The organism is Halorhabdus amylolytica, from assembly GCF_004944975.1.
Classification (GTDB): Archaea; Halobacteriota; Halobacteria; order Halobacteriales; family Haloarculaceae; genus Halorhabdus; species Halorhabdus amylolytica.
Genome location: NZ_SPQG01000017.1, coordinates 1 through 56,114, shown reverse-complemented (window position 1 = coordinate 56,114; position 56,114 = coordinate 1). Strand labels below are relative to the sequence as shown.

Here is a 56,114-nt window from a genome sequence, read left to right as displayed (position 1 = left end):
TCACGGGCGACGTAACAGGGCCCGTCGTCGCCGATGAGGTTCTCGAACGCTCCGTCATACCCGTACGGCGCGTCACTTTCGGCGATCGCATGCGCGACGTGTGGCCGACCCACGCCCGGATCGAACGACACGTCGAGGTCGACGCCGATGTGATCCTCGACCCGGGAGACGACCGCCCGGGCGCGCTCGATCCGGTCGCGCTGGAGTCGCTCTAGCTCCGCCCGGAGATCGTCGGTCGGCTCGATCCCGTAGCCCAGCAGATCGAGACGCTGGTCGTCCGTCGTCACCCGGAGTTCTATCCCACCGATCACGGTGACACCCGCCCGTTCGTCCATCGACGACTCGCCGGGAGGCAACCGATCGTGATCCGTGATGGCGACCGCTTCGAGATCCGCCCGGCGGGCCGCGCCCGCGACCCTCTCGGGCGCGAGCGATCCGTCCGATCGCGTCGTATGGACGTGTAAGTCGGCGACGACCATGGACCAGGTTGGCATAGGGGACCCTTCCGCCTTGTGGTGGCCCCGGCGTGGATGTGGGAATCGACCCGACCGACCCCATGACGCGTGTGTGACTCCTTACCACGATATACGATTATTAATTGTTAAGGTTTATTAGGGACCATGGCATTCAGGTGAGTATGCGAACGATCCAGGACGCGACCGACCGACTCGGCACGCATCGCTATCCGACGACGACCGACGACCTGCTGGCCGCCCACGGCGACGTCGAGATCGAGTACTCGAATAGTTCGGAGACCCTCGCGGAGATCTTCGGGCGACTCGATCGTGAAACCTACGAGACACACGAGGAGGCCACCGCCGCGCTGTACTCCGCAGTCAGCAGCGACGCGATCGGCCGGAAGTTCTACAGCGATCGCGATCCCTTCAGTCCCGGGGCGGACTTCCGGACTCAGCGGTCGCTGTAGGCGCAGTTTCTGACGTCCGCCACGTTATTTTCGCAGGAACTCGGGCAGGCGCTCGGCCTCGAATCGATCTTCGACGGGTCGATCAAGCAGATCCATCGACTCCAGGGCTGCCGGGAGTCCGTCGCGATCGCCCGTCGGGAGTTCGTCCTCGTCGACGGTGGTCTTGGGACCGTCCTCGACCAGGGACTCCCAGACGTCCTCGTCACCGTCGAACTCTTCCCGACGTCCCGAGGCCTTCCGCTTGCCCTCCGCGTAGGCGAGTTCGACGATGCTCCGGTCGTAGGAGTTGGCGGCCGTCTCGATGACGCGTTCGTACTCCTCAGGGTCGGGTTCGCCAAGCACTGCCGCGACGCCCAGCGCGAACGCGCGTTCGGCTGCCTCGTCCTTGCCCAGCGTCTCCCAGTCGGTACCGTAGGTGCGGTCGTACATGTCAGGCCTGGACTTTCCGATCCGTGTAGACGCACAGTCCCTCGTCGGTGAACTCGATCTCCCGGATGTCACAGTCGATGGCGGTCCCGCGCATCTTGATTACCTGAATGCCGCGTTGCATCCCGCCGGACTCCAGGAAGTTGTGGAAAAAGATGACGCCGTGAGCCAGGTAGTGCTCGTCGGAGTACGCGCTCGGGTCGGTCATCTCAGAGATGAGAATGATCGTGGCCTGGGTCTGTTTCAGCGCCGAGAGAAAGCCTGTTATCTCCTCGCTAACGTCGTTGAAGAAGTGCTGGAGTAGCATCGTCGAGTCGATGACCACCCGATCGACGCCGTTAGACTCGATGTAGGCCACGAGGCGGTTCGTCAACCCTCCCTCGTTGCCGAACTGCGAGATCGCGCGCTTGCCGGGCTCGGTCACGAGGTTGAGAAACTGCACAGCGTTCGACTGGATGGCGCGGTCGAAGCCGAACTCGAAGCCGGACATGTCCTCCCGAAGCTCGGATTTCGTCTCGTGCATCGTCACGTACAGGCAGTTCTCCCCCTTCTTGGCGCCCTGGGTGATGAACATCGAGGAGAACGTCGTCTTCCCACTGCCCGGCGGGCCGCTGACGACGTAGAGGCGATCCGACAGCAGTCCACCGTCGACGAGTTCGTCGAACCCCGGCACGCCACTGGCCACACGCATACCGGAGCAATGACACCGTCAGCACTAAGGTGTTTCTTCGGTGTTCTCAGTGGTGATACTCGGGACGGTTCAGCGCAATTCCCGGACGCACTCCCGACAGTAGGTGTAATTCGGCTCGCGCTCGTTGGACGCCCCGCAGTACGGGCAGCGCACCGACCCGTCGGGGACTGTCCCGTCGCTGCCCTGTCCGTCCCGATCCGGGCGGTCGACCGCCGGATGAGTCGCCACGTCACCCTCAGTGTACCCCGGCGTCGGCTCCTCGAAAGACGTACCGTCACCCTGGAGATACCAGTAGATCACCGCCTGAAATAGCAGGAACCCCAGCAGGTACGCCGCGATCCAGCCCCAGACTGGAGCCATGTGTTAACTTATGTCCCGGTAGTACTTGGGTGTTCGGTTCCAGAACAATCCGTCCGCGCCAGCGGGCGATCACTCCCCGCCTGTGTCGAGGTCCTTGAATACGGTAGAGAAATCGTCGTCGTCGAAAGTGGAGAGGGTCTCGTCGAGTCCCTCCCTGAGTTCGTTCCGCCGATCCAGCAGTCGCTGGAACGCGTCGTTGCGCTTTAGTTCGGCTTCGCTCTTGTTGGCCCGGAGAGTTGCCAGTTTCGTGGTCAGTCGGTAGAACTGCTGGAACTGTTCCTCGTAGGATCGAAAGGAGAGCAGTTTCTCGATCGTCTCGAACAGCTCGTCGCGAGAGACCGGCTTGGTGACGTAATCGTCGAACGGCATCTCGATGACGTCGAAGTCCGGATCGACAGCCGTCACCATCGCGATCCGGCAGTCGAGGTCGCGCTCTCGGATCTTCTCGAGAACCTCGTCGCCGGAGATACCTGGCATCCGCCTGTCCAGCAGGAGCACGTCGACGGTGTCGTCGGCGGTTTCGAGGGCCTCCTGACCGCTGTAGGCCGTCAGAACCGTGTATCGGTCCTCGAGTTGGGCCGCGTAGGCGTCGGCGACGTCAGCCTCGTCGTCGACCACCAGCACGATCGGGGCGACACTTGCGGACATCTAACGGTCGATACTGGCGTGGCAGGTGTCATAAGGTTTCTGCCGCGGCACCACCGGCGTCACGGGATCACCGTATCAGACATCCGACCGGAACGAAGACGATCAGATGGCGAAGTGGGCGTCATCGATGACGACGAAACCTCGCCGCAACCCCGTGTCTTAAGCACGGTTCGGTGCCACGTCCGACCATGACTGAGGACTCAACGGGAGAGTGGTCCCTCCACAGATTGATGACGGAGGTAGTCGGTTCCGGCCACAAGTCGGCCGACGACATGACGCGTGGACAGGCCCGCGAAGCCATGGAACGGATCCTGGCCGACGAGCCGGCCGAAACGACTCTCGGGGCGTTCTGGCTGGCAAACCGCTGGAAGCGCAACACGTCCGCCGAACTCGCCGCGTTCGTCGACGTACTCCGGGAGAGGAGCGTCCGGACGGCGGCGCCCGAGGTCGACCCGGTCGACTGTGGCGCCAATTACGACGGCAAGGGCTCGACCGCGCTGGTGGGGGCCGCTGCCGGACTCGTCGCCGCCGCGGCCGGAACGCCGGTCGTCGTCCACAGCGGCGACCGCGTCCCAACCCAGAAACAGCCCGCCTACAAGCACGTCCTCGACGAACTCGGCGTGCGGACGGACCTCGATCCGGCCGAGAGTGCCAGCATGGTCGAGGAGATCGGCTTCGGCTTCTACTACCAGCCGAACTTCGATCCCGGCACGACAGCGTTGTTCGACCGTCGCGACGAAATGGGCGTTCGCACGTTCGTCAATACGATCGAGACGCTCGCGAACCCCGCGAACGCGACCGTCCATCTGGGCAGTTTCTACCACCTCGCATTCGCGAAGAAACTCGCCGGCACGCTCGAAGCTTCCCGGGAACTTCCGTTCGAGCGTGCCCTGTTCGTTCAGGGCCTGGAGGGCTACGACGACGTCCGGCCGGGATCGACGACGGTCGCCGAGTGGGACGGCGAGGAGATCACGGACGCCACGATCGAGACCGCCGAGTACGGTCTCGACGCTGGAGAGATCGCCCTCGAAGTGGCGGACGTCGTCGCCGACTCCGCAGCCATCACAGAGGAAGTTCTCGCTGACGAACGGACGGACGCGTTCGCGGACGCCGTGGCACTCAACGCCGCGTTGCGCATGTACGCACGCGAGGACGTCCCCGACATCGAGACGGGCATCGAGACTGCCAGAGAGACCCTTCGCGACGGGACGGCGTCGGCGAAGCTGGACGCACTACGGGCGTTCTGAGTCGCCAGCCGGAGTCCGCGGACCTATAGTTCTTCGGGTCGTTGGTCCCGTATGGTCGAAGTTTCCTACTACTGTCCGTACTGTGGCGCAGTCACGAGCGTCGACCGCGCCCCGGAGTTACGGGACGGGTCAGTACGGGCCCATCCGGATCCCGATCGGCAGTACGCCGACACGACGGGTGACCTCGAGGCCGCAGACGGGATCGAATTCGTCTGTCTGGGGGACGTGGACGCGCCCGATCGAGGGTCCGGCCGGCCCGAGACGGGCGACGTCACGTTCAGAACAGACCGACAGGACGGCCCGATCCCCGGCAAGGACGGGTGTGGCCGGACGTTCTACCTCAATTACTACCGATCACCGGCGTGGATCGAGCGACGGACGTGATCGGCGGAAACTCTTCTCTCACGTGGACTATGGACCCAAGAACCCTTCCCGAAGGACTCGTGCCCGCCTGGTTCGAGGCGGGCCTGTTCGCCCTCGAGGACTTCCTCGAACCGCGGCCGTTGCCGGAGGCCGACGCAGTCCTCTGGACGGTCGTGCTCGTCGGATCCGCACTCGACGTCGTGACGACCATCGTCGGGGTCGGTAGAGGAATCCCGGAGGGGAACGCGGTCGCGCGGGCGTTCATGGCTACCTACGGCACGCCGGGGATCGGCGCCCTCAAACTCATCGCCCTGCTCTTTCTGGTGGTCGTCTGGTACTACCTGGAAGGCGAATCCGCCCGACTCGTTCTCATGGGGTTCGCACTGGTGACGCTGCTGGTGAGTGCGCTCAACACGCTCACGCTCGCCGGCCTGTGAGCGCCAGTTCTCCTCAGGTCGACCGGGAGATCGGGAAAGCCTCCTGCTCGCGGAGAAGACAGATCAATGTGGCCGAAACCCCGGGTGGCGAACCCAGTCCGGTTCACATCGCTCCGGCGGCGTGTCCGGAACCGAAAGGATAAACACGCCAGTGGGTGACATGGAGCACAGAGGGCGACGAACGGGGATTCGTCGTCCGCAGACGGTGGGATGGATGGGAGACCAGCAGACAGCTACGGGACGGACAGTCCCGACACGGTGGAGTATCGACGCGACGAGCCGCATCGAGCAGAGCGTCCCGCTCTCGACGCTGACGATCGGCCTCTGGACGACGGTGTTCGCGGCGTCGGCGCTCGACATCCTGACGACGGCGATCGGGCTCCGGCTCGGACTCTCGGAGGGGAACGCACTCGCTCGCGGACTCGTCGAAACACTCGGTACGCCGGGACTCGCGGGGCTGAAGCTCGCCGCCCTGGCCGTCCTCGCGGTGACCTGGTATCTCGTCGACGAGCGGCGGGGTCACGCCGCACTCGCGGGGTTCGGTGGGGTCACCGTGATCGTGGTCGTCGTCAACATCGTCACGATCACCACGGCGTGACCCCCACAGGTTGGGGGATCGCGGCCACCGATTTAAGACCCACCCTCTCCAAGGATCGGGCATGCGCGCAGCCATTTACCGCGGCCCTGGCAAGATTTCGATTGAGGAGGTCCCGAAACCCCAGATCAAGTCACCGACGGACGCGATCGTCCGCGTGACCCACACCGCCATCTGTGGTTCGGACCTCTGGCCCTACCGTGGGGAATCCGATCATGACGTTCCCTCCCGGATCGGCCACGAACCCATGGGTATCGTCGAGGAAGTCGGCGAAGACGTGCGTTCTGTCGACCCGGGCGATCGCGTGTTTGCCCCGTTTGTCATCAGCTGCGGCGAGTGCGAGTTCTGCCGAAAGGGATTGTACACCTCCTGCGTGAACGGCGACTCCTGGGACGGCGAAAACGGCGGCGCTCAGGGCGAGTACGTCCGGGCACGCCACGCGGACGGGACGCTCGTCCGCGTGCCCGACCGCCACGCCGACGACGAGGACACCCTCCGGTCGATCCTCCCGCTGACAGACGTGATGGGAACCGGCCACCACGTGGCGGTCAGTGCGGGCGTCGAAGCAGGCTCGACCGCCGTGGTCGTCGGTGACGGGGCAGTCGGCCTCTGTGGCGTGCTCGCCGCACGGCGCCTGGGCGCCGAGCGGATCGTCGCGATGGGCCACCACGAGGACCGCCTCGAACTCGCCGAACAGTTCGGGGCGACTGAGACGATCGCCGCTCGCGGCGAAGAAGCGCTCGAGCGTGCACTGGAGGTCACGCACGGCGGCGCGAACCACGTCATGGAGTGTGTCGGTGCGGCCAGTGCGATGGACACTGCGATCGGCGTCGCCCGTCCCGGCGGGACCGTGGGGTACGTGGGCGTCCCCTACGGGATCGAGGACGGCGGGCTGGACATGTTCGGGCTGTTCGAGGACAACATCGCCCTCCGAGGCGGCGTCGCACCGGTTCGAGCGTACGCCGACGAGTTGCTCGCGGACGTTGTCGGCGGGAACCTGGATCCGTCACCGATCTTTACGAAAGTCGTCGATCTGGAGGGGGTACCGGAAGGCTATCGCGCGATGGACGAGCGCGAGGCGATCAAAGTGCTCGTAAAGCCCTGACGTCCCGGCAGAGCGACTCACTCCGGCTGTTTTGGTGCCCGTCCGAGGATCCGGTCAGCGAGACTGCCAAGGGCCTTCAACGCGACGTTGACGTACAGACCGACGATAAAGGATACACCGGCGGCGAAGCGCGCTCCCTCGACGCCCTCGACGTCACCGAAATACCCGAGAAAGAAGTAGACGCCGGCAGCGAGGATGCACGCGGCCGGGATCCGCATCGCCATCTCTACCAGGTGTTCCCATCGGTTCCACTCCGTGTACTGGTCGAGTTTGTGCATCAGTCGGGTGAAGACGTACCCGAACGTTCCGAGCGCGGCGTAGAGGTAGACGTACACTGGGACCGTCACCGGATTCGTCTCGGATCCGTCGGGGACCGCCACCACCCACTCGAGGAGCCCGGTCGAGAGTGCGATCCCGACCGCCGTCAGTAGCCCGAACACCCCGATCACGATCCAGTTCAACAGCGACCAGTCGACTTCGCTTTCGGCGTCCTCGATTTCTCCTTTCGTCTCGCCCGCGTGCTCCGGTTCCCCGCTCGATCCGTCCGATACCATGGAGTCACGTATTGGATCGGCAACAATAAATCAACTGTCGCCCGAGACGCGACGAGCGACGAAACCGGATCGACTGACGCACCGATCCACGGCGTTCTCGCCCGCTCGGAGCCGACACTCCACGGGATCACCACGGTTATCCATGGCCCACTCGTTTCCCCGTGCATGGGAGACCTGACAGCCACGCTGCAGACGACCCACGGCGACATCGAGATCGAACTGTACGACGAGCGAGTGCCGACGACCGTCGAGAACTTCGTCAACCTGGCGGCACACGATCCTGCGGCCGACGCCGAGCCGAGCCCGGAGACGCCGACCTGGGAGGACCCCGAGACGGGCGAGATCCGCGGCGACGCCTTCTACGAGGACAGCCCGATCCACCGTGTCATCGAGGGCTTCATGGTCCAGATGGGCGACCCGACGGGGACCGGCCGCGGCGGGCCGGGCTATACCTTCGACGACGAGTTCCACGACGATCTGGGCCACGATGGTCCGGGCGTCCTCTCGATGGCCAACTCCGGTCCGAACACCAACGGCTCACAGTTCTTCATCACACTGGACGCCCAGCCCCACCTCGACGGCGATCACGCCGTCTTCGGCGAGGTCGTCGATGGGATGGACGTACTCGAAGAGATCGGCAGTGTCGAGACCGATCCGCGTGACGAACCAGTCGATGACGTGCGGCTGGAGTCTGTCGAGATCAACGAGTAGACGTCTCGACGACCGGGCAAGCCACACGACTGGCCGTGTCCGGGATCCGGGCGGCTTTTGCATCCATCGGCACCTGCTTAGCGTCGGCCTTCCCTAATGCCGCTATGAGCGATATCGAGGACGACGCCGACGCCACGATCGATCCGGTGACGGTGGGGGAACGGGACGCACCGCCGGTCGCGGAGAAACCATACAAGGTGATTTTCGAGGCGAACAAGTGTATCGGTGCGGGCAAGTGCGCCCAGGTGGCCGACAACTGGGAACTGGATCTGGAGACAGGGATAGCCCGCCCGCAACGATACTTCATCGAAGACGGGGAACTGGAAGCGAACGTCGAGGCGGCCGAAGTCTGCCCGGCCAAGAAGGACCGCGGCGTGATCCACGTGATCGATCGTCGAACCGACGAGGAGATCGCCCCCGATCCACACGGCGACGGGACCGTCTCAGTCGAGTGGTGACGCCATAACGCGGTCCGGAAGCCGACGACTACGCGTCGTTCTCGAATTCATCGGCCAGCACGCCGTACCAGTGGACATCCCGGAACTGGCCGTCGGAGAACGTCGCCTCGCGGTGGACGCCCTCGTGGGTGAACCCGATTTTCTCCAGGACGCGCCGGGAGGCGTCATTGCCGTCGAAAACCTTGGCTTCGACCCGATGGAGACCGAGGTCACGGAAGGCGTAGGCGACGATCGTCCCGACGGCGTCAGTAGCGTAGCCGTTGCCCTGGTAAGCGGCCGCCACCCAGTACCCCAGTTCGCCCCGTCGGTCCTCCGTCGCGAGGTCGTGGAAACTCGCCATGCCGACCGGATCGGCATCGGCCGTGATCAGGAGATTGATGGTCTCTTCGTCGGAGATCGTCTCCTCGTAGAACTCTTCGAGTTGTTCGCGATTGGACGGAAAGGGCCATCCCAGTGTGCGCCAGACCCGTTCGTCCGATCGTTCACGCTGGACGAACTCCAGGTCGTTCTCCTCGATCGTCCGGAGGGACACGGTCTCACCTTCGAGAAACACTGGACCGGGCATGGCGCGTCGCTTGACCTACCCCCATATTAATCCTGTCGGGTCCGCTCGACCGGCTGCCGGAACGGGTCCGTTTCGAAACCTTCAATTGTACCTGCCATCTACCGACTTGTGTACGCCAGATCGGGTTGGTGGTCTAGGTTGGTTATGACACCTCCTTGACATGGAGGAGGTCGGCGGTTCAAATCCGCCCCAACCCATCCTGCGACGAACGGACGTGAGGAGCGGATGGTTTCGGCGGTTTGAGCCCAGAGGACGAGCGAAGCGAGTCCTCGCGGTTCAAATCCGCCCCAACCCACTTTTGCCGCGAACAAATCCGTGAGCGGCAGATGGTTCATACGGATTTGAAACACGGAACGAGCGAGCGATAGCGAGCGACGTTCAGGCGGTTCAAATCCACCGGAAGAGCTTCGCTCTTCCGAGCCCTCGTTCGCTTCGCTCACGAGGACGCCCCAACCCATCTTCTGACGGCGCAACACGACGGGCGAGGCGAGTCGTCAACGCCGTCAAAGTAGGCGGCGGTTTGAGCCCAGAGGACGAGCGAAGCGAGTACTCGCGGTTCAAATCCGCCGAGAGAGGGGGCTCCCTCGCCATACACGAGGGCGCCAGGACCCGCTCGTTTTTGGCCGGTACCCACGCATGAGCGTCGTGTATACGGCGTGATACGGACTGCTGTAACTGTTTACCGGTACGACCGCCCGAGTGCGGGCAGTCGATACCGAAATGACTTACAGCAGTCTGTATGAAGTGTGGACGTCCGATCGCAGACAGATCGAGGAGGCGATTCGGGTTTTTATGCAGCGATGGCGTGTTGGGCGTTAGTCCTTGGCAATTCTCAGTACTCTTGTGACCGATTATTCATTAATACGAGTGAACAATTGAATACCACGAAGTGATGTATCCAAGACCAGTACATTTAAACCCACCACTTTGTTACATGGTCGCATCATGTCCGACGACAACGGTATGAATCGACGGCGATTCCTCAAGGCCACCGGAGCAGCGACGGTCGGCGTCGGGTTGGCCGGCTGTAGCGGTGGAGGAGATACCGAATCCGAGGAGCCCGAAGAGACCGAGAGCGGGACCGACACGGGCGGCGGCGAAGGGACGACCGACGAGGGTGGCGACTACCAGCCCCCGAGCAGTTACCCGTACGGTATCAACGAGACGATGGTCGGCGAGGCTCAGCGGGTGATGGAGGAAGCTGGATACGGCCCGAACAATCGATACAACCTCGACTGGTTGCAGTACCAGAGCGGGGCTTGGGAGGAGATGGCGAACACGATCCGGGCCCGCCTGGACTCGGCGTACATCAACATGAACATCAGCGACGCAGATTTCGGGTCGCTGCTGGAGACGACCGAGAACGGCAACCACGAGGCGTTTACTCTCGGCTGGATCGCCGACTACCCAGCCGCCCAGAACTTTCTCCAGCTGGTCGACCCCGAAAACACGATCTACGACGCCGAGGGGTATACGCCAAACGGTGCGAGGCTGTTCTGGTCCGAGGACACGAAGGGTGAGGAGGCCATCCGCCAGTACGTCACCAAACAGTTCGACCGGATCCAGAACAACCCCGAGCTGACCGACGAGGCCCAAAGCGTCCGCGACGACGCCACCGTCAAGATCGAGCGGGCGCTGTGGGATTCGGCCGCACTCCTGCCAGTCTATCACGAGGTCGACCAGCGGTTCTGGTACGACCACGTCGACTACGATCCGCCGGGCGGGATGGGACCATCGCGTGCGAAGGTGAACATGTCCGTCAACGGGCTAGAGGGTGACGGCACCCTCAACGGCATCTCGGGCACGTATAGTTCCCTGGATCCGATCGCCTCGGGGAACACCGAGAGTGGCAACAAGATCATGGACATGTTCGACGCGCCGATGAACTACGTCAACGGGACGACGGAGGTCAAACCCCTTCTCGTCGAGGACTACACCGTCAGCGACGATCTCACGGAGTACGAGTTCACGCTGAAAGAGGGGATTCAGTTCCACGGCGACTACGGAGAGGTCACCGCCGACGATGTCGTCTATTCGTTCCGGCGGCTGATCGAGTCGGACAACTCCACGAACACGTACTTCCCGCTATCGGTACTGCAGATCGAACACGAGACAGACGAGGAGGGCAACGTCGTCTCCGGTTCGACTGCCGTCGAGGCGACGGGCGATTACACGTTCACTGTCACGCTCTCCAGCCCGTTCGGCTACGCGCTCGAAGTGCTCGCATACTCCGCGTTCTCCGTCGTCCCGGAGGGCATCGTGGGCGACGTCGAGGGCTACGAGGGCGAGATGGCCTGGGACGAGTTTTCGACGAATCCCGTCGGCTGTGGGCCATTCGTCTTCGAGGAGTGGCAAGAGGGCAACGGTGGGGAGTTCCGCGCCACGGCCTTCGAGGACTACCACGGCGAGACCCCGTCGTTCGCGGAGACCCACGAAGCGATCATCACCGAGGACAGCACCCGGTACAGCTACTTCCTGAACGAGAACGCCGACGTGGCGGAGATCCCGACGCCACAGTACAACCCCGAACTCGCTACCGAGGAGACGACCAACGAACGGGGCCAGGTCCTGGGCACGTACGGCCCGATGGAGGGAGAGCAGACGGTGAGCATGTCGACGACGCCGTCGATCAACACGTACTACCTCGGGTTCCACATGGAGAAGGTACCCAAGCCGGTCCGTCAGGCCATGGCCTACGTGATCACCCGTGAGGACTTCGTCGAGAGCGTCTTCAAGGGCCGGGGTGAAGCGGCCTTCCACCTGACTCCCAAGCAGGTCTTCCCGGGCGGCGCCGAGGGCTACGAGTCGAACTACCAGGAGTAGACACCCGTCCCAGGTGTCGTTTCCCGATCGACAACCGATATTGTTAAACCCACATAGCCGATACCAAGATCGGACAGTTCAGTATGCCCTCGAGGATGGAATTATCCGCAAGGTTACGGACACTGGTGCCGGATAGTCGAGGTCGTCCCGTTGTCTCTGCCGGATTCTGGAGGGAGACTCTGTTCGGGACCAAGCGGACGAGCGAGCCATGTTCGCCCGGACAGCACTTCGATCACGTGCCGAAGCCGAACGAGGGAGTTGAAATATGAACCGATTGCTCTATCTCGGAAAGCGGCTCCTGCTCGCGGTCCCGGTATTCCTGTTCGGCATTACGATGAGCTTCCTCATCATGTACCGGGGGCCGATCGACCCGGTCTTGAACATCCTCGGCCAGGACGCGACGCCGGCGGACGTCCGTCAGCTCAAGATCGCTCTCGGTATCATTTACCCCGACGGGACGCCGGTGCCACTGTGGTCACAGTACTTCAAGGTCGTCACCGACCTGGTGACGTTGGACTTCGGCCAGTCGTGGATCATCCAGCGTGGCACCGCGGTGACTGATCTCATTCTCAACCGGATGCCTGCGACGCTGTGGCTCGGCTTCTGGTCGGTCGTCATCGCCCTCGCGTTCGGCATCCCTGGGGGCCTGTACGCCGGCCTCCGGGCGAACACCTGGCGTGATTACATCACCTCGGGCGGCGGTATCATCTGGCGGGCGATGCCCAACTTCTGGCTCGCCGTGATGTTCGTCGGCGTGCTCTCGGCCGGCGGGGCCCTCTCGTTTTATCAGGATCTTCTCATTCAGACGGACGTCATCGGGACACCGGACGCCCTCGGGAACATGTTCGGTAGCGCTCACGTCTTCGCCGGCGTGCCGCTCCTCGAGGCGCTCTGGATACCGATCCCGAACTTGGAGAACCTGGCGATCGCGGTCAAGTGGATCTTCCCGGCGGCGCTGGTACTCGGCTCGGCGTCGATGGGTAACGAGATCCGCATCGGTCGGACAGCCGTCCTCGAGAGCATCAACTCGAAGTACGTCCAGACAGCCAAGGCAAAGGGAGTCTCGGGACGGCGGATCGTCACGAAACACGTCGGTCGGAACGCCCTCATTCCCCTGTTGCCGGTGATCATGGGCGAGTTCTACCTGCTGATCGGCGGTTCGGTTCTCGTCGAGAAGGTGTTCTCGATCAGGGGGCTCGGGAACATGTTCTTTCGGGGGATGCTGGGTCCGGATATCCCGCTCGTGATGGCGCTGGTATTCCTCTTCATTGTCGTCAATATCACGCTCAACATCTCCCAGGACATCCTGTATACGTTCATCGACCCGCGGATCACGTTGGAGGACACTGAGAGGTGACATCGATGTCGGATACCGACACGACCACGACGCGCGATGAATTGACCGGCTACGAGAACATCCCGGTGCGGACGCGGATCGCCGAGGCCCCCCGACCGTTCCTCGAGTGGGCCACCGTACTGATCGTCCTGATCGCTGTGGAGTTCGGCACGTACGCGTCGCTGACGATCGCGACGGTCGAACGGGCTTTCGTCGGCGTGACGGCGCTTTTCGATATCCTGTTAGGATTTATCTCCGAGGGGGCGGCCGAGGCGGTCGTCGATCTCCAGCAGGGCGTTTCGAAGTTCCTCGTCGGCGTCGCCGACGCGGCCGCCGCCCTCCCGACGCTGTTGAGCAGGGAGGTGATCCCGAACCAGGGACACAAACTCGGCCCGAACGGTCCCTGGCAGGGGACATTCATGGGGCTTGAACCCGCCGTAGCGTGGGGACTCCGCTTCACCCTCCTCGTCGTGTACGCCCTATTTCTCAGTTACTGGGTGTTCCGCGGCTGGCAGGTCTACCGCGAGCACTACCGGCAGGCCGACTGGACGCCGACCGACGACATGGTCGGGCGACTCCGGGGCCATCGTTGGGGACAATTCGGTATTCTCGTTCTCGTGCTGTACCTGACGATGGCTGTGTTCGGACCGGCACTCGGACCCACGACCGTCGAACAGAACATTCAGAGTTCCTACAGTTACGAGATCGAATACTACAACGGCGAAACGGGTGAAGTCGAGTCGATCCCCGTCGGCGACGCCAATTTCAACTCGAAGTCCAAGGGGGGTGGCGAGAACGTCGGGCCGATGTCATACGACAATTACGGGCGGTTCCATCCGTTCGGGACGCTCAACAACGGCCGTGATCTGTTCACGTTCCTCATGGGAGGGGCACGGATCACCTTGATCGTCTCCGGCATGGCCATCGGACTCGCCACGCTGATCGCGGCCGTTCTGTCGATGATCTCGGCGTATTACGCGGGGACCATCGATCTCACGGTTCTCACCGTCGCGGACGGGGTCGTCTCAGTGCCGAGATTGCTCCTTTTGATCATGGTGAGCGCCGTCTTCGCGAACCACTGGCTCGGGGGCATCATCGACGGCGGGTTCATCCTGGCGATGGTATTCGCGTTCACCACGTGGCCGTTCCTGTGGCGGGCGGTCCGCGGACCCGCGTTACAGGTCGCCCAGGAGGAGTGGGTCGACGCCGCCCGGAGTTTCGGCCAGCGACCCCGAACGATCATGCATAAACACATGCTCCCGTATATCGTCGGGTATCTACTGGTCTATGCGTCGATGTCGACGGGTGGGATCATCATCGGACTCTCGGCGCTGTCGTTCCTGGGCAACGGGCTGGGGATCAATCCGCCGACCCCGGCCTGGGGACGGGCCGTCTCGCTGGGACAGGACTACGTCTCGACGGCGTCCTGGCACATCTCGCTGATCTCCGGACTGATGATCGTCCTGCTGGTGACCGGTCTGAACGCGTTCGGTGACGGGATCCGTGACGCGATCGATCCCGAGACCGAAGGGACCGAAGGCGAGGAAGCCGCCGCAGGAGGCGGTGCCTGATGTCGGGCGAGCAGTTCGAACCCGACTTCTCGCGCCGCGAGGAGGAGCCGTTGCTGTCGGTCAGGAACCTGCAGACGGCCTTCTTCACTGACCGGGAAACAATCCGGGCAGTCGACGACGTGAGTTTCGACATCTACCGTGGCGAAACGGTCGGTATCGTCGGCGAATCCGGTTCGGGCAAGAGTGTCACTGCCCGGTCGATCATGGGACTGATCGAATCCCCGGGACGCGTCCTCGAGGGATCGTCGATCCGGTTCAAGGGCCAGGAACTGACCGACTACTCCGACGCCCAGTACCGGGAGATCCGAGGCAGCGGTATCGGGATGGTGTTCCAGGATCCCCAACAGTCGCTCAACCCGGTCTACACGGTCGGCAACCAGATCCGAGAGGCGTTACGGATCAATCGCGACATCACCGGCCAGGAAGCCGTCGAGGAGGCGACTGACCTCCTGGAATCGGTCGGTATCCCGGACGCGAAGCGTCGCCTCGACGAATATCCTCACGAGTTCTCGGGCGGGATGCGCCAGCGGGCCGTCATCGCGATGATGCTCGCCTGCGAGCCCGACCTGCTCATCGCGGACGAACCGACGACGGCCCTGGACGTGACCATTCAGGCCCAGATCCTCGACCTGTTGAAGGACATCCAGGAGGAACGTGACCTGGCGATCCTGTTTATCACCCACGATATGGGCGTCATCGCCGACATCTCCGATCGAGTGAACGTGATGTACGCGGGCCAGATCGTCGAGAAGGCCTCCGTCGAGAACATCTTCGAGCGCCCGGAACACCCCTATACGCGCGCCCTCATCGAATCGATTCCGGGCGAACACTCCCGGAAGGAAGGGCTCAACACCATCGACGGAGAGGTGCCGACCCCGCACGAACCGGCCGATCATTGCCGGTTCGCCCCGCGCTGTCCCGAAGCGTTCGGGGCCTGTTCGGAGGTGGCGCCGGTCCACGTCGATGTCGGCGAGACGATCGAACACACGGCTGCCTGTCTGCTCTACCCTGAAGCGATGACCGAAGCCGATCGCGTCGAGCACCATCGGGCGCGTGGGACGACCGGCGAATCCGAGACGGAGCGTGATACCAAATGAGCAAGGTATCCGGGCGGACGGAACGCGTGGCACAGGCCGGCGAGACGATGATCAAGGTCGAGAACCTCAAGAAGCATTACGGCGGCGGCGGAGTGTTCGCCCAGCCGTCAGTCAAGGCGGTCGACGGCGTGAATTTCTCGATCAAACGCGGTGAGACGCTCGGACTCGTCGGCGAATCGGGCTGCGGGAAGAGTACGCTGGGTCGGACACTGATACGGCTCGAGGAGGCGACCGAGGGAACGATATCCTTCGACGGGACGGACGTCACGACGCTTACCGGCGACGAACTGAAAGACTGGCGTCGGAACGCCCAGATGGTCTTCCAGGACCCGGAATCCAGCCTCAACGACCGGATGACGATCGGGGAGATCATCCGCGAACCGCTGGACGCCCACGACTGGAAGGACAAACAGGACCGTCAAGAACGGGCACTGGATCTGTTGACCGCTGTGGGTCTCCGGGAGGAGCACTACTACCGGTACCCCCACCAGTTCTCCGGGGGCCAGCGCCAGCGGGTCGGGATCGCCCGGGCGCTTGCCCTCGAACCGGAGTTCATTGTCCTCGACGAACCGGTCTCCGCGCTGGACGTCAGCGTCCAGGCGAAGATCATCACGCTACTGGAGGACTTACAGGAGGAGTTCGACCTCACGTATCTCTTTATCGCCCACGATCTCTCTGTTGTCAGACATATATGCGATCGCGTCGCAGTCATGTACCTCGGGAAGATCATGGAGATCGGTGAGACCGAAGAGCTGTACGAGAACGCACACAATCCCTACACGCGGTCGCTGCTGTCGGCGATCCCCCATCCCGATCCGTCGTCGTCGTCCCACCGGATCACCCTGCCGGGAACCCCCCCGAGCCCGCGGGATCCGCCGACAGGCTGTCAGTTCTCGACGCGCTGTCCGGCCAAAATCCGGCCCGAGGAGTACGCCCACGTCGAGCACGAGGTCTGGGACGCGATCGAACGCTATCGGGAGGTCGTCCGCGAGCGGTCACGGATGAGTCTCGGGACCTTCGACCGCCTCAAACGGAGTGTCGGTCGCTTCTCGGCGTACGACGACATCGACGAGACCGTGGCGGACCTCTTCGACGATCTCGACGTCCCCGCAGACATCCGCGAACACGTCGAGACTGCCGCGGAACTGGTCAAGGACGGCCGGCCGGAGGACGCGCGCAGTCACCTCATCGATGAGTTCAACGGCGTCTGTGACATGCAACGTCCGGAACTCCACCAGGTCGCCAACGGGGGCCACCTGAGTTACTGCCACCGGCACACCGACGAGTACGAGGATGTCGATCCCGTCATCACCCGACGAACTCGTGACACGTAACGCGCTCCGGTTCGTCGAGTTCGTCTACTGGGTCCTGACCGCCTCGGGCGGGATCGTTCTCGCGCTCGCGGTTCCCGCCTTTGCCGTCGGCGACGGACTCCTATCGCTGAAGTACGCACTGTTCGTTGTCGGGTTTCTCCTCTTTGGCGTCGGGAGCTTCGCGATCCAACCGTCGCCGCGGGGTCGTGGGCCGCTCTCACGGCTGTTCTCGTTGAGTGTCGACGGAACGTCCCAGTTCGGCTTCGAACGCCGCATCCAGCAGGTCCCCCCGCTCGACGGCGAGTCGCTCCCGGTCGCGGATCGCGTGAGCCGCGACGTGAAGGTGTTCGTCGCCAGCCTGGTCCTGTTGGGGGTGTCGTTCGTTCTCGAAGTCGGATTCGACGTCGCTGTCGGGTGAGTGCGCCTTCTCCGATGGGCACTGCTTAATTGCGTGGGTCCACATCACCGATCATGGTCAGACTTGGCCCGGATGACGTGACTCTCGACGATGGCGAGCGGTTGCTCGCGACCAGCGAAACGGCTCACAGTGGGTGGGAACAGACCCTGACGGACGTAGAGGCGATGGCGAGAGACCGCGCCGACTCCGGGTTCGAGACGGTGATACTCACGTCCGACAACACCACGCCGAAACCACCGGAAACCGGCGAAACGGACGAGTGGGGGCTCGTATATATCGTGGCGAGCAACCAGGCCCAGGAGTTTCTGACGGTGTCCGACCGTGCCGAGTTCGACGACACGATCGTCTACCAGGCGAGTAGTGCCGGCCACGTGTTCGTCGTCACCGAGTGTCTCGACACGGAGCGAAACCTCGCCCTGTTCGTGGCGGGAACATACAGCATGCAAAACGCCTCGGCGCTGGTCGAGGCTGCCGTCGAACGCGAGAAGATGTACACCCACCTCAAGAAACTCGACGGGACGCTGCTGGGAACTATCGAACACGACGACGCCGAGCAGTTCTTCCCCGACCCGGAACGGTTCTACGCCGACGACCGCTGAACGCTCCCGCCGGACGGGGGACAACGGCGAGAAAATTTGAAGATATATTCGCACACACATAATGATTTAGGGACTGGCTTACGAACCGGGTGTGTATGGAGTACACGACACTCGGTTCGACCGGGATGGAGGTCAGTCAGCTCTGTCTCGGGGCCATGAGCTTCGGCAGCGAGGAGCCCTGGATGCTCGACAAAGAGGAGTCCCGCGAGATCGTCGAGCGGGCGATCGAGCTGGGCGTGAACTTCTTCGATACGGCCAACGCCTACTCCGACGGCGAGAGCGAGGAGATCTTAGGCGACGTGCTGTCGGAGTACGACCGCGACGAGCAGGTCGTCGCGACGAAAGTCCGTTTCCCCGCCGGCGAGGACACACCCAACGCATCCGGGCTCTCCCGGAAGACCATCCAGCAGGAACTCGACGATTCACTGGAACGGCTGGGCATGGAGACGATCGACCTCTACCAGACCCACCGGGTGGATCCGAACACGCCGCCGGAGACGACGCTTCGTGCGCTCGAAGACGCGGTCCGGCAGGGGAAGGTCCGCCACGTCGGGACCTCCTCGATGTGGGCCCACCAGCTGGCCGAGCGCCTCCGTGTGAGCGAACGCGAGGACCTCGTCAGTTACGAGACGATGCAGAATCACTACCACCTGGCTTACCGCGAGGAAGAACGGGAGATGCTCCCGCTGACCGAAAAGGAGAACATGGGTGTGATCCCGTGGGGAGCGCTGGGCCAGGGTTTCCTGACCCGCCCCATCGACGAACTCGAAGCGACCGAACGAGGCGACCCCGAGAACTTCCACAACCCCACCGACGAGTACACCCGCGGCGGCGGCCGGGAGATCAACGAACGCGTCCAGGAACTGGCAGCGGATTACGGCGTGACGATGGCCCAGATCGCACTCGCCTGGCAGTATCAAAACGAGTACGTCACCGCGCCGATCGTCGGCACGACGAGCGTCGAACACCTGGAGGAAGCCGTCGAGGCGATGGAGATCGATCTCTCGGAATCGGACGTCGAGTACCTCGAAGAACCCTACGAACCCCAGCCGATCGTCGGTCACGAGTGATGACGGTCGGCACTCACTGACGACCGCCGCCGGCCCGGAGCGTTGAAGGGGCGGTCCGATCTAGTTCTCGCGTGGACCGCTCTCGACTCGAAACGCGGCTGGTCGAGCGCTTCGACGCTGACCCCGCCGTCGCCCACGTCGTCGCCAGAGCAGCCGGCGACCTCGTCGACTCGGGGAGCTATCCGACGGATGTCGACGCGTCGCTGACCGTCGAGGTCGTCATCGCGAACCTCGCGGACGCGCCCGACGGAACCGACCTCGCCGGGCGCTGGAACTGGTGGATGGGGGCACTGGAGCTCTCTCACGGCGGCTACGATCGGTTTTGTGTCCGACCGGACGCCGTCTGATCCGTGCGTGGCTGACACGACGATCGATTCCGGACGCCGTCTGATCCGTGCATGACTGACCAAGGGGGATCGGCCCGACAGGCTATCGGGGTTCCCGGAAGGGCGTCCGCGACGGCGGTGATTTCCGCGGAGATCGTAACCATCAATTGATAGCCCGAAGACGACCGACAGTACAACTATGGGTGTACGGGCGGTGCAGGTCGCTGACCTGCGAAAGCGATACGGTGACGTACAGGCCCTCCGCGGCGTCTCCTTCGACGTCGAACCCGGCGAGATCTACGGACTCGTCGGCCCGAACGGCGCGGGCAAGACGACGACCCTCCGGACGCTCTCGACTCTGTTGACCGTCGGCGACGGCGACGTCGACGTCTTCGGCGCCGACGTCAGGAGCCAGCCGAACGAGGTTCGCAAGCGAATCCGATACCTGCCGGAGGACGCCGGTGCCTACGACAACCTCACCGGCCGGCAGTATCTGGAGTTCATCGCGGACTTCTATGGCGACGACCCCGACGCACTCGTCGAACGCGGGATCGAGATCGCCGACCTGGGCGAGCGGATCGACAGCAAGACCAGCGAGTACTCCAAGGGGATGACCCGCAAGCTCCTGCTTGCGAGTACGATCATGACCGAGCCCGATCTCGCAATCTTGGATGAACCGACCTCGGGGCTGGACGTCGAGAACGCCCGGACGATCCGGGACATCGTCAAGGAGTTCCCCGGCACGAACCGGAGTGTCCTGCTGTCTTCCCACAACATGCTCGAAGTCGAGTTCCTCTGTGACCGGATCGGGTTGCTCAACGAGGGAGAAATCGTCGCCGAGGGGGCGCCGGCGGACCTGATTGCCGAGTACGGCGTCGAGAACTTAGAGGAGGTCTTCTTGGAGGCGGTCGTATGAATCACTTCTGGCGTCTTCTCTGGAAGGAGACCCGGGAGTTGCTCCGGCCCCGCTACCTCCTACCGATCCTGATGATCCCGATCATCTTCCTCGCGCTGGGTCAGGGGATGGGCGGCATCGACGACGCAGCCAGCGGCCAGCCGACGATCGGTATCATCAACGAGGACGGCGGCGAGTACGGCGAACTCGTCAACGACACCCTCTCGCGGAACGCTTCGGTCGTCTACTACGCCGAGTCCGGGGACCCCGCGAGCGCCATCGAGACGGTTTCCGAGCGAGGAGGCGACGCACTACTCGTCATCCCCGAGGGCTTCACCGAACGCATCCGCGATCGGACGGCCGGTAGCGTCGGCGTCCACTCGGTCGTGCGCTCGCTGTCCCTCTCGGGGATCACCTCCTCGGCGCAGATCGACGGACAGATCCAGCGGGCTGGCACCGTCCTGACACTGAACGTCACCGGGACGACGCCGGCGATGCTCGACCCCATCCGGCCGGCGTACACGACCTACATCGAGGAACGAACCGTCGAGACCTCCCCCGGCGCACTCTCGGGATCGTTCGCCACGCAGTTCATCTTCATCCCCGTGGTGATCATGTTCGTGATCATCTTCTCCGGCCAGATGGTGATCAACTCGATGGGCGCCGAAAAGGAGAACAAGACTCTCGAAACCCTGTTGACGATGCCGGTCAAGCGCTCGACAATCGTCGCCGCGAAGCTGATCGGCAGCGCCTCGATCGGGTTGCTCGGCGCGGCGCTATACACCATCTCGATCTACTACTACCAATCTTCGTTCACTGACGGCGGGGCGAGTGCGGCCCTGTCGCTTGGCATTTGGGACTACGCGATCGTGGGCGTCTCGCTGTTCCTCTCACTGGTCGGCGTCCTGGCCTTCGCGCTGGTGTTGGGCGTTTTCGCCGACGACCGCCAGGGTGCGCAGATGCTGCTGTTCCCGATCTCCATTCTGGCGATCGTGCCCATGTTCGCGACGATGTTTACGGACGTCGCACGGCTGTCGCTGCCGATCCGGGCTGTCCTGCTTGCAATCCCTTTCACCCACCCCGCGATCGCACCCAAGCGACTACTGTTGAACGACACGATGATGGTGTTCGGCGGGATTGTCTACCAGGCGATCTTCGCCGCGGCCATGATCTGGCTGGCAATCCGCGTGTTCAATTCCGACCGGCTCGTCACGGGCAGTTCCGGCCAGCTGGGTCGGCTATTGAGCCGCCTACAGAGCTGATCGACCGACTACGTCGGTCCACGATCGTTCCGACCGGTTTTGACTATTCTACGCAATACCGTTATGTATCCGCGCTCCCTACGTCCGACGATGACCGACGAGGAATACGTCGAGCGGATCCGACAGCAACGCGAGGAGAAGAAGACGTACTTCGCCGAGCATCCGCGTTCACCGTTTCCCCAACACGCGGACTTCGCAGGACTGGAGTACTTCGAGATCGATCCCGATTACCGGTACGAACGCTCGCTGTCCGAGCACGACGAGAAGGAGCAGATAACGGTCGAGACGACCGCGGACGGATCTCAGGAGTACGTCCGCCGGGGCGAGTTCGATTTCGAGATTGACGGCGAGAGCGTGACCCTGCAGGCGTACGAGCCGGCGTCGGGCGAGGATCGCCTGTGGGTCCCTTTCCGCGACGAAACCAACGGCGAGAAGACATACGGAGCCGGTCGATACATCGACCTCGAACCCGATCATCACAGGACTGCGGACGGCACGTGGATTCTGGATTTCAACCTGGCGTACAATCCGACGTGTGCGTACAACGAGGCCTACGAGTGCCCATTGATCCCGATGGAGAACTGGCTGGACGTGCGGGTCGAGGCCGGTGAGAAGGAGTATCCCGGGGAACCGATCGGACACGAACACTGATCGGGCACACCCGGACGTTCGCATTCGGGCCGTTCGGGCGCCGAGAAGCCCTTTGATACGGATTATTGTCGTGATGTACCGGTATCCGTCGACCCCCGGGTCGGCGTCAGCCGGAAATAATCGACAGTAATCCGTACGAGTGTGAGTGTGCCACTACAGGGCATGGACATTTTGAGTGGGGGATCCCCACTGTGGGCATGGACATCGACCGTGCCGACATCGCAATGTTCGTCTACAATACGGCGGCCGTGATGTCCGGGGGGTACCTGGCGATCACGATCGGCATCGAGGACATGCTACCCATGCTCCCGGTCGCGGTCGGCCTCGGGTTCGTATGGACGGTTTACTATCACGTGAGTATGGTGTCGTTGCTCGAAGACATCCGGGACGGCGAGCTCGTCCCGAACGACGAGCCAGAACCAGGTGCCGACCCGGACGGGGTACGGGATCCCGGCGACGAGAAGACAAAACGCAGTGACGAGACGGGATTCGACGACGGACATCGAGGTGTCGAACCACCCTGGAGCCGGGACTAACGGCTCATCCTGGCAAGCGTCTTCGTAAAGAGAACTGGACGGACCGGGCCGACTGACGCTACCCCGACGAGGGGACCCTCGTCAGAACGCTTAAGTTCGGACTCGACGGAAAAGGATACATGACTTCGCCCCTGGCCGGGGAGAACGACGACACCGTCAGTGTCACTGTCGAAATCGAAGACGGGCGAACGGTCGTCGTCGTCGACGGCACCCAGGACGCGGCCGTCGTCGTCGAGTCCGCATCCGGCGAACGCGTCTATCTGCCGCCCGAAGCGGCGAGAAGCGACATCGACCTGCGATCGACCGAACACGACGACAGCCCATACGAAGGGATACCCAACGACAGCCCATACGAAGGGATCCAGGACGACAGCCCTTACGAGGGGATTCCCAACGACAGCCCTTACGAAGGGGTTCCCAACGACAGCCCTTACAAGGGGATCCAAGACGACAGCCCTTACGAGGGGATCCAAGACGACAGCCCATACGAGGGGATCCGGGACGACAGCCCCTACGAGTCTGGCCCCACGCCGGAGACTTCCTCCGGCGTCGTTCCGATCGAAAACGGATTCCGCGTCGTCCATCCCGAACCTGCGAGTGACGTCCGTTTCCTGCGTTGACCTCTGGCGTCGTGATTTCTGGGGGATCGTTCGGCAGTACGCCGGAAAGAACCGTCTCAGGCGTCGAGGATCGCCCGATAGAATTCGACGTGTTCGTCGGCAACAGTTTTCCAGGATCGTGCCTCGTATTCGGGGAGCGGGCCGGCATCGAGCGAGCGCCTGATGCCCTTCGCGATCGACCGCGAGTCAGGTTCGACCTCGACGATACAGCCTGCGGGCAGGATCTCGGCCGCCCCGGACTCACAGGCGACGACTCGCGTGCCGGTAGACAGTGCCTCGACAATCGTGATGCCGAACGGCTCCGACAGCGACGGCGAGACGAACACGTCGGCACTGGCATAATAATCGCCTAGTTCCGACTCCGGGACGTACCCGACGAACTCGACCATGTCCTCGACCCCCAGTATGTCGACGAATCGCTTCAGGCGCTCGGTCAAGTGACCGGTTCCGCCGACCACGAGTGTGACTTCGTCGGGATCGAGTCGATCCATGGCGTAGACGAGGTGTTCGATCCCCTTCTGGTGGGTGTGCCGACCGACGAAAAACAGCATGTCCCCCTCGATTCCCAGCTCCCCGGCGACGTCACGGCCGGTCGTCTCGACCGATGAGAAGCCGTTGTAGATCACTCGCGCGTCGCCGCCGTAGTGCTCGCGGACGGCCCGACGGGTGACCTCACTCACCGCGATCAGGTGGTCGGCCCGATCGACGACCCGCTGTTCGGTCTGTATCTCGCGATCCGGCGGGAGACGGTTGCGATCGGTCGTCAGCGAGTGGAATGTCGTCACCCATTCGACGTCGTGGGTGTCTTGTGCCTGCGACCCGGGGCCGTAGCCGAACCAGTCGTGAGTGTGGACGACGTCGGCGTCGGCAGCGAACTCGACGAACTCCTCTGACAGACGATCGATCCGTTCAGCGACCGTTCCCTCTCCCGTCGGGACGCCGTGGATTCCCTCGCGATCCGGCGCATACTCGGCCGGCAAAACCAGCTCGATCTCGATGTCCTTACGAGAATCGAACTGTTCGAACAACTCCCCGACAGCCGTGTCGAGCCCGCCGCTCACGTTTGGCGGGAACCCCCACCCGAGCATCAGCACCTTCGGTACCATTCGTTGTCTGTGATTGCAGTGGGTCGTACTTCACTGTTCGCTCCGACGGGACGACACCATCCCAACTCCGGCTGGATCATTCGGAGTCGCGGTACTGGTCCCACACCCAGGGATCCGGCGGCGTCTGGGTGAGCGAAGTATGAGCGCCGATCTGTGCGTTCGAGAGACTGACGTCCTCGAGTTCAGTCTCCTGGTCGATGAGTGATGAGAAGATCCGACAGCGATCGAGCGTCGCGTCCGGGAAGACGACCGACCGTTCGACCTTCGAATCGACAACTGTCGCGCCCGCCATGACGTGGACGTTCTCCCCCAGGTCCGAATCCTCGACCGTCGACTCGGGATGGATGAGCGTCCCGCCATCGAGGTACCACGACACGGCGTCGAGATAGCCATCCGGCGTGCCGATGTCGAACCAGGCACCTTCGAAGGGGAAGGCATACACTGGCTCGCGGTCGATGAGCCACTGGATGAACCAGCCGGGCTCGTCCGGGTTGTTCTCCCCCGAGAGGTACGTATCGAAAAGCCCGATCGTCTCCGCAGGGAACGCATAACACGCGATCGAAACGAGCGTGCTTGCGGGATCGGCGGGCTTCTCCTGGAACTCGACGACCCGGTCGTCCTCGATGTCGATCACGCCGTACTGGGTTGCACTCTCCAGATCGCCGACGTCGTAGGCGGCGATCGTCGATCCGTCGTTGGACTCGAAGGCGTCGATGAACGACGAGAGGTCGAAACTGATCAGGTTGTCCCCGGCGATCACCAGCGTGTCACTGTCGATCCCCTCCCGCTCGACGAGTTCACCCAGCGCCCCGACGACGCCGAACTTCTCGTCCTCGTCGCGAGCCTCCTCGACCGAGACCGTCGGCTTCTCGAAAGGCGAATCCGCGAGGTGATCACGGAACTCCCCGGCGAACTCCCGGTTGGTCGAGACGTAGACATCATCGATCCGGTCGTCGTCTTCGAGTTCGCGAAATATCCGGTCGATCACCGTCGTATCGCCGATCGGCAGGAACATCTTCGGTCGATTGCGCGTGATCGGCCACAGGCGCGTCGCAAAGCCACCGGCGAGGACAATAGCGTCCATGCGGAGCGGTAGCACATCAGTCCACTTTGGTGTGTCGGTCGGGACAAAACGAGTCAGACACATCGAGTCCCGAAAACGAGTCCGACGACACCACAGAACGATAATCGATCGGCCACAGCGGGGATCCCCAGTCGTCGACCGCCAGGGTCAGTTCGCGTCTTCGAGCAGCGCCCTGGCTTCCTCGTCGTAGGCCTCGGTCAACAGCGGTAGCCCGGTCACGCGAGCGGTCTCCTCGTTCTCGGCCATCAGATCCGAGCGCTCGATGGCGTCGATGTTGAACTTGCGGGCGCCGGCCATGAGCTGTTTGAGGCCGGCGCCGAGCTTGTCGGTGAGGTTCCACAGCGCGACCGCACCGTAGGGGATGTCCTCGACGTCACGCTCCTCGAGCGTTTCCTGGACTGCCTGCCATCCCGCGAAGATCTCCTCGGGCGTGTCGCCGTACTCGGTGACCGTCGGCGGGAGTTCCTCCCAGTTGCCGTTGATCTCCTCGCGGCGCTCGGGTTCGAGGGCCCCCTCGACGTTCGTCCCGACGAACCCGGGGATCATCAGCGCCCGGCCCATGCAGACGAGTTTGACGTATGGCGAGCCCAGCGCGAGCGTCTTGAAGATCTGATCCTCGGTGGCGATCCCGCCCGCGAAGGCCAGGTCGGGGACGGTCATGCCCTGTTCGTCCATCAACTCGGCATATTCGAGCGCTTTCGAGTGAATGTGGACCGACGGCGTCCCCCACTCCTGCATCATGTTCCAGGGCGACATGCCGGTCCCCCCGCCCGCGCCGTCGATGGTGAGCAGGTCCAGGCCGGCTTTCGAGGCACATCGCATCGCCAGCGCGAGGTCCTGGTTGGAGTAGGCGCCGGTCTTGAGCGTGATACGCTCGAAGCCGAGTTCCCGAAGGTACTGTACAGTCTCCAGAAAGCTCTCCTCGACGTCCTCGGGTTCGGGCGCGTCGGTTGCGCCCAGTCGGCTGTGTCGGGCAAAGCTGTCGATAGTCCCGGTCTCGTAGGCGTCCTGGACGGCCTCGTCGTGGGGGTCGGGGTCGACGACGTAGCCGCGATCGGCGAGGAACTTCGCGTATTCGATGGAATCGACCTGAATCTCCCCACCGATGTCTTTCGCGCCCTGGCCCCACTTGAGTTCGATGATGACGTCGTTGCCGTGCTCTTCGGCGACGTACTCGGCGACGCCGTTGCGCTGGTCCTCGACGTTCATCTGGACGATGATCGCGCCGTACTCGTCGTCGGCGTACGCCTGGTAGGTCTCGATCCGTCGGTCGAGTTCCGGCGCGTCGACGACCCGACCACCTTCCATCGTCGACTCCTGATCGACGGCAACGACGTTCTCGCCGATCACGATCGGGAATCCGCGGAGTGCGGCCCCCACGGCGAAGGACTCCCAGTACTTCTCGGCGATGAACGTCGATCCGAGCGCGCCCGTCATCAGCGGGAGCTTGCACTTCGTGGTGGTGTCAGCGCCGAACTCCGTTTCGAGGTCGACGTTCGTATAGAGCGCGTCGTCGGGATCGGCCGAAACGTCCTCGGGGAGTCCTTCGGCACCATGGGCATACCCCTGAATTCGCATCGACTCGTAGCTAACACCCTCGGCGGTCTTGTTGCGAGCCCCTGCAGTGATATCGCCGTACCGTCGAGGATACAACATCTCCCGCCCGCGGAGTGAGGACAGCCAGGTCTCGCACTTGCCGACGCAATCCGACGTGCACAACGTACACAGACCAGACTCGGCGGGGTCGCCGCGGTTGGTCGTATCCAGGACGTCGTCGCGTGACTCGTATTCCTGCATATATTGCCGGTTATTAACCTTCCTTCTTAAAAGAACCGGTTCTTGCTTCCCCTTTCCCGGAGATATAGCTGTGAAATTGGACGTTCGAACACAGTGTTAGTTATTAACGTGGGGTAGTAACTCATATCCGCAAAGACGAGCAGACCTCGGCGTTTTCGTCTCTGATCTCTCGATGAATGTTCGGTAGGCGGGCGTCAATATGATCCTTCCCGGATGTTCACTCCCGTTTCCAGCGCGTGGGAACACCCGCTCGAACTAAACTGGCGGGTGAATAACGTACGAACGGAGTGATACGATGGTAGAAGTAGACCAGAACCTCTGTACGGGCTGTGAGATCTGCGCGAACGTCGCGCCGGAAACGTTCGAGATGGACGGCGGGTTCGCCAAAGCCATCAGCGACGAAGTGACGCCGGAGGCCGAACAGGCCGAACAGCAGTGCCCGGTCGACGCAATTTCACTGTAGGCCGTCCGGTTTTTCGACGGGGTTTTGCGCCGTTCGGTAGGGGAACATCGACAGTCTATCGAATACTGGCCCGCCAGTCCCGGGTGATCGGTGCCGCTTCGAGGTCAGTGAAAGATTCCGTCCATCGGGATTGTATTTTTCCCACAATACTTTAGCGAAGCAGGGACGAAGTCCCACCCATGGCAGAGACGTTTCTGGTCGTCGGTGGCGACGCCGCCGGGATGAGCGCGGCGAGCAAGGCCAAACGGGACGACCCCGATCGGGAGGTCGTCGTGCTGGAACGCGGCGAGTGGGTCTCCTACGGGGCCTGTGGACTCCCCTATTACGTCAAGAGCGAGATCGACGACCTGGACGATCTCGTCGCGATCCCGGCCGAGCGCTTCCGGGAGGAGCGTGACATCGACCTCCGGACCGGCCACGAGGCGACCGCGATCGACCCGGATACCCGGACGGTGACCGTCGAGACGGACGAGAGGACCGACACCCAGTCCTACGACGAACTGTTGCTCGCCACGGGTGCACGCGCCGTCGCACCGCCGATCGATGGTCTCGACCGCGACGGTGTGTTTACCCTCCAGACGATGGAGGCAGGCCGGGAGCTGAAAGAGTACGTCGATGCCCCAGCGGGGGATACTGTCGGGATCATCGGCGGCGGTTACGTCGGGATCGAACTGGCAGAGGCCTTCCGGGGCCGGGACCTCGACGTGGAACTGTTCGAGATGCGCTCGCACGTCCTGGAGCCGTTCGGATCGGAGGTCGGCGAGACGGTCGCGGATGAACTCCGGGATAACGGCGTCGCCGTCCACACTGACACTCGGGTCGAACGCGTCGCCGGCGAAGATCACGTCACGGCCGTAATCACGCCGGACGGCGAGCATGCGGTCGATGCCGTCCTCGTGGCGGCCGGCGTACAACCGCGTGTCGAACTCGCCGAGTCGGCCGGGATCGACCTCGGCCCGACGGGAGCGATCGCCACCGACGAGTACGGGCAAACGAACGTCGAGAGCGTCTACGCCGCGGGCGACTGCGCGGAGATGACCCACGCCGTCACCGGCCAGCCGGCCCACGTTCCGCTCGCGTTGACGGCCAACCGTGCCGGTCGCGCCGTCGGTGCCACGGTCGGCGGCGATCCCACACCGGTCGGCGAGATCGCCGGCACGGCCGTCCTGAAGGCCTTTGACCTCGAAGTCGCTCGGACCGGCCTGCTCGAAAACGAACAACTGCGCGAGGCCGGGTTCGATCCCGTCTCGGTGTCGATCACCGCGGCCTCGCGGGCCCACTACTACCCGGGCGGGTCGGAGATCGAGATCACACTCGTCGGGGACGCCGACTCGGGGGCCGTCCTCGGCGCGAGCATGGTCGGCGAGGAAGGCGTCGCCAAGCGGATCGACACAGTCGCGGCTGCCATCCAGGGGAAGATGAGCGTCACTGACCTCGAGTACCTGGATCTCTCGTACGCCCCGCCGTTCGGGCCGACGTGGGACCCCGTGCTCACGGCGGCGAAAGTACTCGGTAGCAAGTTGTCGTGACTGGTCAAGGGGACCGACATCCCAAAGAGGCCGACAGTCACCTGGCGATGCGATCCCGACACCGCCGAGGGAAGCGGGTCAGCGCTCGCGAGCGACGACGAACTTCCCAAGGTCCCGAAGGTATCCCTGTGCCCGGTCGTTCTCGGCCGAAAGGGCGTCGAGTCGATCGAGTGCCCGCTCGGACTCCTCGTGAGCTCGCTCGTCGGCCTCCGCCGGCGAGAGGTCGGTGACCTGTACGATAGAGGGGCGGTCCATCTGACGGTCGTGCCCCGCGGGTTTGCCGAGTTGTTCGGCGTCACTCGTGGCATCGAGGACGTCGTCGCGCATCTGGAAGGCGATTCCGACGCGTTCGGCGTACTCCCCGTAGGCTTCGATGATGTGAGCGTCGGCGTCGGCCGCGATCGCGCCGAGTTCCGCCGCCGCCCGGAACAGCGCACCAGTCTTGCGACGGGCAAGCCCGCGGTACTCCGCTTCGCCCTCGGGACTGGCGACCAGTTCCGTCGCCTCACCCTCACCGAGATCGACCATCGCTTCCGAGACAGCCCGCATCGCCCGTTCGTCACTCGAAAACAGGGCGAAGGCCTCCCCGAGCAGCCCGTCGCTGGCGACGATCGCCGGTCCGTGACCGAACGCCGACCACGCACTGGGCGACCCGCGACGGAGTTCCGACTCGTCGATGATGTCGTCGACGACCAGCGAGGCGTTGTGTACGAGCTCGACCCCGACAGCGAAGTCGACGGCGTCCTCCGGATCGCCACCGGCCGCTTCACAGACCAGCAGCGTCACCGTCGGTCGCACTCGCTTGCCCCCGGCCAGGACGACATCCTCTAGCTCGCGTTCGAGCTCCCCGGGTTCGACCGACGAGAGGAGGTCCTCGAGTCGCTCCTCGACGAGGTCCCGCCGTCGCTCCAGGTAATCCATCGTGGGTTCTAGGGGGCCGGACTGACAAGTACGTGACGAAGCGTTCACCGGGACGTGGATTCCCGTTCGAAGTTCGTCGGGAAGTCCCTCCCGCTCAGGGTTCGTCGTGTTCGTCTTCCGGGAAGGAGATCAAGTTTTCCCGACCGATCCGAAGTTTCTCTATGTGTCCGTCCTCGGCCATCGCCGAGAGCAGCTGTGAAACTTTCGCGTTCGACCAGTCGGTCTCCTCGACGATGGCGGCCTGTTTCATACGTCCCCCGTTGTGTTCGATCAACGCCTCGACGTATTCCTCGTCGCTCAACAGCTCACGGTCCACGGGCAGGTTCTCGTCCTCGTCTTCGGCCGTCTCCTCCTCTGAGGAGTCGATTTCCGCTCCGTCCGGTTCGTCTCCATCCGTCGGGGGTTCCGGCTCGGGTTCGCTATCGTCGGTCCGATGGGCCGATCCCGGGACGGAGCCTCCCAACAGGTCGACAACGTCGATCGGTGACCGTTGTCGGAACATGTAGAGCCCGAAGACGGCCCCGGTGATCAACACCACGAGAGCCATCGCTTGCAGGTCGAACCCACCGCCAGGTCCCGACGGCGTCGTTTCGATCCGGTACGTGATAGAGAGCGACGACGGATCCAGCGACGTCGGCCCGGTCCAGTGGATCGTCCGGTTCGAGAACTCCTTGGGTGCGCTCGTGATCTCGGAGGAAGGGGGAGACTCGATCACCAGACGCTGGGTCGCCGTCAATCCGTCCAGCCACGTCCCACTGGGCGAGGCAAACACGTCGCCGACCTCCAGCGAGGAGCCGTCCCGGGAGGCGAAGTTCTGCCAGGTGAACCCGAGTTTGAGTCGGCCCGTTTCGTTGCTGACGGTCGCGTTATGCGTGACTTCACGCAGGCTCATCTCGCGTCCGGTGGCCCGACTGGCGAGGTCGGCGAACCGTCGGAACGTCTCGATCGAGAGTACGTCGCTCTCGCCGGCTTCGAAAGCGTCACCTATCGACCGGAACGCCTCGACGTCCGTCTCGTCGTCGAGCGGGACAGTCATCGAAACCGTCCACCGGGCGTCGCCGGTACTGTTCAGTCCGATGGTTATCGTCGTGTTGGTCGTCAGTGTCTCTGGTGTGACTTGCTGAGTGTTGGTCGTCAGTTCCACTCCTGAAACCTGCTGAGCGTCGGGCGGCAGTTCCACCCCTGAAACCTGCTGAGTGTTGGTCGGCAGTGCCTCTCCCGTGACCTGCTGGGCGGAGGACCCACCGGCCACGAGCCCGGCGCCGGAGAAGACGAGGAGGGCAGCGCAAAGCGCTAGGACGGCGACGCGCGACAGCGGGGACATGTCATCGAAACGTCCGCGGGCTGGATGAAAAACCCTTTCCATCCACAAGAGTTGTAATCTTGGAATGGTTTTTGTAATATCATCATTCAGATCGACGCTGGATTGCCACGCCGCGACTATCTTGATTCAGCGGGGGAATCCCGTCCTTCAGGGCGGGCGTGGATCCCACAAGCCCAGTGCGACTATTCGAGATAGCTGCAGTTCGGATCTTTCGAAGGGCCGGACGTTTTCCGATTACACGGTATCTAAGTGCTGGCGGGGACTGGAAACGGTATGAAAGCGACAGCGACGGCCCACCCGATCCAGGGGTTGGTGAAGTACCACGGGATACGCGACCAGGAGTTGCGCACACCCTATCACGACTCGATCAGTCTCTGTACGGCCCCGAGCAATTCCACGACGACAGTCGCCTTCGAGTCCGACCGTGCCGAGGACGAGTACGTCATCGACGGCGAACGCGTCGCCGGGCGCGGAGCCGAACGGATCCGGACCGTCGTCGACCACGTCCGCGAGCGGGTCGGGATCGACAACCGGGTTCGCGTCGAGAGCGAAAACAACTTCCCGACGAACGTGGGCTTTGGATCGTCGTCGTCGGGCTTCGCGGCGCTGGCGACGGCCCTCGTCGAGGCCGCTGGACTCTCCCTTTCCCGTCCCGAGATATCCACGATCGCCCGCCGAGGATCGACCTCGGCGGCGCGGGCAGTCACGGGCGGCTTCTCGGACCTTCGGGCGGGCAACAATGACACCGACTGTCGTTCCCGACGGCTCGAGGTCGACTTCGAAGACGACGTCCGGATCGTCGGGGCCGTGATCCCCGCCTACAAGGAGACCGAAGCGGCCCACGCGGAGGCCGAAGACAGCCACATGTTCGAGGGGCGACTCGCGCACGTCCACGGGCAACTGGCCGACATGCGCGACGCGCTCGGTCGCGGCGACTTCGAGCGGACCTTCGAGATCGCAGAACACGACACGCTCTCGCTGGCGGCGACGACGATGACCGGCCCGAGCGGGTGGGTCTACTGGCAGCCCGAGACCCTCACCGTCTTCGAGACCGTCCGGGACCTGCGCTCGGAAGGCGTCCCGGTCTACTTCTCGGGAGACACCGGTGCGAGCATCTACGTCAACACCACCGCCGAGTACGTCGATCAAGTGGAATCGGCGATCGCCGATCTCGGGATCGAAACACGCGTCTGGCAGGTTGGTGGACCCGCACAGGTCCGCGATGCCGACGCGGCGTTGTTCTGAAGAAGTTCCTCCGAAGCGGTCCGTGCTTTTAGGCCGCTGGCACGCCAATCAAACGCATGCGCGTCGCCATCTTCGGCGGGGGATACGCCGGCGTCAACGTCGCCCGTCGTCTGGAACGATCGCTGTCATCCGACGACGAATTGCTCGTCGTCGACGAGTCGGGGACCCACGTCGTCCGGCACCTGCTCCATCGGGCGATCCGCCGTCCAGAGGGTCTCGGGGATCTCACGCTGACACTGGACGACCTGTTCGATCGGGCGACAGTCCGAGAGGCGCGGGTCACCGATCTCGATGCCGAGACCGGGGTGGCTACGCTCGCCGACGGCGAAACGATCGAGTACGATGTCGGGGCCGTGTGTATCGGCTCCGAGCCAGCGTTCTACGGACTCGACGGCGTCGCCGAACACGCGATCACGCTCCATCGGCCGGGGGACCCACAGGCAGTGCGAACGTCGTTTCTGGATGCGCTCGCGGACGGCGGACGGACCGTGATCGGGGGCGGCGGTCTCACCGGCGTCCAGGTGGCGGGTGAACTCGCCGCGCTGGCCGCGGAACGCGGCGGGGCGGATCGGCTCGACCTTCGGCTCCTCGAACAGGCAGATGCGGTCCCGCCGGGGTACGACGATCGCCTGCAGAGCGCCGTACAAGACGCGCTCGCGGGGACGGGCGTCACCGTCGAGACGGGCGTCACGATCACTGGCGCGAGTGCTGATCGGATCCAGGTTGCGGGGGGCGATCCGGTCGAGTACGATTGTCTCGTCTGGACAGGTGGGATCGCTGGAGCGAGTGCGCTCGGAGACGAACGACCCGACGTGCGGGCGACCCTGCGGCTGGGAGATCGGACGTTCGCGCTGGGGGACGCAGTACGGGTGATCGATGCCGACGGACGCGTCGTGCCGGCGACCGCACAGGCGGCGACCGGCCAGGCATCCGTTGCAGCGGCGAACCTGTCGACGCTTCTCGAACACCGACGTTCGGGTGGTGGCGACTTCGAACCGCGACTCGATCGCTACCGCCACGACGACGCCGGGTGGACGATCAGCGTCGGCGACGAGGCCGTCGCCAAAGTGGGTCCGAAAGTCCTGACAGGCGCGGCGGCGGCCGGGGTAAAGACGCTCGTCGGTGCCGAGTATCTCTCGCGTATCGGTGCCGCCCGCGAGGCCCTCAAACACGTCGGTGACGCGATCGCAGAAGAGTGAGCGGTAAGCGACGCTACTCGTCTTCGTCGACTTCGAGCGCGAGTTCCGGCGTCGTCCAGATGACGAACTCGTCGTCGCGTTCGATGACCCCGTTGATGTACGGTTCCTGGATCGGCGACTCCTTGACGTCGCTCTCGACGATTGGTGTCACCTGATTTACCTCATCGACCAGCCAGCCGATCGCCCCGTGATCGTCGAAGATTTCGGCGTCGAAGACGATGATGAGTCCGTTGTCGCCCCCGTCCATCCCGATCGAGGTCTTGGGATCCAGGATAGTAGTGATCTGTCCGCGCAGGTCGACGACGCCGCTGACGTATTCCGGGGTGTTGGGTACCCGGGTAACGGTCTCTTCACGGACGATCTCCTCGACGTACTCGATGTTTAGACAGTAGAGTTCCTCGCCGAGTCGGAACTCCAGGACCCGGGTCTCCTGTTCGGTCGACTGCTCGACGTCCGCGTCCGCGACTGTCGCCCCGGCCGGCGCGACCTCCCCGGACGCGGCACCGTCGTCAGACGCCGTCTCGGTCGCGGACCCGTCCGTGTCGTCTGAACCCATCGTGACTCCACCCTCCCCCTCGAACTCGCTCGCGGCCGCGGCCGCCGCCTGAGCCGCGGAGAGGGCGTCGTCCTCCGTCAGATCGTCCCCGTTCGCGTCCATCGATCCCGCCGCACTCTTGCTCTCGTTTGCATCGACCGGGTCTACCACATCGTCGTCCCCGTTCGCGTCTACCGGCTCCCCTGGATCGTCACTCGGGACCGACTCGTCACCGCCGTTTCCGGTCCGGACGTCCTCATCGCTCGCCATCTCGTCGTTGGAGTCGGGGGCGGTCGCTTCGCTTTCGGCGGTCGAACTCCCGTCGTCCGTAACCGACTCCCCGTCGTCGGCTGGGAGGTCCGCGCCGTCATCGGTTGCCCCGCTGCCTTCGTTCCCGGATGACGTCTCCTGGTCGTTGGCCGTCGAGTCGGTCCCGTCGTCGCCGTCGCCCGCCGAATCGGGGTCGATCCCGTCGTCGCCGTCGCCCGCCGAATCCGGGTCGGTCCCGTCGGCTGGCGTCGCGTCCTCGGGGGCAGTTCCGTCCTCGCCGGCGTCGCTACCGTCAGGGGCATCGTCTTCGTCACCGTTTCCGCGACCCCGGTTGCCCTCTCGCAATTCGCGGATCCGGCGCGCCCGGTCCATCCGTTCGTCGTCGTCCTCGCTCATGCTGTCACCTCGGGTGTAGTCGTTTCGAAATGCGTCTCGAAGCGCTCGGCGATGGAGAGAAAGACGTCTTCCATGTCCACGCGTTGCTCGTAGGCGAAGATAGACTTGCCGGCCGAAAAGGCCCGCTGGAGGGCGACGCGCTTTCGCACCTCCCAGACGGGATAGTCGGCGAACACTTCCTCAAGCCACGCCAGCATCGTGGCGTCCTCGTTGGTCTGTTCGACCCGGTTTGCCACCACACCCATGGTGTCGACGGTAATGTCGACTTGTCCCTCCAGGGCCGCGACCTGGTCGATCAGCAACTCGATCGCCCGCTCGGAGGTCGCTTCCGTCAGCGCCGGCACGAGGACGTTCCCCGCGGCGTAGATCGCCGTGTCGGTCAGTTTCCCGTAGAACGGTGGCGAGTCGATGACCACGAAGTCGTACTCGTGGTCGAGTTCGGCGAGTGCCAGCGCAAGGGAGTCCAGGGCATGGTCACCGGTAACCGTCTCCGGCGTGACGTTGATCGCGAGGTCGGCCAGCGCGTCGGGATCGACGGCCACCGAGTCGTCGGTCTTCGCCCACGCCAGCAGGTCGGCGATCGTCAGTTCGTGTTCGGCCTGCAGGAGATCGATCGAACTCGGCAGGACGTCCATCTCCTCGTGTTCGACGATCAGTTCACCCACGTTCGCTCGAACTGCCCGGTCGGTCAGGACGTCGAACAGCGTCGGTGGCTCGGCGTCGTAGGCCGAAAGGAGGCCGAGTCCCTCCGTTGCGTTGCCCTGCGGATCCACGTCCACGAACAGGACGTCGTGACCCCGTTCGTTGAGTGCCCCTGCGACGTTGATCGCGATCGTCGTCTTGCCCGTTCCACCCTTCGCGTTTGTCACGCAGACTGTGGGCGGCCGGGTCGCTATCTCGCTACTCATTCTCGATTGGGGGAACGTCGGGTTCGACAGCTAATAAAAATACGCTCGCGGGTATCAAATGCTGAAATCGGACGACATCGCTCCGGGGAGGGGAAAACCAGACATCGGCCGGATTCGAACAGTTCGAACCGTCAGACGCCCGTCCGACCGCACTGCAACATTTAACATAGAGTAGCCTGAATGTTCCGGTAAGGACGACCATGACGATCAATCCGAAGGATTACGACCTCGACGAACTCCGGAAGATGGCCCGCGAGCGCGGCGGCGCCACGATCCCGGTTGGCGACGAGGATGTCGAGTCGGAGACGCCGACGTCCGGGCTGGACGCTGGGAGTCTCGGCGGTGACGTCCTCGGCGACGACGCCTATCGATCCCAGCTCTACCGGCAGTTGCTCCCCATGGAAAGCATGGTCGGAGGGGAGCTGGAGAAACCGTATCTGCGAGGGCTGCCCGAAAGCTACGCGGGTGAACTCGTCGTCTTCGAGTGGCTCTCGTTCCTGCTGGAAACGGCCGGGTTCCGCGGCGCCAACGAGGCCATCGACTATTACGCCGACGTCGGCTGGATCACAGAGGACGTCAACGACGACCTGGAGGACTACCTGCTCGGCCTGGACGAAAAGGCAGGCGACGGCGGGGATCTCTCGATCGACGACCACCTGTTGAGCCTGGTCCACATCGCGAAACTCACCTCGATGCAGTGAGCGTGTGGGGCCGTGCTGTCCCGGCCGGATTGTGGTCGTCCATCCCGTCGAAGTCCGTCGATATCAGGACTGAATTTTCGACACGTAGTTATATACTGCCGGGGAGACAAGCCGCCACCGTATGAGTGTCGACGACGCTGAAACAGACGACGAGAGCGAACCAGCGCCCGACGAGGAGGAGGCCGCCACGACCGAGGAACCCGCCGAAGAGTCGACCGGCGCCGAGACGGATAACGGGGGGGACACGGAAGCGTCCGGAGATCCGGTTCCAGTCGGCGTGAAACTCGGCTCCACCAGGACAGTCATCGCGATGCCGGGCGACGGCGACGATCTAGAGACTGTCCGGACGCTGACCTGTCTGGCGACCTATGAGGACGCCATCACCGGCCAGGAGCAGGTCATCTTCGGCGAGGAGGCCGCCGAACAGTATCCCGACCGCGTCCAGTTCACGCTACGCTCGGGTCTCCCCGAAGACGAGAAGGGCGCGGATCTCACGCGGCGATTTTTCCAGTCGGTCATCGAGGCCAACGACGTCCCCGAAAACAGCGGCGTCGTCTACGCCATCCCGACGATCGAGAACGAACGTGGGTTGGCTAACCTCCAGTCGGTCGTCGAGGACAGCGGGATCGGCGAACACTTCATCCAGAGCTATCCCGAGTCGCTATGTGGCGCCATCCCCGCGTTCGGCGACGGTCTCGAGGCGATCAACGAGATCTTTCTGGCGGTGAACATGGGGTCGACGAACCTCGAAGCCTCGGCCTACCGACGCGGCGAACAACTCGCCCCCTTCACGACCGGTGCCGTCACGGGCAACGAGGTCGACCGTCGGATCGCCAACTACGTCGAGGCCGAGACCCAGGGCCGGGTCAACGTCGATACCCAGACCGCCCGCGAGTACAAGGAACAACACGCCGACTTCCAGAACTTCGAGCCGTTCACGGACGTGATACAACAGCCCGGCGGCGGCGCCCACGAGTTCACGATCGAGCGTTCGGTCATGGATGCCGTCGACGAGTACCTCGACGAGGTCGTCGAGGAGTTCGCCAACACGTTCCTGCCCGAACTCGCCAACGACCACATGAAGGTCTATCAGCTCGCCCTCGACCAGCCTATCGTGCTCACCGGCGGGATGGCCTGCATCCCGGGCATTGTCGACGAATTCGCCGAGCGAGCGAGCGAAGCACTCAACCGTGACGTCGAGGCGATCGCACCCGACGAACCGGACCTGGCGGCGACGATCGGTGCCCAGCGAATCGCCGCGCGTCTGACCGAGAACTGATACGGATTATTGTCGATTATTTCCGGATGACGCCGACCCGGGGGTCGACGGATACCGGTACATCACTATAATAATCCGTATGAGCCACCGTCGGTCGAAAACGTCACCCGTTCGCCGCCGTTGACTGGCCCTTCTACCGTCGTTCCGTCCCGTCGACCCAGCAGGAAAGCCACCGCTCGATCAGCGGCCGATCGTCGGACATCTCCTCGAGACCGGGCTGATGGTGCGAGCGGTAGTCCGTCCTCGAATCGGTCCGGAAAGCTCGTTGCGACCGTGGCGTCCGTCCGGGACCGAGTTCCGTCGGAAGCGACAGTACCAGCCGGGGCATCACTCACGTATTCCGGCAAGGACCACGTAAATACCTGTCAGACAGGCGTCTGTCGGTCGGCCGACAACCCGATATCGATACCGCGTGACCGACGTCTTCAGCGAGCGAAACCGCCCCGGTAGAACCTTTATACTCCACAGGCAATGACAACTCATGACATTCGACGGCCAGGGGCTCGTCGACGAAGCGCTCCTGACGGAGACCGGAAGTGGCGGAGTGCTTCGGGACGGCTACCTCGCCGATCGACCGCTGAAAACGTATCTCGAAAGCGCCGAACGACCACGAATAGTCTTTGCTAGCGGCCATCAAGGTGTCGTCCACGACGTGGGTAGCGAGGAGACGGTCCACGCCCCCGGATCGGGCTACCGAGTACTCGTTGCGCTCACAGGTCGACGAGCGGTGATCGTCGTCGGGGACGACGACGGCGACCGGTCGTTCGAGATCCCGTTCGACGCGCTCAGGGAGGTCAGTGTAACCACGGGATTCCGTCGATCGCGAGTAACGCTCCGGACAGAAAGCGGGGACGGCTGGCATCTCTATCCTGCGAGAATCGACGCCGAGAAAGTGCAAGAGTATCTGGAGACGGCGGCCGACGCCTGGAACCGGTTCGAAACCCATCTCTCCACTGCCAGGAAGACGCTCGATTCCGCCGGGACCGCCCGGGTCGACGGGGACTTCGCGGCCGCCGAGGCGGCCTGTGAGCGGGCCGAATCGGCGCTCTCTGATGCCCGGACCGTCCAAAGGGAGTTCGACGACACGGTCCCAGCGATGGAACGACGGCTCGAATCGATCCGCGAGGAATGTCTCGGAGAGCGACGGGAATTGGTTCGCGACCGCGCCCGGTCACGCGTCGAGCGGGCCGAGCAACACTGGCGCCAGGGGGCCTACGAACGGGCGGCCGACGAATATGAACGTGCGCGCGAACGGCTCGAATCGTTCTTAGAACGGGATTGTCCCGGACGGACGGCAAGGCCCGTATGCGAGGACCTCGCCGCGATCGATCGGAACTGCGAACGGCTCGGCGAAGCACCGCTCCGTCGAGCACTCGCACTCGAACGGGCCGCCGAACGGGCCGACGATCCGGAAACGGCGATCGATCGCTGGTGGGACGCCTACGAGGGATTCCGGACGGTACTCGAACTGGACTGGGGACGCAAGCAGTCCCGGTTCGACGGCGAGAGCGATACGATCCGGGAACGCCTCGAAGCCGCCGTCGCGGGATTGTTGGGCGCACGCCGACAGGCGGCCGATCGGCGGTTTCGGGACGCGCACCGGCTCGCCGGCGAGAATCAGATCGAAGAGGCTCGGGCCGCTTACGGCGACGCCGTCGATCATCTCGAAGCGGCGATCTCGACGGCGCAGAAACTCGCACCGGCGGAACTCGAGGATATCCGGAATCGACTCGGGGATGTCGAGTCCCGGATGGACTCTCTCTCGGACGGAGGACAACACGATCCCGAAGACGCGAATGTCGAGAACAGTGGCGCCAGAGCGGAGACTGACGAGGACGTGAAGGTCGACGACGAGGATAGTGAAGAACAGACCGGCGACGAAGAGAGAACCGACGACAGAGACAGTGAAAAGGAGACTGACGGGGAAGAGAGAACCGACGACGAGGATAGTGAAGAACAGACCGGCGACGAAGAGAGAACCGACGACGACAGTGGGAGGGGGACGGATATCGAGCGATCCGACGACAAAGCCAATGAAGGTAACGGAGACACGGACGATGATCCGAAAAGCGCTGGCACCGCTGGCAGGGGCGGCGATAACAGTACCGCCGAAAAGGACGAACCCACCCCCAGGTCCGAGAACGGGGGTGGAACCGCCGAGAACGTGGCACTTCGTGAGGCTCACGGTATATCCGAGGCGACGGACCGGTCCGGGATCGACGGGAGGGATCCACCGGTCACGACATCCGAACGCGGGGCAGGTCCCGATCGGTACGTGGACTACTTGCGAACCCTCGACGGCGAACAGGTACTCGACACAGTCGTCGAGGTCTGGAGGGTCCTCGGATGGTCGACTGATCGGATCGAGGACAGTGAGGCCGACATTATCGCCAGACGGCCGGACGAAGCGCGTCCGATGATCCTGTCCGTTCGCTCTCAGGAAGTGCCCCTCGGGGCCAGGGGCGTTCATCGACTCGAAGGCGTAGCGAAAGAGTACGAGGACGACCCCACGCCGGTACTGGTGACCACCGATCCAGTCGACCCGTCAGCCTTCGAGGTGGCGATGCTTCGTGGACTCACGCTGGTGGACGCGCCGCGTCTGGACGAACTGGCCCGATCGACCGGCGTACACCCGGCGATCGACGCCGACAGCGTCCCCGATCGCCAGTCGTGAGGACGAATATTCAAGACCACGTCGCCCGTCGACACCCGTATGGACGAGACGTCCGGCATCGTCGCTCTCGAGGTGGCGTTTCTGAATCGGGCCGTCCAACTCGGGATTGCGAGCGGCCGCGTGATCGACGTCTCCTTTCCCGACTCGACGCCGGAGGATGCCGACGACGAATCTCCGTTGTTCGAGGAAATCACGGCGTACTTCGAGGGTGCGGAGATCGACTTCGCGTCCGTCGAAGTGGGACTGACGATGGCGACCGACCGCCGTGAGGTTCTGGAGACGCTCCGATCAGTCCCCTACGGGGAGGAGATCAACGTCGAACAACTCACGCGGATGACGCCCGGACTCGACCCCGAACGCGAGGAGGACGTTTCACTCGTTCGGACGGCCCTGGCGGAGAACCCGGTCCCGTTGTTCGTCCCCGACCATCGCGTCAGGGACGGTCCAAGCGGTGCGCCCCCAGCCGTCGAACAGCAGTTACGCTCGATCGAGGGGCTGGGTTAGGTTCCGATCGGATCGACACCCAGCCCTTCGTGGACGAGAAACTCCGTCGCATTGAGGACGTAGTGAGCGACGATCACGACCAGCAGACTACCGGTGTAGACGTACGCTGCGGCCAGCACGAACCCGAGAACGCCTGTGACGAGCACACCGGCTCGCCCCTGAATCCCGTGACAGAACCCGAACGCGACCGAGGAGACGATCGAAAGCGCCCACGGAGAGGTCCCCGACCCGGTCGCAGGAACGCCGATCGCCGCTGCCCGGAAGAGTAACTCCTCGCTCACGGCGACGATCGGCAGGGCGAACCCCAACAGGGCGATCCAGCCGCCGGTCGTCCCGGGAGCCAACAGTCTCCGGAGCCCCTCGTCGGCGCCGAACCCGGCCGCCTCGCTCAACGCCGTCGTGACCTCGCTAGCCAGCCAGAGGACGAGGCCAAGAGCGAGTCCCGTCGCGACCGCCACGATCGGGGAGTCGCCGGCGATACCGAGCGCCCGGAGCGGGACGTCGAAGTACCACGCGCCGACTAACACGACGATCGCGACCAGCCCCTGGGTGAGCGCGATGTTGACCACGAGCGCCCCCGTCGAGAGGGACCCCTCTCCGGACGAAGCAGTGGACTCCGGACTCGCAGTCAGAGACGTCTCGGGATCGAACGACGACCCGTCGACGGACGGGCTGTCGATCCCCTCGACGGATACAGACGCTGCGGTCGAATCGGAGGACGATGGTGGACGACCCGAGTCGCCGGACGTCGATAGTGTCGAATCCACGGGCGACGACCGACCGGACGAGTCGACGGATGGTATCTGCTCTATCGATTCGGTAGTCCTCGACGTCCTGTTTTCCGTCTGAATCCGCGAATCGGACTCGACCATCCGCTCGGTGGCGCGCGTCAGCAACAGCAAAACGGAGATCAACAGCGCGGTCAGGCCGACGAAGCCGGCCCACCGGGTCACGGTTACTGCGGGCTCGGGGAGCCGCGCCCGACTTTCGTCTCCAGGGCGCTGCCCGTGATCGATTTCAAGCGATCGACCAGACTGTCTTTCTCGGGCTCGCCGGCGAGAGCGACCTCCAGCACTTCCGAGAGGTGACTCACGGGGATAATCTCGATCTGGTCTTTGTACTCGTCCTCGATCATCACGTCCTGCTCGTTGGCCTTCGGAATGATCACCTTGTCAAGGCCAGTCTTGGCTGCGGCCTCGATCTTGTGGGTGACGCCGCCGACCGGGAGGACGTCACCACGGACCGACAGCGAGCCGGTCATCGCGAGGTTCTGCTCGACCGGGATGTTCTCCAACGCGGAGATGACGGCTGTCGCGACCGTCACCGAGGCGGAGTCTCCCTCGACGCCCTCGTAGGACTGGACGAACTGGATGTGGATGTCCTTCTCGCTTATGTCCTCGTCGGAGAACTTCTTGATGATCGCAGAGACGTTCTGGACGGCCTCCTGGGCGATCTCCTGGAGTTTCCCGGTCGCGATGACCTCACCCGGACCCTGAGAAGGGGCGACCTCGGCCATGACGGGCATGACGATCCCCGAATCCTCGCCCATCACGGCGAGGCCGTTGACGCGACCGACTGCGTCGCCCTCGTTGACGGTGAGTTCGTAGTCCTTGCGGCGCTCGATGTAGTTGTCCGCGAGTTGCTGCTCGATCGAGCGGGAACGCTCCTTGGCCTGGAGGACATCCTCCCGTTCGGTGTACTCCTTGTCGGCGGCGCGGGCGATGTCGCCCGCCACGCGGACGAGTCCACCGAGGTTCCGCAGCTTCAGCGTGAGGTGTTCCTTTCGGCCGGCGCGCCGTCGCGCCTCGAGGATGACCTCCTCGACCGCCTCCTCGGTGAAGTGTGGCAGGCGGCCGTCCTTCTCGACCTCCTGGGCGACGAAACGAGCGTACTTCCGGCGCATCTCCGGCTCGTCGTCGATGGTGTCGTCCATGTACACCTCGTACCCGTAGCCACGGATGCGGTCACGGAGTGCGGGGTGCATGTTCTCCATCGCGTCGAGATTACCCGCAGCGACCATGATGAAGTCCGTCGGGACGGGTTCGGTCTGGACCATCGCGCCGGAAGAGCGTTCGCTCTGTCCAGTGATGGAGAACTCGCCCTCCTGGATGGCCGTCATCAGCTTCTGCTGGGAGCGGATGTCCAGCGTGTTGATCTCGTCGACGAACAGCACGCCCTTGTTAGCCTTGTGGATCGCGCCGGCCTCGACGCGGTCGTGGCTGGGCGTCTCCATGCCGCCGGACTGGAACGGGTCGTGGCGAACGTCGCCCAGCAGCGCGCCGGCGTGGGCACCCGTCGCCTCCTCGAAGGGCGCTGTCTGTTTCTCGGCGTTGTTGATCAGGAGGTTCGGGATCATCGAATCGCTCCCGCGGGCACCGTAGCGGAAGGCCAGGTAGATGACCCCCGCAGCGAGGATGCCAAGCAGGACCTGTCCGGCCAGGAACAGCGAATAACCGATGACGACCGCGATGATGATCCACATCAGGAACGATCGCATCTGGTTGCGCTTGCGGGCCTCTTCCTTGTGGGCGTCGACGATCTGTTCACCCTTTCCCGCCGGGACGGTCCGGACTTTCGGTTCGTTGCCGTCGTCCGGATTGTGGTAGACAAGAACGTCCTGGAGGTCCTCCCGCGGAAGTAACTGGCTCATCGCCTTCGCGAGCATCGACTTGCCCGTGCCGGGCGAGCCGATCATCATGACGTGCCGACGCTGTTTGGCCGCCTTCTTGACGATATCCCGGGCGTGGTCCTGGCCGATGACCTGATCGACCAGCCGGTCGGGCACCTCGATGTCCTCGGTGGTCTCGACGTCCAGCCCGCCGAGCATGTCCTCCTCGTCGTCGGCGACGATCACCTCCTCGTCGTCGAGCGTGACGTCGCTGCCGAGTTCGTCGACCTCCTCGTCCCCCTCGGTCGGAGACTCGGTCGCCGAGTCGACATCTGCCTGCGGCGATCCTTCAGTCCCGGACGCCGGAGGCTCCGAGGACGGGTCCTCGTCGTCGGGCGGCGGTTCGTCGGTATCGATGTTCTCGCTCATTTTGAACGGGTTAGTCATCGAAAGCCAAGTGCTGTCGATTCATATACTTTCTCCTCACGACGCGGTTTGCCTGACGGCTAAAACCGACGGACAGCGACGGTACAGGCTGTGTCAATCCGCCACGGCTCGACCCGCCGGGTTTATGAAAAACCGTCGCCTGTACTCGGGTATGACCCGCGGGTTCTACATCGGTCGCTTCCAGCCCTATCACAACGGCCACCACACGATGGTCGAACGCATCGCGACCGACGGGGAAATCGACGAACTCGTCCTCGGCATCGGGAGCGCGGGCGACTCCCACACCGTCCACGATCCCTTCACCGCCGGCGAGCGCATCATGATGGTCAACAAGGCCGTCGCCGAGTTCGATCTCCCGGCTTACGTCGTCCCCATCGAGGATCTCGAACGGCACTCTGTGTGGGTGAGTCACGTCCAGAGCATGTGTCCGAACTTCGATCTGGCGTACTCGAACAACCCCCTGGTGATCCAGCTGTTCGAGGAGGCCGGCATCGAGGTACGGCAGTCGCGGATGTTCGATCGCGAACGACTGGAGGGCAGTGAGATCCGCGAACGCATCATCGAGGGTGACCAGTGGCGCGACCGCGTTCCCGACGCCGTCGTCGAAGTAATCGAGGAGTGCAGCGGCGTCGAACGCCTTCGGACCATCTCCCAGTCGGACGTGGTCGAACGCTGGGAAGCCGACAACGACGGAAGCCCAAGTGCTTGACGCCGGTATCGAGAGACCCGTGTGGCCCCGACCCCGAGCCTTTTGCCGTCGCCCGCCTACAGCGCAGCGATGATCACGCTCAGTTCCGACTTCGGGTCGCCGTACCCGGCGGCGATGAAGGGCGTCCTCGCCAGCCGGACCGACGCACGACTGATCGACGTCTCCCACGAGTTCCCCCGCCAGGACATCCGGGCGGCCGCCTTCTGGCTCCGGGAAGTCCTGCCGTACTTCCCGCCCGCCGTCCACCTCGTCGTGGTCGACCCCGGCGTGGGGACCGAACGGGCGGCGCTCGCCGTCCGTGCCGGCGGACACGTCCTCGTGGGCCCCGACAACGGCGTCCTGTTCCCCGCCGCGCGGACACTTGCCGACGACGCGGACGAACACGGTGAGATCGAAGTCTTCGAGTACGCCTACGACGACCCGGAGAGTGTTACCTTCCACGGCCGTGACGTGTTCGCGCCGGCCGCGGCGACCGTCCAGGAGACCGGCCGGGAGACCGTCGAGGCGGAAGAGCGATTCACTCCAGTCGAGGAATACGAGGACGTGACGTTTCCCGACCCGACGATCCGCGAGGGTGGCGTCGACGGCGAGGTGTTGGTCGTCGACGATTTCGGCAACGCGATCACGAACGTACCGGGAGAGATACTGGCCGATCACTTCGGCGAGGCGGTGACGGTCAACGGCGTCTGGGCGCCCGCCCAGCGGACCTACGCCGGGGTGGACACCGACAACCGACTCGTCACGGTCGGTAGTCACGGCAACGTCGAACTCGCGGTCAATCAGGACCGAGGTGACGAACGGTTCAGCGTCTCGACGGGCTCGCGGGTTCGGCTGCGCTGGACGTGAGGACGACCCCGTCAGATGGTCCGGCTGTCGTCGATGGAGACCTCGTGCCCGAACAGGATCTTTATCTCTTCGTCGATGACTGCTCCGCTACGGTTCTTGGGGATCCGCAAACGGTACTCGATCCCATCCGACCCCGAGACGAGGTCGAACCGCCAGACGGCGTCTGCTACGTTAAGCGTCATCTCCCGGAGTGGCGGGGTACGATCGTGTTCAATACAGTGGAGCACCCCCACGCTGTCGGTAGCCAGGGCTCGTTCCTTGAGCTGGTTCAGCACGGTCTGGTACGTCCCGCTCCGGTCGCTCTCTTCCAGTGGCGTCGCCGGATCCACGATCACGTTCGATTGACTGTCGACCGTCCGTATCTCCTCGTAAACGGCATCGAACGGTGCCCGGGAGTCGTCGAGTGACATCGCATACGATCGATCACCGGTCATCTCCGCGACGAATTCGTTGTCCATGCTCGCGTGGTTTCCGACGTACCTGACGTCCACGGCGTCGATTCCTCCGTTGGCACGATCGAGGTGATCCTCGATCGCTGCTGCGGGACGTAACGTCGAGAGATACAGCGACGGCCGTTCCCCCATGAGGACGTGCAACAGCCGCTCACTCTGGCTATCCGGCGGCGCCACGACTGCCAGGAGGCTACCGGGCTGGAGTCCGCCGTCGAGCCGTCGGTCCAGTCCGGTGATCCCCGTCGAAACGTTCTCGGTCATACTCGTTCACCCCTCCCCTGAGTTCAATTTATTCAGAAATAATTCGATTACACGTGCACATTAACAAACAGTCCATTGCCATATTTGGACGTTTTAACTCACTCCCATTAGTATGAGAGAGATCCTCTACCAAAGTAGTGGCGAAGGCGACAATCTGTGCTGGGAAACATCGCGTGGACCGGGCCTGGAGAGAGGACGACGACACGTTCGTCGCGGCTCACAGACGGAAGGGGCAACCGATCAGATGCGGGCTCGCTGTCAGTCGTTGCACCACGGTCAGCAAATGAGCTGGTCGTCGGAAGACTCTCGGGTGAAACCGTCGTCGACGCGACAGCTCGATATCGAAGTCCGTGAGCGTCATCCCTGGGGGCAAGTCGAACCGAGCGGCGAGGCCGTGTCCCTCCCTGGATCCGCTCCTCGCAACTTCAGAGAAACGGTGACGCTAGGGCCGCCGTGATCGAGCTGATCACCATCCAGCCGACGTAATTCCACCACGGAACGCCATGGAATCGCGGTCCCGGCAGGTCATCAGTGTAGGTCCAGTACCCCGCCGCAACTCCCCTGTGATCGGTGAGCAGGTCGTAGGTGGTCGCCAGTGCGGCGGCGACGGCGACGGCCGGGAGGCCGTCGACGACAAGCAGCGCGAGACGGAACGCGACGTAGACGACGCCAGTCCAGCCAAAGAGGACGTAGACAGGCACACCCAGCAGTGTCGGACCGATGTAGTGTTCGAGGTGGTCGCGGGCGATGACGATTGCTTCCGCGACGAACGCGGCGACGGCTCCGCCGCCGAAGATGGCAAGCGTCGCCGCGAGGGGCCACGTGAGACTCGCGTGGACGAGTGCGACGAAGCCTCCTGCGACCGTAGCGAGGGCGAACGGACGACTGGATGGCACGTTCGCGCGTAACGAAGCCAGGATCATGAGTCGACCGGGAGACCCCTCATACGGATTGCTCTCATACGGATTATTGTCGTGATGTACCGGTATCCGTCGACCCCCGGGTCGGCGTCATCCGGAAATAATCGACAATAATCCGTATCACTGTTTTTCACTACGACCGCCTGACTGGGGGGCGGTCGATGTGGAATGGCTGAGAGCAATCCGTATCAAGAGGGAGCACTCTCCGAAAGATTTCGAAAGCAAACGCGGCCGTCCGTTAGAACGGGAGCCTGCGTCGACTTAGCTCGCGGCGATGACGTCGTCGATGCGGACGATCATCGTCGCGGCCTCGGTGGCGGACTCGACGGCCTCGTGTTTGACGGCAGCGGGGTCGATCACGCCGTGTTCGAGGGGATCGGCAATGACGCCGGTCTGGCCCTCACTGATGACGCCCGAGAGGTCGTCGTCCTCGTAGGCCGACCGGAGGTCGACCAACGCGTCGATCGGATCCATGCCCGTGTTCGTCGCGAGCGTCCGCGGGACCACGTCGACAGCGTCGGCGAAGGCCTCGACGGCCAGTTGCTTGCGGCCTTCGATAGTCGCAGCGTGCGAACGGACGTAGTCGGCGACGGCGACCTCGGTGGCGCCCGCACCGGGGACGACACCGCCACGCTCGAGGGCGGCGGTGACGACGTCCAGTGCGTCCATAATGGCGCGTTCGAGTTCGTCGACGACGTGCTCGGTTCCGCCGCGGGCGAAGACCGTCACGGCCTCGGCGGCCGCGCCGCCCTCGACGAAGGTGAGGTCCTCCTCACCGTAGGCGCGAACGCTTATCGATTCTGCCTCACCGAATTCGTCGGTTTCGAGATCCTCGACAGAGGCGACCCGGCTCGCGCCGGTCGCGCCGGCGATCGCCTCGAGGTCGTCGACGCCGTCTAAGGCCAGTACGCCTTCCTTCGCGAGGTAGGCGGCGACGCGGTCCTCGACGTCGCCGGAGACGAACGCGACGTCGACACCGAGATCGGCGAGTGCGTCGGCGTACCCGCGCAGTTCATTCTCTTCGGCCTCAATAGCGGCGTTGAGCTGGTCGACGCTGTTGACGTTGTACTCGGCGTCGATGTTACTTTCCTTGAGATCGATGTCGCCGTCGATGACGGCGATCGACGCGTCCTCGACTGTCCGGGGCATGTTGTCGTGGACGGGCTCCTCGTCCACGATGACACCCTCGACGAGTTCGGTCGCGCTCGAGGAAGATCCAACCTGCGTATGGATCGTGATGTTTTCGCGTTCGACGCGGCCGTCACGGACGTGCCTGATCGCCTCGACGACCGTCTCGGCCAGCGCCTCGGCGGCAACGTCGCCGGTCCCCTTGCCGGTCATGCTGGACTCGGCAACCTCGACCAGCGACTCGTCGTCCAGATCACCGTCGACGACGAGATCATCGATAGCCTCGCGGGCGAGACGCGCGGCCTCGTGATACCCCTCGACGATCGTCGTCGCGTGGACATCGTCGTCGAGTAAGTCCTCGGCCTTTGCGAGCAGTTCGCCCGTGAGGATCGAGGCAGTGGTCGTCCCGTCGCCGACCTCCTCCTCCTGGGTCTCGGCGACCTCGACGATCATGTTCGCCGCGGGATGCTCGATATCCATCTCGTCTAAGATGGTCGCACCGTCGTTCGTGATGACGACGTCGCCGTCGTCTGAGACGAGCATCTTGTCCATCCCGCGGGGACCGAGCGTCGTTCGTACCGCCTCGCTGACTGCTTTCCCGGCCGAGATGTTCGAACTCTGTGCGTCTTTCCCCTGTGTCCGCTGGGAATCTTCGCTGAGAATAAACATCGGCTGACCGCCCATGCGCTGCTGTCCAGACTGTGACATAATTGGATCCTCGTATGAATGGTCGATTGCGGTTCTATATAAAAATTGCTATTCCGTGGTATCAGATCGCGGCGCCGAACCGACCACAGCCCGCCTGCCCCATCAGTGTGGGGATGGTCGATCCGCATCAATAAATAACATATTTTTCCGTTTACGATCGATACTTACGAGCAGGGCGTAATATGGTAGACGATGGCTCACACGCACGACGCGATGGGCGATACGGCCAGGACACGCGCTACGTACGTGTGTCCGGAATGCGGTGCGATCGTTACGGCCGAGACACATCCGGGAGAGTGCGCAATGTGTGGCAAACCGTTCCAGACCCACAGATCGATCCAGACCCGGGCGACCGCCTTTGACTGACTCACTCGTCTCCATGGTCGCCACAAGTCAATTCAGATCAGGACAGTCAGGTCGATGTCACTCCTCGATGGGACACCCATGAGTGGAGATACTCAACAGGCTCCGGTGGACGGAGCGTCGTTCGGGCTCGGGGAACAGCCGCTCGTGGATCGCATCAGGCGTGCAGGAATAGCCGGGGCCGGCGGTGCCGGGTTCCCCGCCTACGCCAAGTGGAAGCGCATCGACGAGGTCGACGGGCTATTGCTCAATCACCAGGAGAGCGAACCGGACTTCGTCAAAGACCGCTGGATCGGACGGGAACACGCCGAAACGCTAGCTGCGTTCTGTGACGCATTCCTGGAGACGGTTCTGGATCGCGTCGTGATCGGGACCAAAGAGCACTACCGGGGCGTCTGGCTCGGTGCCCTGGAGGAAGCGACTGACGCGACGGTCTACGAACCCGAGGAGTTACCGATCGACGACGGAGAAACAGGCATTATTGTTGCCTGCACCGGGGACCGCTACGAGTACGGGATGGAGAGCGTCCTGTTGCGGACGGTGGCGGACACCGTCATCGGCCGTGACCTGCCGATGGATCACGGCTGGATCGTCCAGAACACCGAGACGTTCTACAATATCGCTCTGGCGCTGGGCGACGGAAAACCAGTGACACACAAGCTAATCCACGTCGACGGCGACACCCCCCGCCACCGATTCCTCAGGGTACCTGTCGGCACACCGGCGACGGAGCTCCTCGCGGCCGCGGGCCGACCCGGCGGGCCCGGCTCCCACGAGATTCTCGCCGACGGGGGGCCAGGCTGGAGTTTCGAGATTGAACGGGATCCCGACATGTTCGGCGTCACCAAGCGGACGAACTGCCTGTTGATCATCGACGAGACACTGGCCGAGGACAACCGGATCGGCAACGGCCGCATCAACATTCTCGGCCCCCAGGCCTGGAAGGGACGGACTCTCGAGGACGAACCGACCGGCCTGGAGCCGGATCGAGTCCGGATCCCGCTGTTGAGCAACCCCGACTACGAGGGCGTCGCCGACTACGCGAACCCGACGGTCTCCCCCGGCGACGACGTGACGGTGGGTGATCGGATCGCCCGACCTGCCGAGGACGCGATCAGCAACGCCCACCACGCCTCCATCGACGGGGAAGTCACGGCCGTCACAGAACACCACGTAACCATCGAAGGTCGGTGAGCCGTCAGTACCGGCCAGAACGGGAGACCAGTCACTCCCGTTCGAGCACGAGGACGTGCCGGTCCAGCGACCGATGGACGCGCCGTTCGAAGTGCGCGTCTACCGTCCAGCCGGCATCGGTCGCCACGCTATCCCACGGGCGATCGCCGACGACGACCGCCCGGGGGGCGAGTCGCTGTGCCTCCCTGAGCGCGTCAGCGAGCAACGACGCGAGATCGTCCCCGGTGATCTTCGTCTGTCGGCCGTAGGGCGCGTCGAAGACGACCGCGTCGACGGCCTCGTCCCGGAACGGGAGCCGTCCCGCGTCCCCCCGGCAGACGTCGAAGCTGTCTCCGACGAGCGCGATCAGGTTTTCCCGGGTCCCCCGCACCATCTTCGGCAGGGCATCGGCGCCCAGGACGTCGGCCCCGACCAATCCCGCCTCGATCAATAGCCCGCCCGTTCCACACATCGGATCGAGGATCGTCGCGCCGGGACGGGCACCGGCGACGTTAACCAGCGCGCGTGCGAGCGTGGGATCCATGCTCCCGGGCTGGAAGAACGGACGATCGGTCGGTGCGCGCTCGGTGAATTGCCGGTCGGGCTCGTCGAGGAGCCATCCCAACGCACAGACGCGTTCCTTCCCGTGGGACATGAGTTCGACTGCATCCTCCGGTTGGGCGGACGGCGACCCGGCGAAGACAGCCCGGAGTTCGTGGTCCGGATCCTCCAGGTCCACCCTGAAACCCCCGTCGACGAGCACCGAGCCGAGTTCACGCTCGACGGCCTGGGTACTGATACCCGTCGCACCGCGGACGTCCCGTGCCCGTACCGCGACTGACCCGGTACGATCGAGCGATGTCTCCGCGAGGAGTTCACGGGCGCTCTCGATCGTCGGTGCAGTCATCCCGACAAGCTCGCTGACACGATGGGTCAACGCGAGTCGAGAGACGCGGTCGGTGATCGCACCCGCAGTCGCCAGGCCACCACCGACGACGGAGACGTCGCTGACGGCGCTCCCCGCCTCGTAGGCGGCGAAGGCATCGTCGGTGCCCGCCAGTTCCAGCAGGTACACGCCCGTAGCGAGTGTCCGTCGGCGCTTGTCTCTGGCGGTTGCCCGCCACGCAAGAGACGTGTCCGAGGGAACTGAACGTGTTGCTCCGAAGGGACTGATACAGATTATTGTAGATTATTTCCGGATGACACCGACCCGGGAGTCGACGGATACCGGTACATCACGACAATAATCCGTATGAGGGAGTTCGACAGACGATTCGTGCCCGTTCGCCCTTGCAATGGCCTGTACCCCGAATACTGGGGTGCTTATAAATCTTAAATACCAACCTTTATAAGACTTAAATACGATCTCCTATTCGAATCATGGCTGACCCCAAGGAAACGATCAACATCGAAAACGTGGTTGCTTCGACCGGGATCGGTCAGGAGCTCGATCTGCAGAGCGTCGCGATGGATCTGGAGGGCGCGGACTACGATCCCGAGCAGTTCCCCGGCCTCGTCTATCGCACGCAGGATCCCAAGTCGGCGGCGCTGATCTTCCGGTCGGGGAAGATCGTCTGTACCGGCGCGAAGAGCACCGACGACGTCCATCAGAGCTTGCGGATCGTCTTCGACAAACTGCGGGACCTGGAGATCCAAGTGGACGAGGATCCCGAGATCGTCGTCCAGAACATCGTCACGTCGGCGGACCTGGGTCGCAATCTCAACCTCAACGCCATCGCGATCGGGCTCGGCCTGGAGAACATCGAGTACGAACCCGAGCAGTTCCCCGGACTGGTCTATCGTCTGGAAGAACCCGACGTGGTCGCCCTGCTCTTTGGCTCGGGCAAGCTCGTCATCACCGGTGGCAAGGAACCCGACGACGCCCGCGAAGCCGTCGACAAGATCGTCTCCCGACTCGAGGAACTCGGACTGCTGGAATAACAACCGACAAACCGCTCCCCGTCGAAGGGCGGATATGCTCTCACTCGCGTCTTTTCGTCTCCTGTCGCTCCCGAACATTCCTCTCGGAGCGATTGCGTCACAGATTGGGTCGGCCGGGGACGAGACGATGCTACAGACTGGTCCGATCGGCGGGGGACTCGCTGCCCTCGTCGGCGTGTTCCTGGCTGTCTCGCTGTTCTACGCTGTCACGTTGCACCTCGCTGCGACGTTCTTCCTCGGGGAGGTGCCTAGCCAGCGGGCCGCCTACGTCGGTCCCGTCCCCGCGGCCGTCTCGATCCTCCTCGGTCGATACGGCATGGAGAGCGTGGGGATCCTCTCGCAGGAACTCGGTGTGGTAGTCGTCCTCGTGACGACGCTGCTCGCCGACGCGATGGCGATCGCGAAGGTGTACGGTATCTCCAGGCGGGCAACGGCTGGGCTGACACTGTTGCACTTCGCGTTCGCAACTGTGTTGGGGTTCGCGCTGGCGAACCTGCTGGGATTCGCCTGAGAACAGGACGTGACTGACAGTGGTTCTACCCACATATCTGACAGTATCTCGGCTCAGAAATGCGTCGCACTCCGTTCAGCTTAGCTCCTCTCGAAGGATATCGTATGACTCCTTCAGTCGCTCTTGGTAGGCCGGTTTCTCCCAGGGATCCCACGTGTATTCAGCCGTCCGGACAACTGATCCGTCCCGGCCCGGAACTGCATCGACGACGTTCGTCGGCCCGTCCGTGACGGCAGCCCGTCCATCCCCGTCAGATCGCGGGGCGAACGTCGCGGCGCCGATCGTCACCCCGTCGAATCCGACGTTGTCGAGTCCCTCGTCCCAGTCGGTAGCGATCCGCTGTTTGCTGGACGGATCGGCGACGTTCAACAGGATCCACGGCAGTCGCCCTTCGACGACGTTGCCCGCCGCATCAACGTGGACGTCCGTCAACGAGTCGTAAGACGCCGCGTCGGGGTTGCCGTTGCCATACCGTAACTGACCGGTCTCGACGGCCTCGAAAGGGACCTCTTTGCCAGTCGCCGGGACCGTGTACCCCAGGTTGATCGGCTCCCGGACGGGAACGAATCCGGCGGACCCATCGCGGTATGCCTCGAGTGGGAGTCCAGCCTCGGTCCCGAACTCCCGGGCGAAAGCGTCGTATCGCGAATCGACGAGTAGCCGCGAGTCCCCGGGTCCGGCCAGGTGAACGACAAAATCCGCCGTTACGTCCGCATCCGTGCCCAGGGGCAAGGTCATCGTTCGGCCAGTCAGTCCGATAGTCACCAGTGCGTTCATGCTCGTCCAGTCGATCGGTTCCGGAAGATCCTCGAACTCGAGTCGATAGTTCAGCCCCTCCAGATCGTGTGTAACCTGCAGGCTCGTGAGCGTCCGCTCGGACCGTGCGTTCCCTTTCCGGGCCGGTTCGATCCTCGTCGCGTCTTCCCAGCCGTTCAGCGAGCCATCGAGTCTGACGCCATCGACTGGATCGAAAGCCAGCAGACCGAAGCGCTGTTCCGGCGTCTCGACGTTCGACCAGAACGGGCGTCGACCGGGGACCGAGCGGGCGTCGAGGTTCCACGTGCGCTTGAACCACTCGTTCTGCCAGGAGAAGACGATCCCACCAGCAGTCCCGGCCTGGACAACATCTTCGAACATCGCAGCGATGATCTCGCCCTGTTCTCGTTCCGTGTGACGGCCCTGGTGGCGACCGTGAACGTTCCGATGGGCGATCCCGCGGGAACTCGGGACACCGAACTCCGCCACCAGCACCGGGTGATCGGTCACCTCGACGAGATGGTTCAGGTATCCGGCGTAGTTGTTCCGGTCTCCGCGGTGATCGACGTACTCGACGTACGCCGGCGTCTCGTTCAGCAGATCCGGATAGTACGGGTAGACGTGATACGAACCAAGAGTCCCGGCATCGAAGGCGTCCGTCGATCGGATGGCGTCCGGATCGATGCTCGCGCTGTCCTCGTCCCGGAACGGTTCGTAGGGGTGTTCGAGCGGGTCCGTCGTCACCCAGTTGACGAACGAGACTGGTCGCTGGGTGTCGTACGCTTCGGACTCTCGAGCGACGATCCGCTCCAGACGACCCGCCAGCCAGCGCTCGAACGGCGAGCCATCCCGCGTCTGCAGGTACGTGCCCTCGTAGTCCCCCTCGTCACCGCGTTCGTTGGTCTCCGTGACGACTTCCGGCGGCCACTCGATCCCGAAAAGATAGCCGAGTGAGGCCTCGCTCACGTCGGCGTCGTAGCGTCCGGCTGCGTGACCGGGGCGTTCCGGAAGCGTCGTCTGTCCGTGAACCACGTCGACGGTCCGCTCCAGTTCGGCGTCGACTGTTTCCGACAGTTCTGTCGCGTCGCCAGCTTCCAGAAGGTCCCCGGTCGGGACCCACGTCCCCTGGAGCAACAACAGCGGATCGGACGTCCCCTCGTTGTAGGCCGCGAGCGCTCGATAGAAAGCCGGGGGATGGATGGTGTAGGTCCGGACGACGTTCGCGACGTCCCCAATAGCCGCGAGCCAGCGGTCGTACTCCGCGCGTGTGATCGCCGCCTCGCCGGGGAACCGTCCGGGCTTTGCCATTCCGAGGTTGAGGCCCCGAACGGAAAACGGTCGATAGACTCCGTTTCGTAACCGCTCGAACCCGTTCTCGCCGATTCTGAACCGCGGCCTCGCTTCACCGTGGGACGTGCATCCGGCGGTCGCGACGACGCTCGACGTCCCGACGGACGCGATGAATGTTCGCCGGTCCACACTACCCGTTCGTGGGCCATCGGTTTAGGTCCCCGCCTCCCGTGGTCTAGCCGGGAGGAGATTGTCGGCTGGCCAGAAGATGAGACGACTCTTCTCAATGCATACGCTCCCATTTTCCCAGGAGATTGAACCGGATACCAAAGCGAAGACAAATTCTATCTGATGAAGGAGCCGACGAGATCTGAGTCTCAACAGTCGGTCCGGTCCAGATACAACTTATCGGCCTTGTTTAGACGCCAGCGTTCAGCGGTCTGCCCCCTCGATCGCGCGTTCGA

General features: G+C 63.6%; 59 protein-coding genes and 1 tRNA gene (1 of these 60 running past the window's edge). 38 read left to right on the top strand and 22 right to left on the bottom strand.

Translation table 11 applies throughout. The features are described 5' to 3' along the window. Positions 1-479: the 5' portion of a PHP domain-containing protein gene (locus tag E3374_RS15665; protein ID WP_136689899.1), read on the bottom strand. 298 nt of this gene lie to the left of the window's left edge; only the first 479 of its 777 coding nucleotides appear in the window; its start codon is at positions 477-479; the stop codon falls past the left edge of the window. A gap of 158 nt (positions 480-637) precedes the next feature. On the opposite strand from E3374_RS15665, the gene E3374_RS15660 reads away from it, so the two are divergent. After that, positions 638-925: a DUF5789 family protein gene (locus tag E3374_RS15660; protein ID WP_136689887.1), complete on the top strand. Its 288-nt coding sequence runs from the start codon at positions 638-640 to the stop codon at positions 923-925. Between the two features lie 24 nt (positions 926-949). On the opposite strand, the gene E3374_RS15655 is transcribed toward E3374_RS15660, so the two are convergent. The 4 genes from E3374_RS15655 to E3374_RS15640 form a co-directional block, all read right to left on the bottom strand. Further along, positions 950-1,354 carry a hypothetical protein gene (locus E3374_RS15655; RefSeq protein WP_136689886.1) on the bottom strand — a complete coding sequence of 135 codons (405 nt, stop codon included), beginning with the start codon at positions 1,352-1,354 and terminating at the stop codon, positions 950-952. A 1-nt stretch (position 1,355) separates the two neighbouring features. After that, positions 1,356-2,042: an RAD55 family ATPase gene (locus E3374_RS15650; RefSeq protein WP_136689885.1), complete on the bottom strand. Its 687-nt coding sequence runs from the start codon at positions 2,040-2,042 to the stop codon at positions 1,356-1,358. Between the two features lie 69 nt (positions 2,043-2,111). Next, positions 2,112-2,402: a DUF7577 domain-containing protein gene (locus E3374_RS15645; protein ID WP_136689884.1), complete on the bottom strand. Its 291-nt coding sequence runs from the start codon at positions 2,400-2,402 to the stop codon at positions 2,112-2,114. 69 nt (positions 2,403-2,471) lie between these two features. Beyond that, positions 2,472-3,050: a response regulator transcription factor gene (locus tag E3374_RS15640; RefSeq protein ID WP_136689883.1), complete on the bottom strand. Its 579-nt coding sequence runs from the start codon at positions 3,048-3,050 to the stop codon at positions 2,472-2,474. A gap of 188 nt (positions 3,051-3,238) precedes the next feature. Between E3374_RS15640 and E3374_RS15635 the strand changes: the two genes are divergently transcribed. The 5 genes from E3374_RS15635 (at position 3,239) to E3374_RS15615 (ending at position 6,797) form a co-directional block, all read left to right on the top strand. Next, entirely contained in the window at positions 3,239-4,297 is a 1,059-nt protein-coding gene (locus E3374_RS15635; protein ID WP_136689882.1) for an anthranilate phosphoribosyltransferase, read from the top strand. Positions 4,298-4,348: 51 nt separating this feature from the next. Further along, positions 4,349-4,681, top strand: a complete 333-nt coding sequence (locus tag E3374_RS15630; RefSeq protein ID WP_136689881.1) for a hypothetical protein — start codon at positions 4,349-4,351, stop codon at positions 4,679-4,681. Between the two features lie 29 nt (positions 4,682-4,710). After that, complete coding sequence (locus E3374_RS15625; RefSeq protein ID WP_136689880.1) at positions 4,711-5,097, top strand: DUF5658 family protein; 387 nt, start codon at positions 4,711-4,713, stop codon at positions 5,095-5,097. 214 nt (positions 5,098-5,311) lie between these two features. Continuing rightward, entirely contained in the window at positions 5,312-5,695 is a 384-nt protein-coding gene (locus E3374_RS15620; protein WP_136689879.1) for a DUF5658 family protein, read from the top strand. Positions 5,696-5,756: 61 nt separating this feature from the next. Further along, positions 5,757-6,797 carry a zinc-dependent alcohol dehydrogenase family protein gene (locus tag E3374_RS15615; RefSeq protein ID WP_136689878.1) on the top strand — a complete coding sequence of 347 codons (1,041 nt, stop codon included), beginning with the start codon at positions 5,757-5,759 and terminating at the stop codon, positions 6,795-6,797. Between the two features lie 17 nt (positions 6,798-6,814). On the opposite strand, the gene E3374_RS15610 is transcribed toward E3374_RS15615, so the two are convergent. After that, complete coding sequence (locus E3374_RS15610; protein ID WP_136689877.1) at positions 6,815-7,351, bottom strand: hypothetical protein; 537 nt, start codon at positions 7,349-7,351, stop codon at positions 6,815-6,817. A 165-nt stretch (positions 7,352-7,516) separates the two neighbouring features. Here E3374_RS15610 and E3374_RS15605 point away from each other — a divergent pair, with 165 nt between their 5' ends. Further along, positions 7,517-8,062, top strand: coding sequence for a peptidylprolyl isomerase (locus E3374_RS15605; protein WP_136689876.1), 546 nt, complete (start codon positions 7,517-7,519; stop codon positions 8,060-8,062). Positions 8,063-8,166: 104 nt separating this feature from the next. After that, positions 8,167-8,520 (top strand): ferredoxin, encoded by a 354-nt coding sequence (locus E3374_RS15600; protein ID WP_136689875.1) that lies wholly within the window; start codon positions 8,167-8,169, stop codon positions 8,518-8,520. Between the two features lie 28 nt (positions 8,521-8,548). Here the strand turns inward: E3374_RS15600 and E3374_RS15595 are convergent, their stop codons facing one another. Continuing rightward, positions 8,549-9,085 carry a GNAT family N-acetyltransferase gene (locus tag E3374_RS15595; RefSeq protein ID WP_136689874.1) on the bottom strand — a complete coding sequence of 179 codons (537 nt, stop codon included), beginning with the start codon at positions 9,083-9,085 and terminating at the stop codon, positions 8,549-8,551. Between the two features lie 122 nt (positions 9,086-9,207). Between E3374_RS15595 and E3374_RS15590 the strand changes: the two genes are divergently transcribed. From E3374_RS15590 to E3374_RS15520, 15 genes are all read left to right on the top strand, one after another. Further along, positions 9,208-9,282, top strand: a tRNA-Val gene (locus E3374_RS15590). A gap of 748 nt (positions 9,283-10,030) precedes the next feature. After that, positions 10,031-11,908: an ABC transporter substrate-binding protein gene (locus E3374_RS15585; protein ID WP_136689873.1), complete on the top strand. Its 1,878-nt coding sequence runs from the start codon at positions 10,031-10,033 to the stop codon at positions 11,906-11,908. Positions 11,909-12,173: 265 nt separating this feature from the next. Then, positions 12,174-13,265, top strand: coding sequence for an ABC transporter permease (locus tag E3374_RS15580; RefSeq protein ID WP_136689872.1), 1,092 nt, complete (start codon positions 12,174-12,176; stop codon positions 13,263-13,265). Between the two features lie 5 nt (positions 13,266-13,270). Beyond that, on the top strand, positions 13,271-14,815 hold the full coding sequence (locus E3374_RS15575) for an ABC transporter permease (RefSeq protein ID WP_169051882.1): 1,545 nt from the start codon (positions 13,271-13,273) through the stop codon (positions 14,813-14,815). Next, entirely contained in the window at positions 14,815-15,912 is a 1,098-nt protein-coding gene (locus E3374_RS15570; RefSeq protein WP_136689871.1) for an ABC transporter ATP-binding protein, read from the top strand. Before E3374_RS15575 ends, E3374_RS15570 begins: the two co-directional genes overlap by 1 nt. Continuing rightward, positions 15,909-17,246 (top strand): ABC transporter ATP-binding protein, encoded by a 1,338-nt coding sequence (locus tag E3374_RS15565; protein WP_136689870.1) that lies wholly within the window; start codon positions 15,909-15,911, stop codon positions 17,244-17,246. Before E3374_RS15570 ends, E3374_RS15565 begins: the two co-directional genes overlap by 4 nt. Next, entirely contained in the window at positions 17,206-17,643 is a 438-nt protein-coding gene (locus E3374_RS15560) for a DUF7555 family protein (protein WP_136689869.1), read from the top strand. The genes E3374_RS15565 and E3374_RS15560 overlap by 41 nt, the downstream gene beginning before the upstream one ends. A 53-nt stretch (positions 17,644-17,696) precedes the next feature. Beyond that, positions 17,697-18,242 (top strand): DUF7529 family protein, encoded by a 546-nt coding sequence (locus tag E3374_RS15555; RefSeq protein ID WP_136689868.1) that lies wholly within the window; start codon positions 17,697-17,699, stop codon positions 18,240-18,242. 95 nt (positions 18,243-18,337) lie between these two features. Beyond that, the gene (locus E3374_RS15550; protein ID WP_136689867.1) at positions 18,338-19,312 is read left to right on the top strand and encodes an aldo/keto reductase; all 975 of its coding nucleotides are present in this window, start codon (positions 18,338-18,340) and stop codon (positions 19,310-19,312) included. Between the two features lie 71 nt (positions 19,313-19,383). Next, positions 19,384-19,659, top strand: coding sequence for a hypothetical protein (locus tag E3374_RS15545; RefSeq protein ID WP_136689866.1), 276 nt, complete (start codon positions 19,384-19,386; stop codon positions 19,657-19,659). A gap of 178 nt (positions 19,660-19,837) precedes the next feature. Next, positions 19,838-20,554: an ABC transporter ATP-binding protein gene (locus tag E3374_RS15540; protein WP_136689865.1), complete on the top strand. Its 717-nt coding sequence runs from the start codon at positions 19,838-19,840 to the stop codon at positions 20,552-20,554. Further along, the gene (locus E3374_RS15535; RefSeq protein ID WP_136689864.1) at positions 20,551-21,795 is read left to right on the top strand and encodes an ABC transporter permease; all 1,245 of its coding nucleotides are present in this window, start codon (positions 20,551-20,553) and stop codon (positions 21,793-21,795) included. Before E3374_RS15540 ends, E3374_RS15535 begins: the two co-directional genes overlap by 4 nt. Before the next feature lie 90 nt (positions 21,796-21,885). Next, entirely contained in the window at positions 21,886-22,446 is a 561-nt protein-coding gene (locus E3374_RS15530; protein ID WP_136689863.1) for a DUF1684 domain-containing protein, read from the top strand. A 197-nt stretch (positions 22,447-22,643) separates the two neighbouring features. Further along, positions 22,644-22,982 (top strand): hypothetical protein, encoded by a 339-nt coding sequence (locus E3374_RS15525; protein ID WP_136689862.1) that lies wholly within the window; start codon positions 22,644-22,646, stop codon positions 22,980-22,982. 119 nt (positions 22,983-23,101) lie between these two features. Beyond that, complete coding sequence (locus tag E3374_RS15520; RefSeq protein ID WP_136689861.1) at positions 23,102-23,602, top strand: DUF7510 family protein; 501 nt, start codon at positions 23,102-23,104, stop codon at positions 23,600-23,602. A gap of 56 nt (positions 23,603-23,658) precedes the next feature. On the opposite strand, the gene E3374_RS15515 is transcribed toward E3374_RS15520, so the two are convergent. From E3374_RS15515 to E3374_RS15505, 3 genes are all read right to left on the bottom strand, one after another. Then, positions 23,659-24,708, bottom strand: coding sequence for a glycosyltransferase family 4 protein (locus E3374_RS15515; protein ID WP_169051881.1), 1,050 nt, complete (start codon positions 24,706-24,708; stop codon positions 23,659-23,661). Positions 24,709-24,784: 76 nt separating this feature from the next. Continuing rightward, positions 24,785-25,792: a sugar phosphate nucleotidyltransferase gene (locus tag E3374_RS15510; protein ID WP_136689860.1), complete on the bottom strand. Its 1,008-nt coding sequence runs from the start codon at positions 25,790-25,792 to the stop codon at positions 24,785-24,787. Positions 25,793-25,939: 147 nt separating this feature from the next. Next, complete coding sequence (locus tag E3374_RS15505; protein ID WP_136689859.1) at positions 25,940-27,589, bottom strand: glutamate synthase-related protein; 1,650 nt, start codon at positions 27,587-27,589, stop codon at positions 25,940-25,942. A gap of 295 nt (positions 27,590-27,884) precedes the next feature. Here E3374_RS15505 and E3374_RS15500 point away from each other — a divergent pair, with 295 nt between their 5' ends. Together E3374_RS15500 and E3374_RS15495 are read left to right on the top strand one after the other, a co-directional pair. After that, on the top strand, positions 27,885-28,052 hold the full coding sequence (locus tag E3374_RS15500; RefSeq protein ID WP_136689858.1) for a ferredoxin: 168 nt from the start codon (positions 27,885-27,887) through the stop codon (positions 28,050-28,052). A gap of 179 nt (positions 28,053-28,231) precedes the next feature. Continuing rightward, positions 28,232-29,581 carry an FAD-dependent oxidoreductase gene (locus E3374_RS15495; protein WP_136689857.1) on the top strand — a complete coding sequence of 450 codons (1,350 nt, stop codon included), beginning with the start codon at positions 28,232-28,234 and terminating at the stop codon, positions 29,579-29,581. A 78-nt stretch (positions 29,582-29,659) separates the two neighbouring features. Here E3374_RS15495 and E3374_RS15490 read toward each other — a convergent pair whose 3' ends face one another. Together E3374_RS15490 and E3374_RS15485 are read right to left on the bottom strand one after the other, a co-directional pair. Then, positions 29,660-30,502: a polyprenyl synthetase family protein gene (locus tag E3374_RS15490; RefSeq protein WP_136689856.1), complete on the bottom strand. Its 843-nt coding sequence runs from the start codon at positions 30,500-30,502 to the stop codon at positions 29,660-29,662. 94 nt (positions 30,503-30,596) lie between these two features. Then, a complete protein-coding gene (locus E3374_RS15485) occupies positions 30,597-31,826 on the bottom strand; it encodes a helix-turn-helix transcriptional regulator (protein ID WP_136689855.1) in 1,230 nt (409 codons plus the stop codon). A 273-nt stretch (positions 31,827-32,099) separates the two neighbouring features. Here E3374_RS15485 and mvaD point away from each other — a divergent pair, with 273 nt between their 5' ends. Together mvaD and E3374_RS15475 are read left to right on the top strand one after the other, a co-directional pair. Then, on the top strand, positions 32,100-33,071 hold the full coding sequence (gene mvaD, locus E3374_RS15480) for a phosphomevalonate decarboxylase MvaD (protein WP_136689854.1): 972 nt from the start codon (positions 32,100-32,102) through the stop codon (positions 33,069-33,071). Positions 33,072-33,127: 56 nt separating this feature from the next. After that, entirely contained in the window at positions 33,128-34,270 is a 1,143-nt protein-coding gene (locus tag E3374_RS15475) for an NAD(P)/FAD-dependent oxidoreductase (RefSeq protein ID WP_136689853.1), read from the top strand. A 13-nt stretch (positions 34,271-34,283) separates the two neighbouring features. Here the strand turns inward: E3374_RS15475 and E3374_RS15470 are convergent, their stop codons facing one another. Together E3374_RS15470 and E3374_RS15465 are read right to left on the bottom strand one after the other, a co-directional pair. Next, complete coding sequence (locus E3374_RS15470; RefSeq protein ID WP_248299509.1) at positions 34,284-35,471, bottom strand: chemotaxis protein CheW; 1,188 nt, start codon at positions 35,469-35,471, stop codon at positions 34,284-34,286. Beyond that, complete coding sequence (locus E3374_RS15465) at positions 35,468-36,379, bottom strand: ParA family protein (protein WP_136689852.1); 912 nt, start codon at positions 36,377-36,379, stop codon at positions 35,468-35,470. Before E3374_RS15465 ends, E3374_RS15470 begins: the two co-directional genes overlap by 4 nt. Before the next feature lie 200 nt (positions 36,380-36,579). Here E3374_RS15465 and E3374_RS15460 point away from each other — a divergent pair, with 200 nt between their 5' ends. Further along, positions 36,580-37,080, top strand: a complete 501-nt coding sequence (locus E3374_RS15460; RefSeq protein ID WP_136689851.1) for a FlaD/FlaE family flagellar protein — start codon at positions 36,580-36,582, stop codon at positions 37,078-37,080. A 121-nt stretch (positions 37,081-37,201) separates the two neighbouring features. Beyond that, the gene (locus tag E3374_RS15455) at positions 37,202-38,359 is read left to right on the top strand and encodes an acetate and sugar kinases/Hsc70/actin family protein (protein ID WP_136689850.1); all 1,158 of its coding nucleotides are present in this window, start codon (positions 37,202-37,204) and stop codon (positions 38,357-38,359) included. Positions 38,360-38,492: 133 nt separating this feature from the next. Here the strand turns inward: E3374_RS15455 and E3374_RS15450 are convergent, their stop codons facing one another. Then, complete coding sequence (locus E3374_RS15450) at positions 38,493-38,687, bottom strand: hypothetical protein (RefSeq protein WP_136689849.1); 195 nt, start codon at positions 38,685-38,687, stop codon at positions 38,493-38,495. A 153-nt stretch (positions 38,688-38,840) separates the two neighbouring features. On the opposite strand from E3374_RS15450, the gene E3374_RS15445 reads away from it, so the two are divergent. Both E3374_RS15445 and E3374_RS15440 read left to right on the top strand, forming a co-directional pair. Beyond that, on the top strand, positions 38,841-41,033 hold the full coding sequence (locus E3374_RS15445) for a restriction endonuclease (RefSeq protein WP_136689848.1): 2,193 nt from the start codon (positions 38,841-38,843) through the stop codon (positions 41,031-41,033). A 39-nt stretch (positions 41,034-41,072) separates the two neighbouring features. Beyond that, the gene (locus E3374_RS15440; protein WP_136689847.1) at positions 41,073-41,537 is read left to right on the top strand and encodes an MGMT family protein; all 465 of its coding nucleotides are present in this window, start codon (positions 41,073-41,075) and stop codon (positions 41,535-41,537) included. Here the strand turns inward: E3374_RS15440 and E3374_RS15435 are convergent. Continuing rightward, complete coding sequence (locus tag E3374_RS15435; RefSeq protein WP_248299508.1) at positions 41,534-42,106, bottom strand: CPBP family intramembrane glutamic endopeptidase; 573 nt, start codon at positions 42,104-42,106, stop codon at positions 41,534-41,536. The genes E3374_RS15440 and E3374_RS15435 overlap by 4 nt on opposite strands. Here E3374_RS15435 and E3374_RS17780 point away from each other — a divergent pair. After that, entirely contained in the window at positions 42,096-42,386 is a 291-nt protein-coding gene (locus E3374_RS17780) for a hypothetical protein (protein ID WP_248299507.1), read from the top strand. The genes E3374_RS15435 and E3374_RS17780 overlap by 11 nt on opposite strands. Positions 42,387-42,492: 106 nt before the next feature. On the opposite strand, the gene lonB is transcribed toward E3374_RS17780, so the two are convergent. Then, positions 42,493-44,574 (bottom strand): ATP-dependent protease LonB, encoded by a 2,082-nt coding sequence (lonB, locus tag E3374_RS15430; protein WP_136689846.1) that lies wholly within the window; start codon positions 44,572-44,574, stop codon positions 42,493-42,495. Between the two features lie 169 nt (positions 44,575-44,743). On the opposite strand from lonB, the gene E3374_RS15425 reads away from it, so the two are divergent. Both E3374_RS15425 and E3374_RS15420 read left to right on the top strand, forming a co-directional pair. Continuing rightward, positions 44,744-45,301 (top strand): nicotinamide-nucleotide adenylyltransferase, encoded by a 558-nt coding sequence (locus E3374_RS15425; protein ID WP_136689845.1) that lies wholly within the window; start codon positions 44,744-44,746, stop codon positions 45,299-45,301. 69 nt (positions 45,302-45,370) lie between these two features. Then, a complete protein-coding gene (locus tag E3374_RS15420) occupies positions 45,371-46,147 on the top strand; it encodes an SAM hydrolase/SAM-dependent halogenase family protein (RefSeq protein ID WP_136689844.1) in 777 nt (258 codons plus the stop codon). Positions 46,148-46,158: 11 nt separating this feature from the next. Here E3374_RS15420 and E3374_RS15415 read toward each other — a convergent pair whose 3' ends face one another. The 3 genes from E3374_RS15415 to thsA form a co-directional block, all read right to left on the bottom strand. Continuing rightward, entirely contained in the window at positions 46,159-46,860 is a 702-nt protein-coding gene (locus E3374_RS15415) for an RAD55 family ATPase (protein ID WP_136689843.1), read from the bottom strand. A gap of 425 nt (positions 46,861-47,285) precedes the next feature. Further along, on the bottom strand, positions 47,286-47,756 hold the full coding sequence (locus tag E3374_RS15410; RefSeq protein ID WP_136689842.1) for a carotenoid biosynthesis protein: 471 nt from the start codon (positions 47,754-47,756) through the stop codon (positions 47,286-47,288). Positions 47,757-48,041: 285 nt separating this feature from the next. Then, positions 48,042-49,592 carry a thermosome subunit alpha gene (gene thsA, locus E3374_RS15405; RefSeq protein ID WP_136689894.1) on the bottom strand — a complete coding sequence of 517 codons (1,551 nt, stop codon included), beginning with the start codon at positions 49,590-49,592 and terminating at the stop codon, positions 48,042-48,044. A gap of 216 nt (positions 49,593-49,808) precedes the next feature. On the opposite strand from thsA, the gene E3374_RS17915 reads away from it, so the two are divergent. After that, the gene (locus E3374_RS17915; protein ID WP_136689841.1) at positions 49,809-49,982 is read left to right on the top strand and encodes a rubrerythrin-like domain-containing protein; all 174 of its coding nucleotides are present in this window, start codon (positions 49,809-49,811) and stop codon (positions 49,980-49,982) included. 54 nt (positions 49,983-50,036) lie between these two features. After that, positions 50,037-51,173: a hypothetical protein gene (locus tag E3374_RS15395; RefSeq protein WP_211194993.1), complete on the top strand. Its 1,137-nt coding sequence runs from the start codon at positions 50,037-50,039 to the stop codon at positions 51,171-51,173. Between the two features lie 31 nt (positions 51,174-51,204). Here E3374_RS15395 and E3374_RS15390 read toward each other — a convergent pair whose 3' ends face one another. Next, positions 51,205-52,227, bottom strand: a complete 1,023-nt coding sequence (locus tag E3374_RS15390) for a methyltransferase domain-containing protein (RefSeq protein ID WP_136689840.1) — start codon at positions 52,225-52,227, stop codon at positions 51,205-51,207. 305 nt (positions 52,228-52,532) lie between these two features. Here E3374_RS15390 and E3374_RS15385 point away from each other — a divergent pair, with 305 nt between their 5' ends. Next, entirely contained in the window at positions 52,533-53,093 is a 561-nt protein-coding gene (locus E3374_RS15385; protein ID WP_136689839.1) for a TATA-box-binding protein, read from the top strand. 127 nt (positions 53,094-53,220) lie between these two features. Continuing rightward, on the top strand, positions 53,221-53,604 hold the full coding sequence (locus tag E3374_RS15380) for a DUF7473 family protein (protein ID WP_136689838.1): 384 nt from the start codon (positions 53,221-53,223) through the stop codon (positions 53,602-53,604). Between the two features lie 75 nt (positions 53,605-53,679). Here E3374_RS15380 and E3374_RS15375 read toward each other — a convergent pair whose 3' ends face one another. Beyond that, positions 53,680-55,668: a hypothetical protein gene (locus E3374_RS15375; RefSeq protein WP_136689837.1), complete on the bottom strand. Its 1,989-nt coding sequence runs from the start codon at positions 55,666-55,668 to the stop codon at positions 53,680-53,682. Positions 55,669-56,114: the final 446 nt, after the last annotated feature.

Coding starts and splice junctions, on each gene's coding strand:
- E3374_RS15530 (WP_136689863.1), top strand. CDS start 21,886: ATGACCGACGAGGAATACGTCGAGCGGATCCGACAGCAACGCGAGGAG.
- mvaD (WP_136689854.1), top strand. CDS start 32,100: ATGAAAGCGACAGCGACGGCCCACCCGATCCAGGGGTTGGTGAAGTAC.
- E3374_RS15380 (WP_136689838.1), top strand. CDS start 53,221: ATGCTACAGACTGGTCCGATCGGCGGGGGACTCGCTGCCCTCGTCGGC.
- E3374_RS15565 (WP_136689870.1), top strand. CDS start 15,909: ATGAGCAAGGTATCCGGGCGGACGGAACGCGTGGCACAGGCCGGCGAG.
- E3374_RS15555 (WP_136689868.1), top strand. CDS start 17,697: ATGGTCAGACTTGGCCCGGATGACGTGACTCTCGACGATGGCGAGCGG.
- E3374_RS15615 (WP_136689878.1), top strand. CDS start 5,757: ATGCGCGCAGCCATTTACCGCGGCCCTGGCAAGATTTCGATTGAGGAG.
- E3374_RS15650 (WP_136689885.1), bottom strand. CDS start 2,042: ATGCGTGTGGCCAGTGGCGTGCCGGGGTTCGACGAACTCGTCGACGGT.
- E3374_RS15630 (WP_136689881.1), top strand. CDS start 4,349: ATGGTCGAAGTTTCCTACTACTGTCCGTACTGTGGCGCAGTCACGAGC.
- E3374_RS15635 (WP_136689882.1), top strand. CDS start 3,239: ATGACTGAGGACTCAACGGGAGAGTGGTCCCTCCACAGATTGATGACG.
- E3374_RS15505 (WP_136689859.1), bottom strand. CDS start 27,589: ATGCAGGAATACGAGTCACGCGACGACGTCCTGGATACGACCAACCGC.
- E3374_RS15470 (WP_248299509.1), bottom strand. CDS start 35,471: ATGAGCGAGGACGACGACGAACGGATGGACCGGGCGCGCCGGATCCGC.
- E3374_RS15645 (WP_136689884.1), bottom strand. CDS start 2,402: ATGGCTCCAGTCTGGGGCTGGATCGCGGCGTACCTGCTGGGGTTCCTG.
- E3374_RS15660 (WP_136689887.1), top strand. CDS start 638: ATGCGAACGATCCAGGACGCGACCGACCGACTCGGCACGCATCGCTAT.
- lonB (WP_136689846.1), bottom strand. CDS start 44,574: ATGAGCGAGAACATCGATACCGACGAACCGCCGCCCGACGACGAGGAC.
- E3374_RS15460 (WP_136689851.1), top strand. CDS start 36,580: ATGACGATCAATCCGAAGGATTACGACCTCGACGAACTCCGGAAGATG.
- E3374_RS15575 (WP_169051882.1), top strand. CDS start 13,271: ATGTCGGATACCGACACGACCACGACGCGCGATGAATTGACCGGCTAC.
- E3374_RS15625 (WP_136689880.1), top strand. CDS start 4,711: ATGGACCCAAGAACCCTTCCCGAAGGACTCGTGCCCGCCTGGTTCGAG.
- E3374_RS15420 (WP_136689844.1), top strand. CDS start 45,371: ATGATCACGCTCAGTTCCGACTTCGGGTCGCCGTACCCGGCGGCGATG.
- E3374_RS15440 (WP_136689847.1), top strand. CDS start 41,073: ATGGACGAGACGTCCGGCATCGTCGCTCTCGAGGTGGCGTTTCTGAAT.
- E3374_RS15375 (WP_136689837.1), bottom strand. CDS start 55,668: ATGGCAAAGCCCGGACGGTTCCCCGGCGAGGCGGCGATCACACGCGCG.
- E3374_RS15560 (WP_136689869.1), top strand. CDS start 17,206: ATGTCGATCCCGTCATCACCCGACGAACTCGTGACACGTAACGCGCTC.
- E3374_RS15495 (WP_136689857.1), top strand. CDS start 28,232: ATGGCAGAGACGTTTCTGGTCGTCGGTGGCGACGCCGCCGGGATGAGC.
- E3374_RS15610 (WP_136689877.1), bottom strand. CDS start 7,351: ATGGTATCGGACGGATCGAGCGGGGAACCGGAGCACGCGGGCGAGACG.
- thsA (WP_136689894.1), bottom strand. CDS start 49,592: ATGGGCGGTCAGCCGATGTTTATTCTCAGCGAAGATTCCCAGCGGACA.
- E3374_RS15580 (WP_136689872.1), top strand. CDS start 12,174: ATGAACCGATTGCTCTATCTCGGAAAGCGGCTCCTGCTCGCGGTCCCG.
- E3374_RS15520 (WP_136689861.1), top strand. CDS start 23,102: ATGACTTCGCCCCTGGCCGGGGAGAACGACGACACCGTCAGTGTCACT.
- E3374_RS15475 (WP_136689853.1), top strand. CDS start 33,128: ATGCGCGTCGCCATCTTCGGCGGGGGATACGCCGGCGTCAACGTCGCC.
- E3374_RS15605 (WP_136689876.1), top strand. CDS start 7,517: ATGGGAGACCTGACAGCCACGCTGCAGACGACCCACGGCGACATCGAG.
- E3374_RS17915 (WP_136689841.1), top strand. CDS start 49,809: ATGGCTCACACGCACGACGCGATGGGCGATACGGCCAGGACACGCGCT.
- E3374_RS15500 (WP_136689858.1), top strand. CDS start 27,885: ATGGTAGAAGTAGACCAGAACCTCTGTACGGGCTGTGAGATCTGCGCG.
- E3374_RS15585 (WP_136689873.1), top strand. CDS start 10,031: ATGTCCGACGACAACGGTATGAATCGACGGCGATTCCTCAAGGCCACC.
- E3374_RS15490 (WP_136689856.1), bottom strand. CDS start 30,502: ATGGATTACCTGGAGCGACGGCGGGACCTCGTCGAGGAGCGACTCGAG.
- E3374_RS15600 (WP_136689875.1), top strand. CDS start 8,167: ATGAGCGATATCGAGGACGACGCCGACGCCACGATCGATCCGGTGACG.
- E3374_RS15385 (WP_136689839.1), top strand. CDS start 52,533: ATGGCTGACCCCAAGGAAACGATCAACATCGAAAACGTGGTTGCTTCG.
- E3374_RS15620 (WP_136689879.1), top strand. CDS start 5,312: ATGGGAGACCAGCAGACAGCTACGGGACGGACAGTCCCGACACGGTGG.
- E3374_RS15595 (WP_136689874.1), bottom strand. CDS start 9,085: ATGCCCGGTCCAGTGTTTCTCGAAGGTGAGACCGTGTCCCTCCGGACG.
- E3374_RS15465 (WP_136689852.1), bottom strand. CDS start 36,379: ATGAGTAGCGAGATAGCGACCCGGCCGCCCACAGTCTGCGTGACAAAC.
- E3374_RS15550 (WP_136689867.1), top strand. CDS start 18,338: ATGGAGTACACGACACTCGGTTCGACCGGGATGGAGGTCAGTCAGCTC.
- E3374_RS15655 (WP_136689886.1), bottom strand. CDS start 1,354: ATGTACGACCGCACCTACGGTACCGACTGGGAGACGCTGGGCAAGGAC.
- E3374_RS15540 (WP_136689865.1), top strand. CDS start 19,838: ATGGGTGTACGGGCGGTGCAGGTCGCTGACCTGCGAAAGCGATACGGT.
- E3374_RS15450 (WP_136689849.1), bottom strand. CDS start 38,687: ATGCCCCGGCTGGTACTGTCGCTTCCGACGGAACTCGGTCCCGGACGG.
- E3374_RS15425 (WP_136689845.1), top strand. CDS start 44,744: ATGACCCGCGGGTTCTACATCGGTCGCTTCCAGCCCTATCACAACGGC.
- E3374_RS15525 (WP_136689862.1), top strand. CDS start 22,644: ATGGACATCGACCGTGCCGACATCGCAATGTTCGTCTACAATACGGCG.
- E3374_RS15415 (WP_136689843.1), bottom strand. CDS start 46,860: ATGACCGAGAACGTTTCGACGGGGATCACCGGACTGGACCGACGGCTC.
- E3374_RS15485 (WP_136689855.1), bottom strand. CDS start 31,826: ATGTCCCCGCTGTCGCGCGTCGCCGTCCTAGCGCTTTGCGCTGCCCTC.
- E3374_RS15395 (WP_211194993.1), top strand. CDS start 50,037: ATGTCACTCCTCGATGGGACACCCATGAGTGGAGATACTCAACAGGCT.
- E3374_RS15445 (WP_136689848.1), top strand. CDS start 38,841: ATGACATTCGACGGCCAGGGGCTCGTCGACGAAGCGCTCCTGACGGAG.
- E3374_RS15515 (WP_169051881.1), bottom strand. CDS start 24,708: ATGGTACCGAAGGTGCTGATGCTCGGGTGGGGGTTCCCGCCAAACGTG.
- E3374_RS15535 (WP_136689864.1), top strand. CDS start 20,551: ATGAATCACTTCTGGCGTCTTCTCTGGAAGGAGACCCGGGAGTTGCTC.
- E3374_RS15455 (WP_136689850.1), top strand. CDS start 37,202: ATGAGTGTCGACGACGCTGAAACAGACGACGAGAGCGAACCAGCGCCC.
- E3374_RS15510 (WP_136689860.1), bottom strand. CDS start 25,792: ATGGACGCTATTGTCCTCGCCGGTGGCTTTGCGACGCGCCTGTGGCCG.
- E3374_RS15640 (WP_136689883.1), bottom strand. CDS start 3,050: ATGTCCGCAAGTGTCGCCCCGATCGTGCTGGTGGTCGACGACGAGGCT.
- E3374_RS15570 (WP_136689871.1), top strand. CDS start 14,815: ATGTCGGGCGAGCAGTTCGAACCCGACTTCTCGCGCCGCGAGGAGGAG.
- E3374_RS17780 (WP_248299507.1), top strand. CDS start 42,096: ATGTTGACCACGAGCGCCCCCGTCGAGAGGGACCCCTCTCCGGACGAA.